General features: G+C 70.0%; 58 protein-coding genes (2 of these 58 cut by a window edge). 15 read left to right on the top strand and 43 right to left on the bottom strand.

Features of this window, described 5'->3' with window-relative positions; all coding sequences use genetic code 11:
* On the bottom strand, positions 1 to 1412 hold the 5' portion of the coding sequence (locus ACIRR9_RS02175) for a transglycosylase domain-containing protein (protein ID WP_403746626.1). It extends 1042 nt beyond the left edge of the window; only the first 1412 of its 2454 coding nucleotides appear in the window; the start codon lies at positions 1410 to 1412; its stop codon lies off the left edge, out of view.
* A gap of 273 nt (positions 1413 to 1685) precedes the next feature.
* On the opposite strand from ACIRR9_RS02175, the gene ACIRR9_RS02170 reads away from it, so the two are divergent.
* Together ACIRR9_RS02170 and ACIRR9_RS02165 are read left to right on the top strand one after the other, a co-directional pair.
* Entirely contained in the window at positions 1686 to 2606 is a 921-nt protein-coding gene (locus tag ACIRR9_RS02170; RefSeq protein WP_403746623.1) for an SPFH domain-containing protein, read from the top strand.
* Positions 2603 to 2863 (top strand): hypothetical protein, encoded by a 261-nt coding sequence (locus ACIRR9_RS02165; protein WP_365340044.1) that lies wholly within the window; start codon positions 2603 to 2605, stop codon positions 2861 to 2863. Before ACIRR9_RS02170 ends, ACIRR9_RS02165 begins: the two co-directional genes overlap by 4 nt.
* Positions 2864 to 2966: 103 nt before the next feature.
* On the opposite strand, the gene ACIRR9_RS02160 is transcribed toward ACIRR9_RS02165, so the two are convergent.
* Positions 2967 to 3884, bottom strand: a complete 918-nt coding sequence (locus ACIRR9_RS02160) for an RNA polymerase sigma-70 factor (protein WP_403746621.1) — start codon at positions 3882 to 3884, stop codon at positions 2967 to 2969.
* A complete protein-coding gene (locus ACIRR9_RS02155) occupies positions 3881 to 4822 on the bottom strand; it encodes an NAD-dependent epimerase/dehydratase family protein (protein WP_403746618.1) in 942 nt (313 codons plus the stop codon). The genes ACIRR9_RS02160 and ACIRR9_RS02155 overlap by 4 nt, the downstream gene beginning before the upstream one ends.
* 187 nt (positions 4823 to 5009) lie before the next feature.
* Between ACIRR9_RS02155 and ACIRR9_RS02150 the strand changes: the two genes are divergently transcribed.
* The 3 genes from ACIRR9_RS02150 to ACIRR9_RS02140 are packed head-to-tail and all read left to right on the top strand — an operon-like array spanning position 5010 to position 8568.
* Positions 5010 to 5534: a PadR family transcriptional regulator gene (locus tag ACIRR9_RS02150; protein WP_403746615.1), complete on the top strand. Its 525-nt coding sequence runs from the start codon at positions 5010 to 5012 to the stop codon at positions 5532 to 5534.
* A complete protein-coding gene (locus ACIRR9_RS02145; RefSeq protein WP_365340050.1) occupies positions 5531 to 6220 on the top strand; it encodes an ABC transporter ATP-binding protein in 690 nt (229 codons plus the stop codon). The genes ACIRR9_RS02150 and ACIRR9_RS02145 overlap by 4 nt, the downstream gene beginning before the upstream one ends.
* Positions 6217 to 8568, top strand: a complete 2352-nt coding sequence (locus tag ACIRR9_RS02140) for an ABC transporter permease (RefSeq protein ID WP_403746611.1) — start codon at positions 6217 to 6219, stop codon at positions 8566 to 8568. Before ACIRR9_RS02145 ends, ACIRR9_RS02140 begins: the two co-directional genes overlap by 4 nt.
* Positions 8569 to 8628: 60 nt before the next feature.
* On the opposite strand, the gene ACIRR9_RS02135 is transcribed toward ACIRR9_RS02140, so the two are convergent.
* The 7 genes from ACIRR9_RS02135 to ACIRR9_RS02105 all read right to left on the bottom strand — a co-directional run bounded on the left by ACIRR9_RS02135 (position 8629) and on the right by ACIRR9_RS02105 (position 15810).
* A complete protein-coding gene (locus ACIRR9_RS02135) occupies positions 8629 to 9057 on the bottom strand; it encodes a hypothetical protein (RefSeq protein ID WP_365340054.1) in 429 nt (142 codons plus the stop codon).
* Between the two features lie 4 nt (positions 9058 to 9061).
* Positions 9062 to 9448 carry a roadblock/LC7 domain-containing protein gene (locus ACIRR9_RS02130; protein WP_365340056.1) on the bottom strand — a complete coding sequence of 129 codons (387 nt, stop codon included), beginning with the start codon at positions 9446 to 9448 and terminating at the stop codon, positions 9062 to 9064.
* A gap of 59 nt (positions 9449 to 9507) precedes the next feature.
* A complete protein-coding gene (locus tag ACIRR9_RS02125; protein WP_403746607.1) occupies positions 9508 to 10437 on the bottom strand; it encodes a MarR family transcriptional regulator in 930 nt (309 codons plus the stop codon).
* A gap of 186 nt (positions 10438 to 10623) precedes the next feature.
* Complete coding sequence (locus ACIRR9_RS02120; protein ID WP_403746604.1) at positions 10624 to 12060, bottom strand: AI-2E family transporter; 1437 nt, start codon at positions 12058 to 12060, stop codon at positions 10624 to 10626.
* A gap of 136 nt (positions 12061 to 12196) precedes the next feature.
* A complete protein-coding gene (locus tag ACIRR9_RS02115; protein WP_365340061.1) occupies positions 12197 to 12883 on the bottom strand; it encodes a transglycosylase SLT domain-containing protein in 687 nt (228 codons plus the stop codon).
* 418 nt (positions 12884 to 13301) lie between these two features.
* Entirely contained in the window at positions 13302 to 14627 is a 1326-nt protein-coding gene (locus ACIRR9_RS02110; protein ID WP_403746601.1) for a PhoH family protein, read from the bottom strand.
* Between the two features lie 409 nt (positions 14628 to 15036).
* Positions 15037 to 15810 carry an isoprenyl transferase gene (locus tag ACIRR9_RS02105; protein WP_365340065.1) on the bottom strand — a complete coding sequence of 258 codons (774 nt, stop codon included), beginning with the start codon at positions 15808 to 15810 and terminating at the stop codon, positions 15037 to 15039.
* 990 nt (positions 15811 to 16800) lie between these two features.
* On the opposite strand from ACIRR9_RS02105, the gene ACIRR9_RS02100 reads away from it, so the two are divergent.
* Positions 16801 to 17313 carry a DinB family protein gene (locus tag ACIRR9_RS02100; RefSeq protein WP_403746598.1) on the top strand — a complete coding sequence of 171 codons (513 nt, stop codon included), beginning with the start codon at positions 16801 to 16803 and terminating at the stop codon, positions 17311 to 17313.
* On the opposite strand, the gene ACIRR9_RS02095 is transcribed toward ACIRR9_RS02100, so the two are convergent.
* From ACIRR9_RS02095 to ACIRR9_RS02070, 6 genes are all read right to left on the bottom strand, one after another.
* Complete coding sequence (locus tag ACIRR9_RS02095) at positions 17297 to 17818, bottom strand: GNAT family N-acetyltransferase (protein WP_403747027.1); 522 nt, start codon at positions 17816 to 17818, stop codon at positions 17297 to 17299. The two genes, ACIRR9_RS02100 and ACIRR9_RS02095, sit on opposite strands and share 17 nt — an antisense overlap.
* 75 nt (positions 17819 to 17893) lie before the next feature.
* The gene (locus ACIRR9_RS02090) at positions 17894 to 18772 is read right to left on the bottom strand and encodes an LLM class flavin-dependent oxidoreductase (RefSeq protein ID WP_403746596.1); all 879 of its coding nucleotides are present in this window, start codon (positions 18770 to 18772) and stop codon (positions 17894 to 17896) included.
* A 72-nt stretch (positions 18773 to 18844) separates the two neighbouring features.
* On the bottom strand, positions 18845 to 19501 hold the full coding sequence (locus tag ACIRR9_RS02085) for a hypothetical protein (protein ID WP_403746595.1): 657 nt from the start codon (positions 19499 to 19501) through the stop codon (positions 18845 to 18847).
* A gap of 1 nt (position 19502) precedes the next feature.
* Positions 19503 to 20129, bottom strand: coding sequence for a hypothetical protein (locus ACIRR9_RS02080; RefSeq protein ID WP_403746592.1), 627 nt, complete (start codon positions 20127 to 20129; stop codon positions 19503 to 19505).
* Positions 20126 to 21457, bottom strand: coding sequence for a hypothetical protein (locus tag ACIRR9_RS02075; RefSeq protein ID WP_403746589.1), 1332 nt, complete (start codon positions 21455 to 21457; stop codon positions 20126 to 20128). The genes ACIRR9_RS02080 and ACIRR9_RS02075 overlap by 4 nt, the downstream gene beginning before the upstream one ends.
* Positions 21454 to 21765 carry a hypothetical protein gene (locus ACIRR9_RS02070; protein WP_403746587.1) on the bottom strand — a complete coding sequence of 104 codons (312 nt, stop codon included), beginning with the start codon at positions 21763 to 21765 and terminating at the stop codon, positions 21454 to 21456. The genes ACIRR9_RS02075 and ACIRR9_RS02070 overlap by 4 nt, the downstream gene beginning before the upstream one ends.
* Before the next feature lie 302 nt (positions 21766 to 22067).
* Here ACIRR9_RS02070 and ACIRR9_RS02065 point away from each other — a divergent pair, with 302 nt between their 5' ends.
* Complete coding sequence (locus ACIRR9_RS02065) at positions 22068 to 22442, top strand: DUF192 domain-containing protein (protein ID WP_403746586.1); 375 nt, start codon at positions 22068 to 22070, stop codon at positions 22440 to 22442.
* A 21-nt stretch (positions 22443 to 22463) separates the two neighbouring features.
* On the opposite strand, the gene ACIRR9_RS02060 is transcribed toward ACIRR9_RS02065, so the two are convergent.
* Complete coding sequence (locus ACIRR9_RS02060; RefSeq protein WP_403746583.1) at positions 22464 to 22955, bottom strand: ATP-binding protein; 492 nt, start codon at positions 22953 to 22955, stop codon at positions 22464 to 22466.
* 254 nt (positions 22956 to 23209) lie between these two features.
* On the opposite strand from ACIRR9_RS02060, the gene ACIRR9_RS02055 reads away from it, so the two are divergent.
* From ACIRR9_RS02055 to ACIRR9_RS02045, 3 genes are all read left to right on the top strand, one after another.
* Entirely contained in the window at positions 23210 to 24061 is an 852-nt protein-coding gene (locus tag ACIRR9_RS02055; RefSeq protein WP_403746582.1) for a helix-turn-helix domain-containing protein, read from the top strand.
* A gap of 9 nt (positions 24062 to 24070) precedes the next feature.
* Entirely contained in the window at positions 24071 to 24262 is a 192-nt protein-coding gene (locus ACIRR9_RS02050) for a hypothetical protein (RefSeq protein WP_403746580.1), read from the top strand.
* A 112-nt stretch (positions 24263 to 24374) separates the two neighbouring features.
* The gene (locus ACIRR9_RS02045) at positions 24375 to 24989 is read left to right on the top strand and encodes a Uma2 family endonuclease (RefSeq protein WP_403746578.1); all 615 of its coding nucleotides are present in this window, start codon (positions 24375 to 24377) and stop codon (positions 24987 to 24989) included.
* A gap of 18 nt (positions 24990 to 25007) precedes the next feature.
* Here ACIRR9_RS02045 and ACIRR9_RS02040 read toward each other — a convergent pair whose 3' ends face one another.
* Both ACIRR9_RS02040 and ACIRR9_RS02035 read right to left on the bottom strand, forming a co-directional pair.
* The gene (locus tag ACIRR9_RS02040) at positions 25008 to 25400 is read right to left on the bottom strand and encodes a hypothetical protein (protein ID WP_403746576.1); all 393 of its coding nucleotides are present in this window, start codon (positions 25398 to 25400) and stop codon (positions 25008 to 25010) included.
* Positions 25397 to 25678, bottom strand: a complete 282-nt coding sequence (locus tag ACIRR9_RS02035; RefSeq protein WP_403746574.1) for an Arc family DNA-binding protein — start codon at positions 25676 to 25678, stop codon at positions 25397 to 25399. Before ACIRR9_RS02035 ends, ACIRR9_RS02040 begins: the two co-directional genes overlap by 4 nt.
* A 77-nt stretch (positions 25679 to 25755) precedes the next feature.
* Between ACIRR9_RS02035 and ACIRR9_RS02030 the strand changes: the two genes are divergently transcribed.
* On the top strand, positions 25756 to 26022 hold the full coding sequence (locus tag ACIRR9_RS02030) for a hypothetical protein (protein WP_403746572.1): 267 nt from the start codon (positions 25756 to 25758) through the stop codon (positions 26020 to 26022).
* Positions 26023 to 26045: 23 nt separating this feature from the next.
* Here the strand turns inward: ACIRR9_RS02030 and ACIRR9_RS02025 are convergent, their stop codons facing one another.
* From ACIRR9_RS02025 to ACIRR9_RS01960, 14 genes are all read right to left on the bottom strand, one after another.
* Positions 26046 to 26675 carry an OmpA family protein gene (locus ACIRR9_RS02025; protein ID WP_403746570.1) on the bottom strand — a complete coding sequence of 210 codons (630 nt, stop codon included), beginning with the start codon at positions 26673 to 26675 and terminating at the stop codon, positions 26046 to 26048.
* A gap of 7 nt (positions 26676 to 26682) precedes the next feature.
* Positions 26683 to 27267, bottom strand: a complete 585-nt coding sequence (locus tag ACIRR9_RS02020; RefSeq protein WP_365340077.1) for a hypothetical protein — start codon at positions 27265 to 27267, stop codon at positions 26683 to 26685.
* A 35-nt stretch (positions 27268 to 27302) separates the two neighbouring features.
* Positions 27303 to 27884 (bottom strand): pilus assembly protein TadG-related protein, encoded by a 582-nt coding sequence (locus ACIRR9_RS02015; protein ID WP_403746567.1) that lies wholly within the window; start codon positions 27882 to 27884, stop codon positions 27303 to 27305.
* A complete protein-coding gene (locus ACIRR9_RS02010) occupies positions 27884 to 28069 on the bottom strand; it encodes a hypothetical protein (protein ID WP_403746565.1) in 186 nt (61 codons plus the stop codon). Before ACIRR9_RS02010 ends, ACIRR9_RS02015 begins: the two co-directional genes overlap by 1 nt.
* Before the next feature lie 110 nt (positions 28070 to 28179).
* Positions 28180 to 28938, bottom strand: a complete 759-nt coding sequence (locus ACIRR9_RS02005) for a response regulator (protein WP_403746562.1) — start codon at positions 28936 to 28938, stop codon at positions 28180 to 28182.
* Positions 28939 to 28961: 23 nt separating this feature from the next.
* Positions 28962 to 30191: a sensor histidine kinase gene (locus ACIRR9_RS02000; protein ID WP_403746559.1), complete on the bottom strand. Its 1230-nt coding sequence runs from the start codon at positions 30189 to 30191 to the stop codon at positions 28962 to 28964.
* Between the two features lie 24 nt (positions 30192 to 30215).
* On the bottom strand, positions 30216 to 31103 hold the full coding sequence (locus ACIRR9_RS01995) for a DUF5936 domain-containing protein (RefSeq protein ID WP_384559696.1): 888 nt from the start codon (positions 31101 to 31103) through the stop codon (positions 30216 to 30218).
* Between the two features lie 11 nt (positions 31104 to 31114).
* Complete coding sequence (locus ACIRR9_RS01990; RefSeq protein ID WP_403746557.1) at positions 31115 to 32059, bottom strand: type II secretion system F family protein; 945 nt, start codon at positions 32057 to 32059, stop codon at positions 31115 to 31117.
* 3 nt (positions 32060 to 32062) lie between these two features.
* A complete protein-coding gene (locus ACIRR9_RS01985; RefSeq protein ID WP_365340089.1) occupies positions 32063 to 33400 on the bottom strand; it encodes a CpaF family protein in 1338 nt (445 codons plus the stop codon).
* Positions 33401 to 33431: 31 nt separating this feature from the next.
* Entirely contained in the window at positions 33432 to 33782 is a 351-nt protein-coding gene (locus tag ACIRR9_RS01980; RefSeq protein ID WP_316779349.1) for a TadE/TadG family type IV pilus assembly protein, read from the bottom strand.
* Position 33783: 1 nt separating this feature from the next.
* Complete coding sequence (locus tag ACIRR9_RS01975) at positions 33784 to 34113, bottom strand: pilus assembly protein (protein ID WP_365340093.1); 330 nt, start codon at positions 34111 to 34113, stop codon at positions 33784 to 33786.
* Positions 34114 to 34268: 155 nt separating this feature from the next.
* Positions 34269 to 35525, bottom strand: a complete 1257-nt coding sequence (locus tag ACIRR9_RS01970; protein ID WP_403746554.1) for a CpaE family protein — start codon at positions 35523 to 35525, stop codon at positions 34269 to 34271.
* 12 nt (positions 35526 to 35537) lie between these two features.
* On the bottom strand, positions 35538 to 36239 hold the full coding sequence (gene cpaB / locus ACIRR9_RS01965; protein ID WP_365340097.1) for a Flp pilus assembly protein CpaB: 702 nt from the start codon (positions 36237 to 36239) through the stop codon (positions 35538 to 35540).
* A 94-nt stretch (positions 36240 to 36333) separates the two neighbouring features.
* On the bottom strand, positions 36334 to 37263 hold the full coding sequence (locus ACIRR9_RS01960) for a hypothetical protein (RefSeq protein WP_403746551.1): 930 nt from the start codon (positions 37261 to 37263) through the stop codon (positions 36334 to 36336).
* A gap of 249 nt (positions 37264 to 37512) precedes the next feature.
* Here ACIRR9_RS01960 and ACIRR9_RS01955 point away from each other — a divergent pair, with 249 nt between their 5' ends.
* Complete coding sequence (locus ACIRR9_RS01955; protein WP_403746549.1) at positions 37513 to 39237, top strand: chitinase; 1725 nt, start codon at positions 37513 to 37515, stop codon at positions 39235 to 39237.
* Positions 39238 to 39300: 63 nt separating this feature from the next.
* On the opposite strand, the gene ACIRR9_RS01950 is transcribed toward ACIRR9_RS01955, so the two are convergent.
* The 3 genes from ACIRR9_RS01950 to ACIRR9_RS01940 form a co-directional block, all read right to left on the bottom strand.
* On the bottom strand, positions 39301 to 39783 hold the full coding sequence (locus ACIRR9_RS01950; protein WP_365340103.1) for an ATP-binding protein: 483 nt from the start codon (positions 39781 to 39783) through the stop codon (positions 39301 to 39303).
* A gap of 104 nt (positions 39784 to 39887) precedes the next feature.
* Entirely contained in the window at positions 39888 to 40805 is a 918-nt protein-coding gene (locus ACIRR9_RS01945) for an anti-sigma factor RsbA family regulatory protein (protein WP_403746546.1), read from the bottom strand.
* A gap of 15 nt (positions 40806 to 40820) precedes the next feature.
* Positions 40821 to 43163, bottom strand: coding sequence for an ATP-binding protein (locus tag ACIRR9_RS01940; protein WP_403746543.1), 2343 nt, complete (start codon positions 43161 to 43163; stop codon positions 40821 to 40823).
* 272 nt (positions 43164 to 43435) lie between these two features.
* Here ACIRR9_RS01940 and ACIRR9_RS01935 point away from each other — a divergent pair, with 272 nt between their 5' ends.
* Positions 43436 to 44797, top strand: coding sequence for a M14 family metallopeptidase (locus ACIRR9_RS01935; RefSeq protein WP_403250813.1), 1362 nt, complete (start codon positions 43436 to 43438; stop codon positions 44795 to 44797).
* Here the strand turns inward: ACIRR9_RS01935 and ACIRR9_RS01930 are convergent.
* The 6 genes from ACIRR9_RS01930 to ACIRR9_RS01905 all read right to left on the bottom strand — a co-directional run bounded on the left by ACIRR9_RS01930 (position 44794) and on the right by ACIRR9_RS01905 (position 50762).
* Positions 44794 to 45417: a hypothetical protein gene (locus tag ACIRR9_RS01930; RefSeq protein WP_403746539.1), complete on the bottom strand. Its 624-nt coding sequence runs from the start codon at positions 45415 to 45417 to the stop codon at positions 44794 to 44796. The two genes, ACIRR9_RS01935 and ACIRR9_RS01930, sit on opposite strands and share 4 nt — an antisense overlap.
* Positions 45418 to 45492: 75 nt before the next feature.
* Positions 45493 to 46593, bottom strand: a complete 1101-nt coding sequence (locus ACIRR9_RS01925) for an RNA-guided endonuclease InsQ/TnpB family protein (RefSeq protein WP_403746537.1) — start codon at positions 46591 to 46593, stop codon at positions 45493 to 45495.
* Positions 46594 to 46859: 266 nt separating this feature from the next.
* On the bottom strand, positions 46860 to 48338 hold the full coding sequence (locus ACIRR9_RS01920; RefSeq protein ID WP_403746535.1) for a GntP family permease: 1479 nt from the start codon (positions 48336 to 48338) through the stop codon (positions 46860 to 46862).
* A gap of 131 nt (positions 48339 to 48469) precedes the next feature.
* Positions 48470 to 48880: a RidA family protein gene (locus ACIRR9_RS01915; RefSeq protein ID WP_362312779.1), complete on the bottom strand. Its 411-nt coding sequence runs from the start codon at positions 48878 to 48880 to the stop codon at positions 48470 to 48472.
* Positions 48880 to 49644: an IclR family transcriptional regulator gene (locus tag ACIRR9_RS01910; protein ID WP_384559714.1), complete on the bottom strand. Its 765-nt coding sequence runs from the start codon at positions 49642 to 49644 to the stop codon at positions 48880 to 48882. Before ACIRR9_RS01910 ends, ACIRR9_RS01915 begins: the two co-directional genes overlap by 1 nt.
* Complete coding sequence (locus ACIRR9_RS01905) at positions 49641 to 50762, bottom strand: sugar kinase (RefSeq protein WP_403747025.1); 1122 nt, start codon at positions 50760 to 50762, stop codon at positions 49641 to 49643. Before ACIRR9_RS01905 ends, ACIRR9_RS01910 begins: the two co-directional genes overlap by 4 nt.
* Before the next feature lie 202 nt (positions 50763 to 50964).
* On the opposite strand from ACIRR9_RS01905, the gene ACIRR9_RS01900 reads away from it, so the two are divergent.
* The gene (locus ACIRR9_RS01900; RefSeq protein WP_403746531.1) at positions 50965 to 52245 is read left to right on the top strand and encodes an amino acid deaminase; all 1281 of its coding nucleotides are present in this window, start codon (positions 50965 to 50967) and stop codon (positions 52243 to 52245) included.
* Positions 52246 to 52264: 19 nt separating this feature from the next.
* Positions 52265 to 53875 (top strand): amidohydrolase family protein, encoded by a 1611-nt coding sequence (locus ACIRR9_RS01895; RefSeq protein WP_403746528.1) that lies wholly within the window; start codon positions 52265 to 52267, stop codon positions 53873 to 53875.
* A 93-nt stretch (positions 53876 to 53968) separates the two neighbouring features.
* Here the strand turns inward: ACIRR9_RS01895 and ACIRR9_RS01890 are convergent, their stop codons facing one another.
* On the bottom strand, positions 53969 to 54656 hold the 3' portion of the coding sequence (locus ACIRR9_RS01890; protein WP_365340123.1) for a serine protease. It continues 146 nt past the right edge of the window; the window shows 688 of its 834 coding nt (coding positions 147-834); its start codon lies off the right edge, out of view — the gene reads right to left on this strand; its stop codon occupies positions 53969 to 53971.

Here is a 54656-nt window from a genome sequence, read left to right as displayed (position 1 = left end):
GCGGCGAGGATGATCGGCTTGAAGGTGGACGCCGGCTGGTAGTCGGCGCGGGTGGCGTTGCTCGTGTAGTGGTCGTAGTAGCCCACACCGCCGTAGAGCGCGACGATCTTGCCGGTCTTGGGATCGACGGAGACGGCGCCGGCCTGCACGTTCTTGTCGACCTTGCGCTTCTTGCCGTCGAGCTTGCTGGTGAGCTGGCTCTTGACGGCCGCCTCCAGCTTGGCCTGCTTCTTCGGGTCGATGTTGAGGGTGATCGTCCAGCCCTTGTCGACGACCAGGGACTCCGCGTCGGACCTGGAGATGCCCTGCGCCTTCATCAGCTGGTTCTCCAGCTGGGTGTTGGCCAGTTCGACCAGATAGCCCTTCTGGCCCTCCAGGCCGGAGACGGCCTTCGGCTCCTTGGGGATCGGGAACGTCATGGCGTCACGTTTGGTCTTGTCCAGCCAGCCCTGGCCGACCATGTTGTTCAGGGTGTAGTTCCAGCGGTTCTGCACCAGCTTCTTGCCGACGGGACCCGCCACCGCCCAGTCGTACTGGCTCGGCGCCTGCAGCAGCGAGGCCAGATAGGCGCCCTGCTGGACCGTCAGCTTCTGGGCGTCGACGCGGTAGTAGGCCTGTGCGGCGGCCTGGATGCCGTAGGCGCCGCGGCCGTAGTAGCTGGTGTTGATGTAGCCGGCGAGGATGTCGTCCTTCGACACCTCGCGGTCCAGCTTCAGCGAGATGACCAGTTCCTTCAGCTTGCGCGTGACAGTCTGGTCCTGGCTGAGGTAGTAGTTCTTGACGTACTGCTGGGTGATCGTCGAACCGCCCTGGGTGCCGCGGCCCATCGCCGTGTTGTAGAGGCCGCGGGCCATGCCCCTCAGGTCGATGCCGTTGTCGGTGTAGAAGGACTTGTTCTCCGCCGCGACGAAGGTGTGCTGGACGTCCTTCGGGACCTTGGAGAGGCCCACGATCTCGCGGTTCACGGTGCCCTTGCGGGCGAGGACCGAGCCGTCGCTGTACTTGTAGACGTTGCTCTGCGTCTGCGCGAGCGGGTTGCCCTCGGGGACTCTCACCGTCATGTACAGCGCGATGAAGGCGCCGATGCCCAGCAGACAGACTCCGAGGAACGCGCCGAGCATCTTCTTCCAGGTGAACAGCCTGCGTATCCGGCCCTTGGCGGGCTTGCCGTTCTTACGCGACTGCCCCGGCTTGCCCGGCTGCCCCGGCTTCCCCTTGGCCGCGGCCTTGCGGCGCTCCGCACGGGTGGCCCCCTCGGCGGCCGGCGACTCGACCGCGGTCGCGGTCCCGCCCGCCGCGGTCGGCGCCTCCGGCGGTGTCTCCGGCGCGGCCTGCTGCGGCGAGCGGTGCCCGGGCGCGGCGCGGCGGCTACCGCCGCGCTGCCGCGCTCTTCTGTCGTCCGCTCGTCCCATGAGTCCGTCTGCTCCGCTTCGTCTCGGCTGTCAAACGTGTGTACGGCTGTCACACAAGTACGTGGCTCAGGTCAATCCAGAAAGCTAACACCGCTGCCTGAGACACAGGACGCACGATCTGTCCTTTTTCGGACGTGACAATCAGCACCCCGCCCAACGGAACCGACGAGCGGGGAAGGCGGAGGGTTGCTCTGCGCGATAAAGTGATATCACTTAGATAGAAGCAAGATAGGCAGTCAAGCCGTTCAAGACCGGCCACCCAAGGGGGATCCCATGTCCGTTCACGACTCCTCGGCGACCGCCGACATACCCGAGATGCCGGCCCCGCGCGTGCGGGAGTTCACGGCGCACAGCATCGGCGGCGGGCTCGCCCTGCTGCTCGGGCTCCTCGGTCTCGCGGCCGCGGTCGCGCTGTTCGTGGCGAGCTCCACCGTGAACCCCGGCTTCGCCGTCGGCGGCGTCCTGGTCTTCCTCGCCGCCGTCATCGCGATGCGCGGCCTGAACACGGTCGCTCCGGGCGAGGCCCGGGTCGTCCAGCTCTTCGGGCGGTACCGGGGCACGATCCGGCAGGACGGGCTGCGCTGGGTCAACCCCTTCACCTCACGCACGAGGATCTCCACGCGGGTCCGCAACCACGAGACCGCCGTCCTCAAGGTCAACGACGCGTACGGCAACCCGATCGAGCTCGCCGCGGTCGTCGTCTGGAAGGTCCAGGACACCGCCCAGGCCGTCTTCGAGGTCGACGACTACACGGAGTTCGTCGCGACGCAGACCGAGACCGCCGTACGGCACATCGCCATCGAGTACCCGTACGACGCCCATGACGAGGACGGGCTCTCGCTGCGCGGCAACGCCGAGGAAATCACCGAGAAGCTGGCCGTCGAGCTCCAGGCGCGGGTCGAGGCGGCCGGAGTGCGGATCATCGAGTCGCGCTTCACGCATCTCGCGTACGCTCCCGAGATCGCCTCGGCGATGCTGCAGCGACAGCAGGCCGGTGCGGTGGTGGCCGCGCGGCGGCAGATCGTCGATGGAGCGGTGGGGATGGTGGAGGCGGCTCTTGCCCGGATCGCCGAGCAGGACATCGTGGAACTGGACGAGGAGCGCAAGGCGGCGATGGTGTCCAACCTGATGGTGGTGCTGTGCGGGGACCGGGCGCCGCAGCCGGTGCTCAACACCGGGACGCTCTACCAGTGACGGATTCGCCCTCGCCCGAGGAGGCGCCCCGGCGCCGGCCGCAGCAGCGCAAGCAGGTGCTGCTGCGGCTCGACCCGTCGGTGTACGACGCGCTGGCGCGGTGGGCCGGGGACGAGCTGCGGTCGGCCAACGCGCAGATCGAGTTCCTGCTGCGGCGGGCGCTGGCGGAGGCCGGCCGGTTGCCCGGCGAGGCCGGTCCCCTGCCGCGCCGGGGGCGGCCCCCCGGGGGCTCCGCCCCCGGACCCCCGACCACCTGAAGGCCGGGTCCGGGCCGTCGCCGGGTGCGGGCCCGGTGGGGGCTGGTCGCGCAGTTCCCCGCGCCCCTGAAAGACGAGGGATCCGCGTCTTGAAACCGTTCCCCTAGTCGGCCACGCCGCCGGCCTCTCCCGACAGTGCCCACGCATCCGCCACCGGGCCCACGTGGCGCAGCTTGTCCGGGTTGAGGATCGAGCGGATCGTCTGGATACGGCCGTCGAGGATGTCGAGGGCCATGGTGCTCAGGACCCTGCCCGCACGGTCGTAGAGGACCGCGCCCGGCTGGCCGTTCACCTCGCGCGGCTCCAGTACGACACCGGCCCCGTGCAGCCTCGACGTCAGTACGCCGATGACCTCGGTCACCCGCGCGACGCCGACCAGGCCGCCGCCGCTCCACAGCGGCGCCTTGCCGCCCGCGTCGCCGGTCATCCGGACGTCGGCCGCCAGCAGCGCCCGCAGGCCGTCCACGTCCCCTTCCCGGAACGCGTCGAAGAAGCGTCCGGCGAGTTCCTCACGCTCCTTGCGGTCGGCCTCGAAGCGGGGGCGCCCCGCGTCCATGTGCCGGCGGGCCCGGACCGCGAGCTGCCGGCAGGCCGCCTCCGAGCGGTCCACCGCCGAGGCGACCTCCGAGAAGGCGAAGCCGAACACCTCCCGGAGGACGAAGACCGCCCGCTCCAGCGGGGACAGCCGCTCCAGCAGGAGCAGGGCGGCCATCGACACCGAGTCGGCCAGCTGGGCGGAGCGTTCCGGGTCCTCGTAGGGGTCGGTCAGCAGCGGCTCGGGGAACCAGGTGCCGACGTACTCCTCCCGTCGTACCCGGGCCGAGCGCAGGACGTCGATCGAGACCCGGGTGACCACCGCCGAGAGGTAGGCCCGTGTCGAGGCGGGCCGGGTCTGCGCGGTCGTCCAGCGCAGCCAGGTCTCCTGGACCGCGTCCTCGGCCTCGCCGACGCTGCCCAGGATGCGGTACGAGATCGAGAACAGCAGCGGGCGCAGCTCCTCGAACTCCTCGGCCGGGCTCACGCCAGCGCCGCCTTGAACCCCTGCCGCCAGGACGGGTACCGCAGCTCCCAGCCGAGCTCCCGCCGGGCCTTGGCGTTGGAGAAGCCGCGGCCCTGGGTCATGATCACCACCGCCTGTTCGCCGGCCAGCAGCCGGGCCAGCCAGACCGGCGCCCGGTAAGGCCGCTTCGCCCCGGCGCACTCGGCCAGATACGGCAGCCAGTCGGCGGCCGGCGCCGGTTCGTCGTCGACGATGTTGAACACGCCCCGCGCCTTCTGCTCGACGGCCAGCACGGTGGCGCTCGCCGCGTCGTCCAGGTGGATCCAGCTGCTGTAGCCGGTGGCCCGGCCGACCAGGGGGTACTGGCGCTTGCGGACCAGCTCCACCTGGTCGTCGATGGCACCCGGGCCGTAGAAGGCGCCGTAGCGCAGGGCCGCGCCGCCGGCGCCGAGCACCGCGTCCTCCAGGTGCCGGAGAGCCAGCATGCCGCCGTGTGCGGGGGTGCCCGCCATCAGGTCCAGCGGGTCCTCCTCCGTCTTCACCCAGCCGCCCTCGCGGGCGCCGTTCCAGCTGGCGTGACTCTGTGCGACGACATGGGGGACGCCGGTCGCCTCGGCGGCGGCCAGCAGATGGTCCGTGCCCTCGGTGCGCAGCCGGTTGGTGAGGGCGAACCACCGGTCCGGGTGCTTGATGTCGGGCTTGCCCGCGTGCGCCACGGAGATCGCGGTCAGCTGGTGCACGATCACGTCCGGGCGGGCCTCGGCCACCGCGGCCCCGACCGACAGCGCGTCCAGCCCGTCCATCACGACGCCCTCGGCGCCCATTCCCCTCAGCAGCTCCAGCCTGGCGGCGCCGGTCGTCGTGGCCGTCACCTGATGCCCCCGCGCCACCAGCAGCGGCACCAGCCGCCGTCCCAGAACCCCACTGCCACCCGCCACGAAGACCCGCACGGCGATCACCTTCCAGCTACGAGAACCGATTCCGCACCAGAGACGAGACGGGGCCGCCCGGATGTGACATGGCGCTGTCGCACAACCGTGACAATCGGCCCCCACCTGCGCGGAAACACAGCGAACGCACAGTGGGCCGCCATCTGCACACGGTGCGTATACATACCGCGTATACACCGTGTGTAGAGTCATCGCCATGTCCATCGGTCACACCCTTTTGGGGCTCCTGGAGTCCGGCCCGCGCCACGGCTACGACCTGAAGCGGGCCTTCGACGAGAAGTTCGGTCACGACCGGCCGCTGCACTACGGCCAGGTCTACTCGACGATGTCCCGGCTGCTGAAGAACGGGCTCGTGGAAGTCGACGGCATCGAGGCGGGCGGCGGACCCGAGCGCAAGCGGTACGCCATCACCGACGCCGGCGTCACCGACGTGGAGAGGTGGCTCGCGACCCCGGAGAAGCCGGAGGAGTACCTCCAGTCGACCCTGTACACCAAGGTCGTGCTCGCGCTGCTGACGCACCGGAACGCCGCCGACATCCTCGACAGCCAGCGCTCCGAGCATCTGCGCAGCATGCGGATCCTCACCGACCGCAAGCGCCGGGGCGATCTCGCGGACCAACTCGTCTGCGACCACGCCCTGTTCCATCTGGAGGCCGACCTGCGGTGGCTGGAACTGACCGCCGCCCGCCTCGACAAGCTCCGCACGGAGGTGTCCAAGTGAACGCTCCCGCCGGTTCGTTGCTCGCGGCCGAGGCGCTGCGCAAGACCTACGGTCCGACCGTCGCGCTCGACGGGGCCGAGTTCTCCATACACGCGGGCGAGGTCGTCGCCCTGATGGGGCCCTCCGGCTCCGGGAAGTCCACACTGCTGCACTGTCTCGCCGGGATCGTGACCCCCGACGCCGGGTCGATCGTCTACGCCGGGCGGGAGATGGCGACCATGAACGACGCCGAGCGCAGCGCGCTGCGGCGCAGCGAGTTCGGGTTCGTCTTCCAGTTCGGGCAGCTGGTGCCCGAGTTGACCTGCGTGGAGAACGTGGCGCTGCCGCTGCGGCTGAACGGCACCTCCCGCAAGGTGGCCGAGAGGACGGCGCTGGACTGGATGCAGCGCCTGGAGGTCGACGATCTGGGGCGCAAGCGGCCCGGTGAGGTCTCCGGCGGCCAGGGGCAGCGGGTCGCGGTGGCACGGTCGCTGGTGACCGGTCCGCGGGTGCTGTTCGCGGACGAACCGACCGGCGCTCTGGACTCGCTCAACGGCGAGCGGGTGATGGAGCTGCTGACCGAGGCGGCCCGCTCGACCAACGCGGCCGTCGTCCTTGTCACGCACGAGGCACGGGTGGCCGCCTACTCCGACCGCGAGATCGTCGTACGGGACGGGAAGTCCCGGGACATGGAGCGCGCGGTATGAACGCAAGGCAGTGGTCCAGAGATCTGGCCATGGGGGTTCGGTTCGCCTTCGGAGGCGGACGCGAGGGCTGGTTCCGGGCCACGCTGACGGCCATCGGCGTGGGTCTGGCGGTGGCGCTCCTGCTGCTCACCACGGCCATCCCGAACGCGCTGGCCGTACGCCACCAGCGCGATGTGGCACGGGCGGACTACACGTACACCTTCGGCCACCCCATGAAGGCCGGCGAGAAGACGTTCGTCGTCGCGGACATCGACACCCCCTACCGCGGCGCCGACATCCGCGGCCGGGTGATCCAGCGGGAGGGCGCGAAGGCGCCGGTGCCGCCCGGGCTCGCCGAGTACCCGGCGCCCGGCGAGATGGCCGTCTCGCCCGCGCTGAAGCGGCTGCTCTCCTCCGACGACGGAGCGCTGCTGCGCGCCCGGCTGCCGTACCGGATCACCGCCACCATCGCGGAGAGCGGGCTGACCGGCTCGCAGGAACTCGCCTACTACGCGGGCTCCGCCGACCTGGCCGACCACATCAACCCGCCGGACGTGGCCCGGATCGACCACTTCGGCAGCCCCAGGTCACCGGACTCGGAGTCCGACCCGGTCCTCACGCTGCTCGTCCTCGTGGTGTTCGTGGTGCTGCTGATGCCGGTCGGCGTGTTCGTCGCGGCCGCCGTCCGCTTCGGCGGCGAGCGCCGCGACCGGCGGCTGGCCGCGCTGCGGCTGGTCGGCTCCGACGGCTGGATGGTACGGCGGATCGCGGCCGGCGAGGCGATGGCAGGCGCACTGCTCGGCCTGGTCCTCGGCGCCGGCTTCTTCCTGGCCGGCCGTCAGCTCGCGGGCACCGTCGAGGTGTTCGGCACCAGTGTGTTCCCGAGCTATCTCAACCCCTCCCCCGTGCTGGCCGCGCTGGTGGCGGTCGCCGTCCCGGCGGCTGCCGTGCTGGTGACCCTGTTCGCGCTGCGCGGGGTGGTCATCGAGCCGCTCGGCGTGGTGCGTACGGCGAAGCCCGCCCGCCGCCGGCTGTGGTGGCGGCTGCTGCTCCCGGTGGCCGGTCTGGCCGCGCTCTACCCGATGGTCGGGCAGGGCCGCGGCGGCGGCGGCTTCAACGAGTACCTGGTGACCGGCGGCATCCTGCTCCTCCTGGTCGGTGTCACGGCACTGCTGCCGTGGGTCGTGGAGACGGTCGTCGGCCGGCTCGGCCAGGGCGCGGTGGCCTGGCAACTGGCTGTCAGGCGGCTCCAGTTGAGCAGCGGTACGGCGGCCCGCACGGTCAACGGCATCGCGGTGGCGGTCGCCGGTGCGATCGCTCTCCAGATGGTCTTCGCGGGCGTCGAGGCCGACTACACCAAGCGGACCACCAACGACCTCAGCCGCGCACAGATGTCGGTCCAGGTACCGGACGGCGTCCAGGTGCCCGAGGTCGCCAAGGCCATGGCCGGCACCAAGGGCGTGCTGAAGGTGGTCTCGATCGCCAACGGCGAGGCCGGCGACAAGGGCAGGGAGCCGAGCAGGACCGCCTCGGTGAGCGTCGGCAGTTGCGCCTCGCTGCGCGAGGTCGCGACCCTGCCGTCCTGTCACGACGGCGACGCCTTCGTGCTGAAGGGCTCCGACGCCGACTCCGAGACGGCGAAGCTGCTGACGATCGCGGAGAAGCACGGCCGGACGCTGTACCTCAACCCCGCCTACAGCGGCGACACGGACCACGGCGTCGTGAGCCGCTGGACGGTGCCGGCGGGGCTGCGCCAGGCCGAGTCCCGCGAGGACCCCACCGGCTACAAGCGCGACGGTTTCCTGCTCACCCCGGGCGCGCTGCCGCACGGTGCCAGCACGGCGGTGCAGGGCATGGTCTACCTGTCCATCGACTCCGGGATGCGCGAAGCCAGGGAGTACGTGATCAATACGGCGGTCCGGATCGACCCGCTGATGAAGGCGGAAACGCTGGTCTCGGTCGAGCGGGACAGCCAGTTCAACTCCATCCGCACCGGGCTGTTCGTCGGCGCCGCCGCCGTACTGGCGCTGATCGGCGCGAGCCTTCTGGTCAGCCAACTGGAGCAGCTGCGCGAGCGCAAGAAACTGCTGTCGGCCCTGGTCGCCTTCGGCACCCGGCGCCGCACGCTGAGCCTGTCGGTGCTGTGGCAGGCGGCGATCCCGGTCGGGCTCGGCCTGCTGCTGGCCGGTGCGGTGGGGCTGATCCTGGGCACGGTGCTGCTGAAGATGGTCGGCTCCACGGTGCGCGTGGACTGGCCGGGCGTGCTGGCGATGACCGGCTTCGGCGCGGCGGTCGTCCTGGCGGTGACCCTGCTCAGCCTGCCGCCGCTGCTGCGCCTGATGCGCCCGGACGGGCTGCGCACGGAGTAGCCGCGGCCTCCCCCTTCACATGGGCCCCTTCCCACCGGGAGGGGCCCATGTGCGGTGCGGTCACAGGCTGTGCTCCCGCACCACCCTCCGGGTCTGGGCGAACAGCATGCCGACGTTCACCGATTTACGGCAGACGACCACGGCCACCACGTCCTGCTGCTCGTTCATACGGATGAACAGGTGGGTGAGATTGTCGCTGTTGACCAGGATCTCCTGGAAGAAGTGGTTGTCGGAGGTGATGCCGCGGCGCTCCTTGAAGACGTCCTCGATCATCCCGACCGTCCGCCCCTGGAACAGGTCCAGGGTGGCGCCCGCCAGCAGGTCCAGGACCTCGGCCGGGTGGTTGTCGATCGTCTCGTACGCGAGCAGCATCCCGGTGGACATGTCGACCACTCCGGACGCGACGCACTCCGGCGCGTCGTTCCGCAGCGATTTGACCAGGCTCATCACCTGGTCCGAGAAACTTGCGGCCATGCGTTTCGTCGCCATCCCTTCACACTCCCTCTGGAGCCTTCTCGGTGAGGATCGAGCCGATGCGGTCGAGGGCCGGATGGGTCGCCCGGTGCAGGCGGTCCACGTCCATCCCCTCGTCGCCGAGCACGACCATCAGGGCGGTGTCGCCGACGGCGTAGAAGGCGACGCAGCCGTGACTGCCGTACGTCACCGTCTGCCGCAGCACACCGCGCGCGGTGGCCTCGGCCGTGCGGCGCGCGAGGCCCAGGCCGGCGGCCGCGAGGGCGGCGAGGCCCTCCGGATCGATGGAATCCGCCGTGTCGGCGGCTATCAGCATTCCGTCGGCCGCCGCCAGGGCCGTGTCGGTGATTCCGGTGACCCGTTCGCGCAGCCCGCGCATTTCCTGCGCCAGGGCTTCGTGATCCATATGTTCAACTCCCTCATTCCTGACTGAATTCGACCGCTACGGCAATCAACACGCCCTTTTCATTTGGCGGTTCCGTGCCGCAGCCGGAAGAACCCTTTCCAGCTCGCCCCGCTCTTGGACGGGCCGAGGGCTTCGGTGATGCCGCTGGCGCCTGGCTCACGGCGCGGCAGTTCGGCGGGGACGGGGACCGGCTCCGGGGCGGGCGGCGGCTCAGGCGGCGGCTCAGGCGGCGGGGGCGGTTCCCGGTGTCGTACGACGGGAGCCCGCACCGGCATCCGGACCGGGATCCGGGCGATCGGACCGCCGCACTCCAGCAGCCCGTCGCCGAGCATCCGGGCGACCTCCACCGTGACCGTGTAGACCCCGCGCCCGGTACGGAAGGCCAGGTCACGGGCGGTGCGGCGACCGTCGGCGTGCCCGATCAGCTCCCGTTGCAGCGGGGTGAGGGGGCGGTCGGCCGCGGCGGCGGGCAGCGGTCGTTCCCGGTCGGGGCGCACGGGGTGGGGCAGGGCGGCCAGGGCGGCCAGTTTGCGGTTCGCCTCCTGGAGCAGCCGGGCGGGCGGCTCGCCGACGGCGACGGGGGCGTACGGCTCGGTGCCGAGGACCGCCTCGCAGCCGTCCACCCGGCCGGCGACGATGGCGAAAGCCGCGTCCTGCAGCGCCATCACGCACACCACTCTGAGCTGGGCCGCCCCCGCGTAGCCGTGGGCGATCAGGCCGGCGACCGGCCAGCGGGCGCCGCCGGACTCCCGTACCAGCTCGGCCCACTGCTCGCCGTCGATGCGGTCGGAGCGCAGCAGCAGCGCCTCGGGGCCGGGGGCGCCGGGGCTGTCGGCCGCGACCACCAGCCCGGCGCGCAGATGGAAGGCGCCGCCGGGGCTGCCCGGCACCCGCAGTTCTCCGCTGAATCCCTCGCGTCCGCACGCGATCAGGGCGTGCGCGAGCCGGCCGTAACCGGCCCTGCCGAGGGGATCCCGAACCTCCGACATCGCCCCCCTTGGCATATCGGCATTTCGCACAGACGCCTGACGCGTCGCACCGAGGAGGTATGTGTATCAGTTCGAGAGCGCATTCCAGCGACGGATTTCCCACCTGTCGCCGGCTGATGGAAGTTGGACTGTTAGGCCACTCAAATCATGTTGTTCGACACTCATTTGATCGAACGGAGGGCGAAGTCAGATACCTCCGCAGAGGAGTTGGTCATCCTGCGCGGCCGCGTCCTCGATCCTCTCGATCCCTTCGACCGCCTCGGCCCTCTCGGTCTCCTCGGGATCCTCGACGGGGGCCGGTTCGGGTGGTGGGGCGGCGTCGTCGGGCTCCGCGTCCACGTACCGCTCCTCGGAGTACTGGCGCAGATAGCTGACCGCCGTGTTCGAGACCGCCACCAGCGGTACGGCCACCACCGCGCCGCCGATGCCCGCGACCATGCCGCCGGCCGCGACCGAGAGGACCACCGCGAGGGGGTGGACCCGGACGGCCCGGCCGAGGATGAACGGCTGGAGGATGTGACCCTCGATCTGCTGCACCGCGAGGACCACGGCCAGGGTCATGACCGCCGTGAACACGCCCTGGGTGACCAGCGCGACCACCACCGCCAGCGCCCCGGAGGCGACCGCGCCGACCAGCGGGATGAAGGAGAACAGGAAGATGAAGACGGCGAGCGGGACGGCCATCGGGACGTTCAGGAAGTAGATGCCCAGGCCGATGCAGATGGCGTCGATGAGGGCGACCAGGACCGTGCCCCGGACGTAGGCGGTGAGCGTGCGCCAGGCGCGCGGGCCGGCACCGCCGACGCCCTCGCGGGCGGCGGAGGGGACGAGCTTCAGGAACCACTGCCAGATGCGCGCGCCGTCGTACAGCAGGAAGAGCGTCGAGAAGAAGACCAGCAGGATGCCGGTCAGGGCCTCCACGACGACCTGGACGCCCTCCAGACCGAACGACGTTATCTCGTCGGTGTTGGCGCCGATCGCCTCCCGGAGGTTCTTGGCGATCTGGTTGATCTGTTTGTCGGTGACGTGGAAGGGGCCCTTCAGCAGCCAGTCGCGCAGGTCGTTGATACCACTCTGGATCTGGTCGGAGAGCGTGTCGATGTTCTCCATGACCTGCCAGGTCACGAACCAGCCCATCAGTCCGATCACCACGAACCCGGAGATCGCGGTGAGCGCGGTGGCCGGGCCGCGCGGCACCCCGCGGCGGCACAGCCAGGCGACCGTGGGCTGGAGCAGCGCGGTGACCAGCAGCGCGATGACGAAGGCGAAGACGACCAGTTGTACGGAGCTGATGACCCGCATCAGGACCCAGACCGTGCCGGCCAGCACCAGCAGTCGCCAGCCGGCCTCGGCGGCGACCCGCACGGCCCAGGGGACGGCCGTCACGGGGTCGGGGCGGGGGCGGAGGCTGGGCGGAGGCTTCCGGGCGGCGGGCACGGACGCGGAGGCGGAGGCGGAGGCGAGGGCGGGGGCCGGGACGGGTGCCGCCGCCGACGCGGGCGGCACGGGCGGTTCCGGCTCGGTGTGCTCCCGCTCCACCTCGGCCCTGCGCTCGTCCAACCGCTCGCCCATCTCGGTGAGTCCGGCACCGAGCCGGCCGAGCCACTCCGGCACTCGCGACATGATCCGCCCTCTTCCCCCGCGTCCTCGGGTGCTCCTCACCACTCCCCCCTGGAGTCGTTCGGTCCGACCGTACAGGGCGACAGCCCCTCCCCCTAGGACGGGGAGGGGCTGTCGGAGGTTGAGAAAGAGGTGTGTCTCAGTACCAGCCGTTGGCCAGGTGGAACTGCCAGGCGGCACACGGGCTGCCGTACCGGCTGTTCATGTAGTTGAGACCCCACTTGATCTGGGTGGCCGGGTTGGTCTGCCAGTCGGCGCCGGCGGAGGACATCTTCGAGCCGGGCAGAGCCTGCACGAGGCCGTAGGCGCCGGAGGAGGCGTTGACGGCCTGGTAGTTCCAGCTGGACTCGGTGTTCACGATGTCGCTGAAGCACTGGTACTGACCGGACGCGACCATCTGCTTGGCCATCGCCTGGACCTGCGCGATCGTGTAAGAGCTCTGGACCGGGAAGCTGGACGCGGAACGGCTGGCCTCCGTCTTGGCCTGGGCGCGCTCCTTGGCATCCTTCGCCGCCTGCTCGGCCGCGGCCTTCTTGGCGGTCGCGGTCTTGGCGGCTGCCACGCGGGCTGCCTGCTCGGCGTCCTTCTTGGCGCTCGCGTCGGCCTGGATGGCCACGGCGTCGGCCTGCTGCGTCAGGGAAGCGGTCTGCACCGTCGCCTGCTCACCTGCGGGCAGGTCAGCCAGGAGCGTGGTGTCGGCTGCTGTCGCCTCTGCGTCATTGTTCGGCTGCGCCACGCTGCCCGAGGCAACACCGACGACGCTTCCGACAGCGGTGACCGCGGTGGCCGATGCCACCGCGAATCCCCGGACCGAAATCCGGCTCACACGGTTTCCTTCCAGCAGCGCCCGCTTGGGTGACCCTGGCGGACGCAATCGTGCCCCTGGCGCTGGCCTCCTCACTGCTTGGGTCACGGGAGACACGGGCCCGGTGGGCAACTCCCTCGAAGGGAGCGCCGCGTGGTGCTCGGGCGGCATACGACGTCGCTATGGAATTGATGTGGCACTTCTGTTGTTCCGTACCGCTGGGGGTACAGGTGTGTCGTATGCGGGGCCTGACAGGAGTGAGACTCTGCCGTAACCGGACGCCGGGAGGCAATTCCGAGTTGCGTGTGAAAGCTCACATCCCGTTTCCCCCCGGGGATTTCAGGAAACCGCCACACACGAAGGCGCCGCCCGACTAGGCTCAGGGCCTTTGCCGGACGGCGCCAACCGGTGGGTGATCAACCCAAGTTGGACACGCCGATCAGATGTGTCCGTCCTCCAGCATTTCGGTCACAAGTGCGGCGATCTGGGACCTCTCGGACCTGTTCAGGGTGACATGCGCGAAGAGCGGATGCCCCTTCAGCTTCTCCACCACGGCGACCACACCGTCGTATCGTCCCACCCGCAGATTGTCCCTTTGCGCCACATCATGGGTCAGAACGACCCGCGAATTCGCGCCGATCCGGGACAGAACGGTCAGCAGGACGTTCCGTTCCAGCGACTGGGCCTCGTCCACGATCACGAAGGCGTCATGGAGGGAACGGCCGCGGATGTGGGTGAGCGGCAGCACCTCCAGCATCCCGCGGGCGGTGACCTCCTCGATGACCTCGCGGCTGGTGACCGCGGAGAGCGTGTCGAAGACCGCCTGCGCCCAGGGGCTCATCTTCTCCGCCTCGGAACCGGGCAGATAGCCCAGCTCCTGGCCGCCGACCGCGTAGAGCGGACGGAAGACCATCACCTTCTGGTGCTGGCGGCGCTCCAGGACCGCCTCCAGCCCCGCGCACAGCGCCAGCGCCGACTTGCCGGTGCCGGCCCGGCCGCCCATCGAGACGATGCCGACGTCCGGGTCGAGCAGCAGATCGAGCGCGATGCGCTGCTCGGCGCTGCGGCCCTTGATGCCGAACGCCTCCCGGTCGCCGCGCACCACACGGATGTTGCCCTCGGCCGTCACCCGGCCGAGCGCCTTGCCGCGCTCCGACTGGATGGTCAGACCGGTGTGCACGGGGAGGTCCGCGGCCTCCGGGGCGTACACATGGCCTTCCTCGAAGAGGATGTCCACCTGTTCGCCGGACAGGGTCAGTTCGGACATTCCGGTCCAGCCGGAGGAGTCCGTGATGGCGAGTTCGGCGCGGTACTCCTCGGCGAGGAGGCCGACCGACGACGCCTTGATCCTGAGCGGCAGATCCTTCGAGACGACGGTGACGTCGTACCCCTCGGCCTGCAGATTGCGGGCCACCGCGAGGATGCGGGAGTCGTTGTCCCCCAGGCGGTAGCCGCTCGGCAGCACACTGGGGTCCGAGTGGTTGAGCTCGACACGGATCGTGCCGCCGAATTCGCCGATCGGGATGGGGGCGTCGAGACGGCCGTGCCGGACCCGGTAGTCGTCCAGCAGGCGCAGTGCCTGCCGGGCGAAGTAACCGAGTTCGGGATGGTGCCTCTTGGCCTCCAGTTCCGTGACCACGACGATCGGTAGCACTACCTCGTGCTCCTCGAAGCGGGCCATGGCGTTCGGGTCGGCCAGCAGGACGCTGGTGTCGAGAACATAGGTGCGCCGGTCGGACTTGCGGCGCGTTGTGCTGGTCACCACGGAAGGACGTACCCCCTCGGATGAGGTCGGGGAGCGACGAAAGCGAGCTGGACCGGTCGACGGCCGCCCTGCACGGGCCGAAAACCGGCCCCCCGCTGCTTCTTCCGTGCCGTGACCGCACGGTCGGGCTGGTGCAAAGGGCCTCCCGGGCGGACGGCCCCGAGCCGCCCGCTGAGATCCGATGCCCGTGGTTCGGGCATCGACCTGCTTGGCTTATGCCCTCGAACATGCGCCGCCATGCAACGGTCTGCAACGACGCGCAGGTGAACTCCGGGTTACTCGCGCCCCGAAATGGGTGATTTACGCCTCATGGGCGACGTGAGGTCATCCACCGTGACGGGTGGGTCATCCAGCGTGACGGCCGTGCCGGGCATCGTATGCCGTGTTGACGACCGCCGTCACGATGGCGTCACCCGCCGTAGCGGCGGTGGCGGGCCGCGTAGTCACGCAGGGCGCGCAGGAAGTCGACCTTGCGGAACGCGGGCCAGAAGACCTCGCAGAAGTAGTACTCGGCGTGGGCGGTCTGCCAGAGCATGAATCCGGACAGCCGCTGCTCGCCGCTGGTACGGATCACCAGGTCCGGGTCGGGCTGGTCGCCGGTGTAGAGGTGGCGGCCGATCGCGTCGACGGTGACGGAGTCGGCGAGGTCGTCCATCGCGACGCCCTTGTCGTGGGCGTCGAGGATCATCGAGCGGACGGCGTCGGCGATCTCCTGGCGGCCGCCGTAGCCGATGGCGACGTTGACCAGTATTCCCTCGACGTGCGCGGTGGCCTCCTCGGCCTCCTTCAGCGCGGTCTGCATCTGCGAGGGCAGCAGGTCGGGGGTGCCGACGTGGTGGACACGCCAGCGGCCGTCGGCGGCGAGGGTGCGGACGACGTCCTCGATGATGCCGAGGAGGGGGACCAACTCCTCCTTGGCACGGTCGAAGTTGTCCGTGGACAGCAGCCAGAGGGTGACGACCTCGACATCGGTCTCGGAGCACCAGCCGAGGAATTCCTCGATCTTCTCGGCGCCGGCGCGGTGGCCGTGCACGGTGGTGGATCCCGCGGCCTTCGCCCAGCGGCGGTTGCCGTCCATGATGACGCCGATGTGCTTGGGCACCTGTGCGTGGTCCAGGTGGCCTTCCACCCGGCGCGCGTAGAGCCTGACGAGCAGGCCGCGCAGCTTGTCGCGCAGGTTCACTTGAAGTCCGCCCCTCGTGATTCGGCTGCGGGAATGCGGGAGTCCGCGGGCCGAAGCCTACCCCGCTGGGAGTTGGGCGGTGGGGCTCGGGTTGGCGCCCACAGGGGTGGGGGCTTGGGCCGTTCAGCGGCGGTCGGCTTCGTCGTGGCTGGTCGCGCAGTTACCCGCACCCCTTCGGGGGCGTGGCGCCGACGGCGCCTGAAAAGTGGGTGAAAACCGCGGACAAAAAACGGGCCGGTCCGTGGGGGGGAGACGGACCGGCCCGAGGGGGGGTTTCCACCATAACCCTTTGTAAGTGATGCTGCGTGCATCGGCGCGCCTCAACTACTCTCCGCAGTCGCCCGACGACGCCCCGATGGGCCTGGAACGCTGGATTCAAGGGTCTCGCGTGGCCGGTTCGCAGCGGAATCCCAGGAAGTGTTGCCGCATACGGGGAGATCAAGAGGGTTTGAGCCGTCTTGGGGATGCCTCGGCGGGTTGTTCGCCCATCCCCCCGACGGGCGACTCCGGCTGCGAACGGCGGCTTGACGGGAGCCACCGGGGCATTACGGCACCGCGCAGCCCCCTCCGCCGCACGGTGCCGCCCGCGCGGCTTTGCTCACGCGAATTACCTTGGCCTGAACTTACGTGAGCCGTTTGGCTGATGTGAACCCTCAGCGGTAACGATGCGGGAACGCTGTGCAAAGAGAAGATGAACGGGAAGGGCGAACGTTCACTTATGCGTAGCTCCATGAACTAAGGCAGGACTTGACCTCATTGACCCATGGCGTCACGACATGCCCAGCGGGGATCGTTTGTGATCACTCGGGCCGGAGCGGGTGTCCGACGGCTCGGACGGCGGTTCCTGGCCATTCTTCGCCGCCTGGCATTCCAAGGCCGATGGATCAAGCCCCGGCCCACGGCCTGCCCGGCCCGCCCGGCTCGGTGCGGTTCATGTCCCCCACGATCGCAGCGGGTTGTCGGTCGTCCCCGCTGCTAGTTTCGTCCGCCATGACCACAGACGGCGGCAAGTACACCACTGGTGAGAAGGAAACCCTGCGAGCGAGCCTGGCCCGGCACCAGTACGCGGTGCTGTGGAAGCTGGAGGGCCTCGACGACGAACAGCTGCGCCGACCGATGACCCCGTCCGGGACGAACCTGCTCGGGCTGGTGAAGCATCTGGCGTCCGTGCACTACGGCTGGTTCGTGGAGACCTTCGGCGAGGAGGTCGAGCCGCTGTGGTTCGACCCGGCCACCGAGGACATGGCGGCCGGCCCCGAGGAGACGACCCGGCAGATCATCGACTTCTACGGCCGTGCGCGCGCCGCGTCCGACCGGGTGATCGCGTCACGGCCGCTGGAGACCCTGGGCCGGCCCTCCTGGCACGACATGACGGTCTCGCTCCGCTGGGTCCTGGTCGACATGATCGAGGAGACGGCCCGGCACGCCGGGCACATGGACATCCTGCGGGAACTGATCGACGGCGCGACGGGCGCCCACCCACCGGTCACGGATTCGGCGTGACCGGGTCGTAGGCGGCGGCCGCCCCCGTCCCGGAGACCCCGCGCAGGACGAGCAGCACGAACCCCTCGTCCACGGGGTGCTCCGGGTCGTCGTCGGCCGGGACGAACCCGCTCTTCTCCAGCAGCCGTACGGAGGCGGTGTTCTCGGCGAAGAGGTCGGCGTACAGGGGGCGTACGGTCTCCTCCCGGAGGAAGAGGGCGAGGGCGCGGGTGCCGACGCCCCGCCTCCAGTACGCCCGCCCGAGCCAGTACCCGGTGAACCGCCGCTCGCCCTCCCACCAGGCGACGATGTTCCCCGCGACCTCCCCGTCCACGAGAACGGTCCGCACCAGGCCGCTCGGATCCCCGAGCACCCTCTCCCTCCAGTGCCGCAGAAAGGCCTCCCGCGGCCGGGGCGTGAACCTCGACCGCCGGACGGCTTCCGGGTCGTGCTCATAAGCGAGGAAGAACTCGAGGTCGTCGTCCAGCACGGGACGCAGGCGCACACGAACATCATCGGTCGTCATCATGCCCGCGAGCATGGCACCACCCACTGACACCGCCCCCTGCTCCTACTCCTACTCCTACTCCTACTCCTACTCCTATGGCACGAGCGGCCGGACCTCCTCCGCGGTGAACCGTACGAAGCCCTCGGGGTCGGGCTCGTCCCCCGTCGGCTGGAGGATCACGGTGTCGGCACCGGCCTCCACGAGCCGCTGCACGGCCTTGGCGACGGCTCCCGCGTCTCCGGCGACTCCGAGGTCGGGGACGGACTCCAGCCCCTCCTCGACAAGTTCGGCGCGGAGCCGGTCGGCGGCGTCGGGCCCGGTGGCGGTCAGAAGATAGACCACGACCTCATGCCGCTCGTCCTCTTCCCGCCCGGCGGCGACCCGCCCCTCCTCGATGAGCCGCCGCGCCCGGCGGACGCCATCGGGCGGGGTGGCTGCGGTGAGAACGGTCCCGTCGGCGGCCGCACCGCTGAGCCGCAGGGAGCGGGGGCCTGTGGCACCGGCGAAGACAGGAACGGGCCCGGCGGGCGGCCAGTCCAGGGCGACGTCATCGAGCCGGACGTACCGCCCGCTGACGGTGAGCCGCTCCCCTCGCAACAGCGCCCGCAGGGCGTCGAGATGCTCCCGCAGCAGGGTCAACGGCGACTCCGCGCGGGCCCCGACCTGCCCCATCCAGTCCTGCACACCGTGCCCGACCCCGAGGACGGCACGCCCCGGGAACATCCGGTGCAGCGTGGCGGCCTCCATGGCGGTGATGGCGACGTTCCGCAACGGCACGGGCAACAGCCCGACCCCGACCCGCACCCGCTCGCTCCAGGCGAGCGCGGCAGCGGCAGCCGAAATCCCCCCTTCCCGAAAGCAGTCCTCCCACAACCACAGCTCCTCAAGCCCCACGTCATCAGCAAGCCGAACGACAGCTTGCAGCCGCTCGGGCGGAAGTTGGGGACGGAACACAGCGCCGAGTGCAGTCATGGAGGATGTCCTACCCGGGGTAGCCGAACCGTCACAACTGAAATTGCGTCTCGGCCCTCCAGGCCACCATCGTCAGGTGCCGACCGAGCCGCTGTCCGGTACACGGACCCCGGCTCGACGAGCGAGTTCCAGTGCGTGAAGACCGGCTCCATGGGCTTCGGCAGGGAGACCTGGATTATAGCTCGGGCGCTGATGGATCACGTAGAGGCGGCGGGGACCCGGCACGGCGATCACCGCGGCGAAGCGGGGGTCCCCCGCGGACCAGATCTCCCGTACCTGTGCTTTCCGTTCGGCCTTGGCACGCTTACCGAGGCGTCCACCCCACCAGATGGAACGCACATGTGAGTGCATGACCATCGTCACCTGCTGATCCGGCATCTCAGGGTTGGGGAACTTCAGCCAGGCGTAACCGTTTCCGACACCGGGGATGTTGCCGAGCCCGCTCTCCAGTTCCATGTGCACCTGCCAGGGGTATTGCCGCAGGAGTCGACGCGCGCGAAACGCTCCCCTCCAATAGGCCCATTGAAGGAACGTTCGATAGAACGTGTAGGCCATCGGGACGAAGAAGAGCCACAGCGTCCACGTGATCGACGTGCTCACGTACCACGCCAGCAGTGCCACCCAGGCCGCAGGCCAAAGGATCTGACCAAGGGCGGCACAGATCAGCAGCAACGCCCAGGCACGGCGGGTCGCCGGGTCGTCCCAGGCCATGCGGCACGTCGGCGACATGTCACTCCTTGTCGGGTACGTCATCTGACACACATGGAAGCGGGTTTTCGAAACTGACCGAATCGGCGATGTCCGTAAGCAGGGCCCGGTAGTGCCTTGCTCGCGCGACGGATGCCGTGGCGAGTTGGAGAATTGCCATGCGCCGGCCGTCGGGGCATGGCGCGTAGGCCGTGATCTGGAGCAGTTCGCACGGTGCGCCCAGGCCCAGCTCCGGTGGTGCCGTCAGGCGTGTCTGCACGAGTGCGGCCGGACCGCACGGCAGGTCCAAGAATTCGATGTGCTCCGCGCTCTCCGTGCCGGCCGCGGCGCGGGCCGCAAGTACGCTGCGTGGGGCCCAGTCCGTGCCCCGCCATGCAAGCATGACGAGCGACAGCACCGGGCTGCCGTCTCCTTCGTCATCGGCATGCAGTCCCAGGCAGCAGTGCACCGTTCCGGCTTCGACGAGCAGTCGGGCCAGCCGGAGCACCGGGCCGAGCCCGATCAACGGCCCTTCCGTCTGGACCGGTTCCCGCTCGGCGGCTGTCAGCTCCAGCAGGGGGAGCGGGATGAATCCAGGAGGCAACACGAACCAGATGTCGGCGTCCTGGCTCCTGGCCGACTCATCGATCACGTAGGAAGCACCACTCATGTCGCTTCCCCCGCACCGCGCAGCAGGAAGTGCAGGGCACCCATCGTCGCCGGAACATCGATCCCCAGAGTTCTGGGTCCGTCAAGGAGGTTGCTGACCGTCTTGGCCGCGTCGTTGTCCAGGGTGTCGGCGCAACTGCTCGTCACACCGTAGACGGCGGTCCCGGCCCCCAGGATCGTCGCCGGTTTGTCAATCTTCTCGACGATCGGTGCCAGTCTGCCGCCGAACACCCGGGAATGGGCCAACAAGCTGGCCGCCCCGCCTGCAGCGGCGGCCTCCGACCTGATCGAGGTACCGACCGTCTTCAACGATGTTCCGGCATTGGTTCCGAGCCTCGCCAGCTTCTGCCCGGTCGTCAGTACCTCGACGCCCTCTGCCGCGAGCGACAGTAGTTCGCCGGACTCCCCCAGAGAACGGAGTCCGATGTAACTGCCCTTGGCCACCGCCCCCAGCCCCGGCAGCATCCCGAGGAAGTCGCCCGCGACTCCCAGCAGGTTGCACCAGAAGTCGATGTCCAGCTCGCCCTTCGTGAGGCCGTCCTCCAGTGATGCCAGCACTTCGGGATCGCTGACCCGCAGGCCGAAGGCCATACCGCTGAGCAGGCCCGCCGCGAGGAACAGCATCCACGGGGCGACCGCCGTGAGACCGAGCAGTGCGATCACCCCCAGGACGGCGGCGCACGCGCTGAGAATGTCCGGGAGGTTGTCTCCCACCCAGTCGGTGAACATGTCCCACGCGTTCGGCTCGTGAGGCGCCAGCTTGTGGGTGGCGTCGCTGATGTGCCGGGCCCGCCTGCGTGCGGTGTCCTCGTGCTCGCCCGCGAGGGAGCGGGCGCGCTTCAGTACGCCGTCGAGTTCCCCCTGTGCCGTCTCGACCCTGCTGTTCGCCTTGCCGAGAGCCGAGCCGCCGTCATCGTGCACGTGGCCCGTGCCCGGCCTTCCCGAGGTCTCCTTCACCTTGTCCGCGTGCCCCTGCGCACGCTGCAACGCGTCGCGCGCGGCCTTGGCCTCTCCGTCGAGCTTCTTCGCGCGCCGCTGGAACTCCTCCAGTTCCGCGCCCCACAGATCCAGCTGCTTCGCGGCCTTGTCGACGGAATGAGCACCGTTCTTCAGGTTGAGCGGCAGCGGCCCGCCCCTCAGTTGCTCGCGGAAGGCGACCGCCGCATCCCCCTCCCAGTAGCTGCCGTTCATGAGCCTGGTGACCTTGGAGTGCGCCTTCTCCATCTCTACGGCGCAGTCGGACAGCTTGCGGTGAATGTCCCGCACCAGGTCCATGTCGCCCGGAGCCGGGTCGAAGCCGAGGTGGGGATAGGGGTCGGCGCCCGTCACGTGCTCCCGCCCTTTCGCCTCGCCTTGTCCAACGCCTTCTCCAGGGCCATGTCCACCTCGCGAAAGTCGTCCTTGGCCTTCTTGGTGATGTCCATGAGTTCCGCGATCTGCTCGGCGATCTCCCCGGCTCCGTGGTGCCAGTCCTCCTGAAACCGGTCGCACGCCTTGTCCAGATCGTCCGCGCCCAGGCCGTTGACGCCTGGGTCGTGCAACACCTTCTGCAGAGCAACGAACGAGTTCTTGGCCTTCGTCAGGTCTTTGAAGAACTTGTCGAGCTCCGTACCGTCGACCTTCAGCCGCTCAGCCATGCTTCCCTCGCCACGTCGTGGGTCCCGTGCGCCGGCGGCTGACGGACTGGATCTCCTGGACCGGGACGCGACGGTGGTTTCGAACACGTACGGCGCATCGCCCGAGGGCGGCGGGCGGCGCGGAACCAGGTAGGGCGGCTCACTTGGGGACTCCAGGTGGGGCTAGGGACCTCTTGATCCACTCAACGACGTCCCGGGCCCGAGTGACACGTGTCCGGCCCCCGGAGGCATCACCTGTCGCCCGCATTTGCGGATACGGTCGGTACGAGCAGCTGCGGCGGAGCCATGGAGAGAGGCTGGACATGGGGCGCTGGCGGGACGGGCGGGGGACGTTGGTGGTGCAGCGGAGTGGGGGTGCGGTGATGAGCGTGCCGCTGGAGATCGCCACCTCTTACCGCGCCCGCACCAAAGGGCTGTTGGGGCGGGATGGCCTTGAGGGGGCGATCCTGCTGTCCCCCGCCAACGGGATCCACACGTTCCGGATGCGCATCCCGATCGACGTCGCCTATCTCGACCGCCGGCTCACGGTGATAGCGGTGCGCACCATGCGCCCCGGCCGGCTCGGTCTGCCCCGCCTGCGCTCGCGGCATGTGCTGGAGGCCGAGGCCGGAGCCATGGCGTCCTGGGGCGTGGAGGCGGGCACGCGGGTCACGGTGGATGCGGAGCAGCCGTTGTAGCCGGAGCAGCCCACTCGCTCCTCAACCGGGCAGGCGGTAGGCACCCGCTCGTGGCAGTACCGCCCACATGCGGGTGCCGCCGCCTGGTTGCCTCACCTCGCCGAATCCCCAGTCACCCTGGCTGGCGCGGACGACCTCAGCCAGGGTGGCTAGCGCGTCCCGGCGGCGGCTGTCGCATGCGGTGGACAGACGTGTGTTCACGTGGCGGGGGTGGCCATCGTAGAGGATCACGCGTAGCGCGTCGTCGCGGTAGCGCAACGCCAGGTACACCTCGTCGGTTGGCGTGAAACGGCAGGCACAGGCGGCCAGTTCGGCGGCCACCAGTTCGGCCGCCGGTGCCACGTCCTCCAGCCCGTGGGCCCGCAGGATCAAGCAGGCCACCCCACGGGCGATGGCCGGGCTCTGCGGAGCTGCGGGGAGAGTGAGGCTGTACGTGAGGGATTCTGGAGCCGGCGGCTCGGGGCGCGCTTCGTCGCGGGTCGGGATCCAGCAGGACGTGAGGAATGTGGACATCACAACTCCCGGTGGCGGTGAATGGGTTGGCCTCCGGCGGGTGACTCGTCTCCCTGGCACGGCCAAACCCCTCCCAGGGAAGGAGATTGCGGGCGGGCTCGTGCGATGCGCTTCCGGTTCGGCGGAGGGGTCATGTGTAGTCGATTCGTCACCGACCGTAGGTGCATGAGAGTCACAGTGTCCATCCAGTTGGAGATAATTACCCCCACTAGGGCTACGGCAGACTGTTCAACACGACCGCGGGAAGGGACGGCATGGCCACGAGAACCACGCCGACGGAACGGCAGAAACGCCTGGGTGCCGAGTTGCGGAAGATGCGACTCGCCGCCGGTGTCAGCACGGAGTACGCCGCTGGACTGCTGGGCATCGACCGCACCCGGCTTTCCAACATGGAGTCCGGGATCCGACCCTTCTCGACCGAACGCATCCGCACTCTCGCCTGCAACTACGCGTGTACCGAGACGCGTTACGTCGAGGCGCTGGCCGCGATGGCCGAGGGCAAGGAGCGGGGCTGGTGGGAGCAACACCGGGGCACCCTGCCCGCCGGACTGCTGGATATCGCCGAGCTGGAGTGGCACGCGGCACGGGTGCGGACCGTGCAGTTCATGCACGTTCCCGGACTTCTCCAGACCGAGGAGTACGCCCGCGGCATCTTCGCCGCCGTACTACCGCAACTGACGCGACTGGAAGTCGAACTACGAGTGGCTCACCGTATGCAGCGCCAGCAGGTCTTCGAGCGAGCGCAGCCTCTGCCGTATGCCGCCTACGTCCACGAAGCGGCGCTGCGCATGCGATTCGGCGGTGCCAAGGCGACTCGGCAACAACTTGAGCACCTGGCCGCCCAGTCGGAACGGGAGGACATCTGCGTGCGCGTCGTTCCGACGGATGTGAGTGGATTCCCCGGGGCAGGCCATGCTTTGTTGTACGCCGATGGTGCGGTGCCCCGACTCGACACCGTTCAGCTCGACTCCGCGCACGGGCCGGAATTCACCGGCGCGGAGGCTCAACTGACCAAGTATCGTGCCCACCTGGAGTGGATGGAAGACGCGGCACTGCCCCCGTCAGCCTCCCGCGACCTCATCCACAACGTCGCCCGCGAGCTCTGAGGGAGCACCATGGCCGGCATCGACTGGGAAGATCCGTTCTGCGGGGAAGGCAACAACTGCTTCCGCATAGGCACCGACGCCGACGGCAACGCCTACCTCGCCGTCGCCGGACAGGAGGAGCGCCACCTCACCGACAGCCGCGAAGCACTGCGTGCCCTCATCCTGGGGATCAAGGCCGGAGAGGCCGATCACCTTCTGTAGTGGGCCCAGGTTCAACCCTCGCGTCAGAACGGTCACCCATTGTGATGACGCGCGTCGATTTCGCCGGTTACGGTGGATGAGCAGGCCGAGAATCCCGCCTATGGGAGGAATCATGACCGCCGAGCCCCTCGCCGAGCCGAACGCCGCGCCCGGCCGCCGCTGGCCGGTGCCGCCCCAGGACGGATACACCGTGGACGACCTGTTCACGTTGGCCGACCTCCCGCCGCACACCGAGCTGATCGACGGGAGCCTGGTTTTCGTGAGTCCGCAGCGGCGCTTTCACGCCAAGATGATCGAATTGCTGCTGAACGGCCTACGCCGCACCGTGCCGCAGACCCTACGGGTGGAACGCGAGATGACCGTCCTGCTCGACCGCCGCAACGGCCCCGAACCTGACCTCTCCGTGGTCCGGGCCGAAGCAGTCACCGGACTGGAGCAGACCCGGTTCGAGGCCACCGACGTCGTCCTCGCTGTCGAGGTCGTCTCGCCTGACTCGGAGGCCCGCGACCGCGACACCAAGCCGCACAAGTACGCCGCCGCGGGCATCCCGCACTTCTGGTTGGTCGAGATGACGGGCGCGGGCAAGCACCCGGTCGTACGGGTCTATGAACTCGACCCCGTGACCAAGGCCTATGCCCTGGCCGGCACCTACCGAGAGCAGCTCAAGATCGGCGCCCCGTTCGACGTCGACGTCGACATCTCCCTGGACGCGCTCCAGGAACTGTGACCGTCGCCCTGCCCTCCGTCAGCGGTTCAGGTCCATGACCCCGACTCCGAGCCCTGCGTAGGCCTCCGGCGCGACCGTCGCCACCAGCGCCCCGTCGGGGAGCGCGACGCTCGGCCGCGCCGCATGCACGGCAGCCGCGACACCGAAGCCGACATCGGCTCGGCACAACTCGGCAACGGTCACGGCTGTCGCGTAGTCATCGTCGACGAAACGCAGAACGTCTACCAGGACGCCGGCATGAGCGACGATCCCGGAGCGCTCACGCTCGGCCTCCAAAAGACAGAGAACCGGCACCCAAAGGCGCACGTCATCACTTGCCGCCGCCGCATGGATGAGTCCGGAGACCTGCTTGTTGCCCCCCATTGCCAGCAGCGTGGCACTGTCGAGGACATAGTGCTCGACGATGTTCAACGGGGTGGCTCCGGCTCCGCCAGCCTGGCCCGATGAGCAGCCGCGGCCTCCCGCATCTTGCGCCGCATCTCTGCGGACTCCTCGTCGGTCACGTAGTGCCCGAACCGCTCGGCAAGCAGAGTACGGGTGCGCTCGGCCCGTTCCTGGATCTGCTCTGGAGTCAGGGTCTGAGCCGCTATCTCTTGCATGAGCGCACGGAGACTGGTCCCGCGCGCCTCCGCCACGGCGGCGAGCTGGTCACGGACTTCGGCAGGCACGCGGATCATGACATCGGACACGGTGCAAGTATACGTCGCGTATACGCCCCCGGTGAGCGGTCGGCCAGCAATCCGTTCCAGTTCACTACCATCCCCACATGGACTCTGCGGAGCAGTGCAGCAAGGACGGGAGCCCGACCCAGAAGGTCAGCGTGTCCATGTCGGCGTACATGAGCGCGGCCGTCGAGCGCCAGATACAGCGCGACCTGCTGGAGGAACTGCTCCAGGCGAAGGAGGCGGAGATCGGGCCCCCCTCACCGGACGTCCAGGAGTGGGCCGCGGAGATCTTCGGTGAGGCTGAGTCCATGGCGGCGAACAAGCCCGCAGGGGACACAAGTACGCGACTGTTTCCCTGGACGAGATGAACTCCGTCGGTGTGTGACCGCGGTCAGCTCCCCGGCCGCGGGAACGTGACCTCCACCCTGCGGTTCTTCTTCCTGCCCTCCTCCGTGGAGTTGTCGGCGATCGGGTACTGCTCGCCGTAGCCGCGGACGTCGAAGGTGATGTTCGGATCATTCAGGTCCTGGTCGAGTACGCCCTGTACGGCGTTGGCCCGCTGGCGGGAGAGGATGTCGCCGTGGGCCGAGGAGCCCAGGTTGTCGGTGAAGCCGAAGACGCGGACCTGGGTCGCGTTCTGCTTCCTGATCTCGTCCGCGATCGCGCCGATCCGCGCCTTCGCCGCCTCGCTCAGCTTCGCGCTGTCCTTGCTGAACAGCACCTCGGCCTGGAGGGCGAACGTCACGTCCGCGTTGGTGTCCTCCCTGCGCTCGTCACCGCTCTGGTCCTCCACGACCGACTTGATGTCCAGCACCTTCGGCTCCGCGAGGGTCGCGCCCTCGGGGAGTTTCAGGTCGGGGTCGGTGGGGTCGATCTTCACGGGGGCGGAAGCGGAGGGTTCGGTGCCCGGGGGGACACTCGGATCGGTGCCGTCGGCCCTCGCGGCGGTCGCGCCGTAGAGATTCGTCACCAGGAGGAGCGTGGCGGCGCCCAGGGTCAGGGGCAGGCGTGGTGTGGTCACTTCGGCCTCACCCGGAGATCTTGATCGTGCCGCTGGAGAAGGTGGGGAGTTGGAGGGTCACTTCGGTGGTGTCGGCCGGCGGGGCGGGGAACTGCATGAAGACGGGGATGGTCTGGCCGGAGTCCACGTTCGTGATGCCGGTGCTGGTGAGCGGTCGGCCGTCCGTGTCGCGGAGGACGTAGTAGCGCTTCTTGCCCTTGGAATCCACCAAGGTGGCCCCGCCGAGGGAGAAGCCGTGCTTGGTGATCTCGGTTTCGTCGCCGCTCACCTGAGCCGGGATGACGACGGAGTTGGCTCCGTCGTTCTTGATGTCACCGTTCACGGTGACGAAGCCGCCCGAGTCCCGCTGAGCTGAGGTGACCTGGAGCAGCAGCCCGCCTTCTCCCTTGAGTTCGGCCAACGGAGTATCCGACTGCCCTTCCTGGGCGCTCGCGTTCGATCCACCACTCTTGGACGCGGAGGCGGATGCCTGCGGAGTCTTGCCGTCGTCACCGCCACCGCCACCGCAACCGGCGACGCCTACGGCGAGACCGGCCGCAACCGACAACGCGACCATCCCCCTGCGAGCCTTCGCAGTGAACCGAATGCTCATCGCTCCGCCTCCTCCTTCACTCGTCGATTCGCTTGTCAGTCGGCCAGATGGACGTCGAAGAGGTCCTCGGGGCCCGGAAGATGCGTCGGGTCGGTCGGGTCCAGGATCCAGTTCCGGTCCCTGCAGGAGAGTTCGGGCAGGACGCCGCCGCCACCGGTAGGAGTGAACGTGCAGAGTTTCTCGATCACAGCCGTGGCGTGTGCCGTCGACTTCATGCTCTCGGTGCCGGGTACGACGGAGCTGCCCACGGTCTTGTTCGTCTCGGCGTCGACCTTGTAGCTCAGCGGCCCGTCGGAGACGCACTGCGCCGTCGCGTCGTTCTGGGCCGCCAGCTCGTTGGCACGCCAACACGAGTCGGCCACCGACACATTGCCGTCGAAGATGTCCTGCCACTTGGTCGGGTCGAGTACGTCCTTCACCCACTGGTCCGCAAGCTCGTCACGCGTGTTCATGGCCGCGGCGAGCGCCGCCGCGTCGGCAGCCGTCTGTGCACCGTTGCGGTTCACCGCGGCCTGGCCGACCGCGAGGTACGCGAACGCGAGAAAGAGCAGGCCTCCCACTACCGTGATGTAGATAGGGAAGGCCTGCCCCGAGTCGCCGTAACGGCGGAGACGCATCACGTGATCTTGGTGATTTCCGCTGTGATCTTGGTGAGGATCGTCTGACCGATGCTGGTACCCGTGACCGCCAGCACGATCGCCACCACCACCGCGATGATCCCCAGATACTCGACCGCGGTCTGCCCCCGGTCGTCGGCGCGCCGCTGCATCGCAACAAGCATCCTCAGCATCAGGTCGCTCATGGTGGTGCTCCCCTCCGGGTTCGGTTCCGATCGTCGCAACGTACGACGGAACATACCCATCGGCGGAGGGTCCCAGGGCCCAAATGCGGACCCAGTTCATCCTGTTCATCTCAGGCCACCCCCAGCCACTTGGCCGTCGCCTGGGCGCGGGTCGTGGTGTGGAGCTTGGCGAAGATGCGGTTGATGTGGTTCTTGACCGTCTTCTCGCTGATGAAGCAGACGGCGGCGATCTGCTGGTTGTTCATGCCGGACGCGATGAGGTCCATGATCTCCGCCTCTCTGCCGCTCAGTTGAAAACGGGACTGTGTTGACTGTCCCACATATGATTGCATTCGCGAAAGCTTTTGTGGAGATGTTTGTGGGGGCAGGGGCTGGAGTTTGGATTTTATGTGTGCAGTTGCGTGGTCTCTGATGTGGGCGAGCAATGCGCTCGTCGCCGTCGGCGTGAAGTGCGGGCGGCCGCCGCCCACGTCCCTTACCGCCTGGGTGAGCTGTTGGGTCGTGAACTCGCCGTGGACCAGGTAGCCCCCGGCACCCAGGCGTACGGCCTCCTGGACGATCTCCGTCCCGTCGCTGTACGTCAGCATCATGACCGGGGCCAGACGCACCAGGTGCGGCAGCGCCGCCATGCCGTCGACGCCGGGCATGCGGACGTCGAGGAGGATGACGTCGGGGTGGTGGCGCAGCGCCGCCTCGTACGCCGCGCGGCCGTCGTCGGCCTCCGCGACCACCGTGAGGTCGTCCGCCGCGGAAAGGACCGCCGTCAGGCCCGCGCGGATGACCGGGTTGTCGTCGGCCACCAGGACGCGCAGGGGCGGGGACGGGTGGTCTTCCCGTTCCTGCCGTTCCCCGAAGGGGTTTTGCGGCATCGGGGGGCCTCCCCTCGTCTCCGTCATGTCAGTGGCACCTCCACTCGGACCTCCGTGCCTTTGTCGCCCTTGTCGGTGGTGAGCCGGATGCCGGCGCCCACGGACGCCGCTCGCTCCGTCATGCCCAGGAGGCCGAAGTGGCCGGTGCGGGCCAGGTCTTCCGGTGTCGTGTCCGGGGGAAGGCCCCGGCCGTCGTCGTGGATCGTCACCACCAGGTGGGTGGCGGTGGTCCGCGCCCGTACGTCCACTCTCGTCGCCTGCGCGTGGCGGTAGGCGTTCTCCAGGGCCTCCCCCGCGATGCTCAGGAGCTGGCGGGTCGTGGCGGAGGGCAGGGGGACCGGGCCGGCGGGGCCGTCGTACGTCGCCGGCAGGGCCGTACGGGTCGCGAAGTCCCTTGTGAGGGCCTGTAGTTCGGAGAGCAGGTCCGGGGCCATGTCTGCCCTTTCGCTCCGCAGGTCCGTCAGGAGCTCCCGGGATTCCGCCGCCGCCTTGCGGGCCGCGCTCGCCACCAGTTGCGCCTGCTGTCTGATCAGCGCCGGGTCCAGGCGGTCCGGGGACGCGGCCGCCGATTCCGCGAGGCCGTCGGCGACGAGCGCCACGCCGTACAGGGTCTTGGTCACCGAGTCGTGCATCTCGCGGGCCAGCCGGGCGCGTTCCGCGCTCACCGCCTCGGTCGCGGCGAGGCGCGCCCGGGTCGCGGTCAGGGCCTCGGTCGCGGTGCCGAAGCGGAGCATGAGCGTGCGCAGGGTCGAGCCCATCGCGCCCGTGATGACACACAGGCCGGGCAGGAGGAGGGACTCGGCCGCACTCGTGGAGTGCTTCAGCGTCGTCTCCACCAGGAGCAGGATCACGGACTGCAGGGACGCGAAGACGGCCGCTCCGCGCCAGCTGTAGAGGAGACCGGCGAGGAGCGGGGTGCAGACGCTGACGTAGGCCAGGGTCGTGTCGGGGCCCGCCGAGACCAGGAGGAAGGAGCCGAAGAGGGTGTCGGCGGCCAGGAGGGTGGGGTGGCGCAGCAGGAGGGGGGCGAAGCGCTGCCAGTCCCGGAAGAGGACGTACGAGATCATGAAGGTGACGACCACCGCGGAGCCGACCAGGCGGGCGCCCAGGCCGGGGGTGGCGTTGAGGAGAGCCGCGGGGGTCGCCACCGCGATCATCGCCAGGCGGAAGCCGAAGACCTGGCGGCACATGGCCTGGAGCGCCCGTATCTCGACCTTCTCGACGTCCTCCCGCGTCGTCGCCGCCGTCGTCATCGCCGTCACCCGCCCTCGCCCCGTCTACTTCCCCGTGACCGAGCCGAGGTTGATCCCGGAGCCCAGCAGCAGGCCCGCGGCCAGCAGGAGCATCGTCGCCGGGACCATGAACGTGGTGATCATCAGTGTCGCCTTCGGCACCGCCCTGGCCGCCTTGCGGCGCGCGTTCTGGGCGTCCGTACGGCGCATGTCCTTGGCCAGCGCGACCAACGTGTCGACGATCGGCGCGCCCAACTCCTCGCCCTGCTGCAGCGCGGTCACGAACATCGCGACCTGTTCGGAGTCGTTGCGGCGCCGGAGTTCCGCGAAGGCCTGGCGCCGGCTCATGCCCAGGTCCATCTGGCGCAGGGTGATGCGGAGTTCGTCCGCCCAGGGGCCCTCGTAGTGGGTGGCGACGCGGTCCAGGGCCTGGCGGAAGCCGAGGCCCGCGCCCACCACGACGGCCAGGACGTCGAGGAAGTCCGGCAGGGTGCGTTCGATGACGTCCTTGCGGATGCGGATCGCCGACCAGATGCCGACCTCCGTCCAGAACGCACCGAAGAGCAGGAGGATCAGGGCTATCAGGTACTGGCCGCGGAGGAGGAAGACGACGCAGCCCACGGCGCCCAGTGCGCCGTAGACCGCTCTGCGGGCCGCGTAGCGGTCGATGGTGAGGCCACCGGGGTTGCCCGCCAGGTCGATCTTGCGGCGGTACTTGGCGACCAGGCGCGGGCCCATCAGGCGGAGCACGGCGGGGGCGTAGCGCATGCCCATGCGGTCGATGAGGGAGTTGGCGGCGCCGGTGCGGGTGGCGCCGACCTCCAGGGCGATCGCCAGGTCGGCGGGGAGCTTCGCGTCCGCGCGGTACATGCGGACGCCGGCGAAGGCGCCCCAGACGCCGAGGGCCATGAGGAGGGCCAGGATCAGTGCCATGACGAAGACCCCTATACGTCGATTCGGCTCAGACGGCGGATGAGGACGAAGCCGAGGACGTACAGGCCGAAGGCGATGAGCACCGCCGCCTGGCCGAGTGCGGAGCCGGTCATACGGTCCAGCGTGCCGTCCTTGACCCCGTTCATCAGGAACAGGGCGCCGACGCCCAGCGCCGGGACGGCGTACGACGTCATCGTCACCTGGGAGAGCTGGGTGCGGATCTCGCGGCGGGTCTCCTTGCGTTCCTCCAGGGTCTCGGTGAGGTTGCGCAGGGCAGACACCACCTGGCCGCCCGCCCGGTTGGAGAGGACGAGTGTGGTGACCAGGACGACCAGTTCGCGGGAGGGGAGGCGTTCGGCCAGCTCTCCCAGTGCGTCGTCCATGGAGTGGCCGATCGCCAACTGAGCGGCGACCTTGGCGAGTTCCTGGCCGGCCGGCGCCTCCAGCTCCTCCGCAGCCATGCCGATCGCGGTGCGCAGGGCGAGGCCGGCGTGGGTGGCGTTGGCCAGGATGCGGGCGAGTTCGGGGAGTTGGCCGATGAACCGCTCGATGCGTTTCTGGCGCTGCCAGTTGAGGAACTGGACGGCGGCGAAGACGCCGAGGAGGCCGGCGATCGGGCCGAAGAAGGGGGCCAGGGCGGCCTGGCCGATGAGCCAGAGGGCGGCCACCGTGGCGAGCATGTAGACGAAGAACTCGCCCGGGGTGACGTCCAGGCCCGTTGCCTCCAGGCGGAGTTCGAGGCGGCGGCCGAGCGAGGTGCGGCGCAGCCGGCGGTCCAGGTCGCGGAAGCGGCGGCGCCTGCCGGACAAGTGGACCTGGCCCGTGTAGGAGAGGCGGTCCACCAGGGCGGCGCGCTGGGCCCGGCCGGAGGCGTAGGTGTGCAGGCCCACCACGGCCAGCAGGCAGGCCAGCAGGGTGACTCCGGTGGTGAGGCCGACAAGGTCGTGGAGGGACATGGCCTACCTCGCTTCTCGGGTGGTGAGCTGGTGCAGATGCTCGGCGACGCCGAACGCCTGCGGGATCGGCTGGCTCGCCATGTAGAGGCGGTCGGCGGTGCGGCGCGGGAGCGGGAAGTACCGGAAGTCGCCGTAGACGCGGCCGTCGTGGGTCATGGGCTGGGCGTCGAAGCGGGCCACGGTGGCCAGCCGGTACGGTTCGCTGCCGTGGCTGTCCAGCATCGCGATCTCGGTGATCCGGCGGGCTCCGTCGGCGAACCGGGTGAGCTGGACGATCACCTCGACCGCGCTGTTGATCTGGTCGTGCAGGGCGACGAAGGGGACCTCGACGTCGGACATGGAGGCCAGCGTCTGGAGCCGGGTCAGCGCGTCCTCGGCGCTGTTGGCGTGGACGGTGGCCAGGGAGCCGTCGTGGCCCGTGGACATCGCCTGCAGCATGTCGAGGGACTCGCCCCCGCGGACCTCACCGACCACGATCCGGTCGGGCCGCATCCGCAGCGAGTTGCGGACCAGGTCGCGGATGGTGACCTGGCCCTTGCCCTCGACGTTCGACGGGCGGGACTCCAGGCGGACCACGTGCGACTGCTGGAGCTGGAGTTCGGCGGAGTCCTCGATGGTGATGATGCGCTCGTGGGCGGGGATGAGGCCGGAGAGGGCGTTCAGCAGGGTCGTCTTTCCGGTGCCGGTGGCGCCCGAGACGATGATGTTGAACTTCGCCTGCACCAGGCCCGCCAGCAGGAACACCATGTGCTCGTCGAGCGAGCCGAAGCCGATGAGCTCCTGGAGGGTGAAGGAGCGCGGGAAGCGGCGGATGGTGAGGATCGGGCCGGTGAGCGACAGCGGCGGGATGATGACGTTGACGCGTTCGCCGGAGGGGAGGCGGGCGTCGACCATCGGGTTCGACTCGTCCACGCGGCGGTTGACCGTCGAGACGATCCGTTCGATGGTCTGCATCAGCTGGTCGGAGGAGACGAAGCGCAGCGGCAACTGCTCCACCCGGCCGCCGCGTTCGACGAAGATCGCGTCGGGGCCGTTCACCATGATCTCGGTGATCGACGCGTCTTCGAGGAGCGGCTCCAGGATGCCGAGGCCCAGCGCCTCGTCGACGACCCGGCGGATCAGCTGGGAGCGTTCGGCGGTCGACAGGACCGGGCCCTCGCGGCTGATGATGTGGCCGAGGACGCGTTCGAGCCGCGCCCGGCGCTCGGCGGCGGCCAGCGCGCTCATCTCCGCGAGGTCGATCTCCTCCAGGAGCTTGGCGCGGTAGGAGGAGACCAGGTGGCCGTCCTCGCCCCGGCTGCCGTTCTCCTCGGGGGAGTTGATACGTGCCCGCAGGCTCATGTTGCCGTGCTCCTCGTTCAGTGCTCGACGTTCAGTGGTCGACGGGCATCGTGGCGGACTTGGTGGCGTTGCCCAGGTCCCAGACGATCTTCGGGATGTGGACCGTGGCGGTCACGGTGACCGAGTCGCCGCCGCCGGAGGAGGCACAGCTGACGTCGATCCCGCTGCTGACCGCGCTGGCGCAGGCCGCGCCGACGTCCTCCTGCAGCGAGGCGGCCCGGGCCCCCGCCCGTGCCGCGGTCCCGGCCTGCTCCGCGGCGTAGGCGACGGCGCCGAGCTGAATGCCCGCCAGGGCGACGATGAGGAGGATCGGGATGAAGCCGAGGTACTCGACGGCGACCTGGCCGCGGTCGCGGGTGTGCCGGCGGCAGCGGGGGGACATCTCAGTGCTTCACCTCCTCCACCGTGCCGGCGTGGCCGTGCACGGTGACGGGGAAGTCGATGGTGCCGGGGAAGAGGACCGGGACGCGCAGGGAGACGTCGGCGGTCACGGTGCCGGTGCCGCCGCAGTCGTCCACGGACGCGCCCTGCCGCCAGGCGCTGGAGAGATCCTCCAGGGCGGCCTTCTGGCAGGCGGCGAAGCGCTCGCCGCGGGGGACTGCCGTGCCCGCCCGTACGCCTTCGTCGGCGGCGTTTCCGGCGAGGGTGAAGGCGTAGCCGACGAGGACTGCCTGCCAGACCAGGACGAGGGTCAGGATGATGACCGGGGTCATGCCCAGGAGTTCTATGGAGACCTGTCCGCGGTCGCGGGGGAGGGGGGCGGCGGGTCGTCGGTCGGGTGCGGGCCGGTGGGGGCCGAGCGCGCAGTTCCCCGCGCCCGCGCCCGACCGGCGGCTCGACAGCCGCCCCGCGCCCGTCCGACCGCGCCTCACGGGAGTTCCTTCCGCCGTCTGAACCCCACCGCGGCCCGCTCCCCACTCCGCGCCCGTCGCGTCGGTGCCGGACGGCCCTCCCCCGTCCGCACCAGCCCCAGCTCCCCGGCCAGCCCCCACAGCGCCTGCTTCACCGTGCTTCTGGAGTCCAGCTCGTGCATCCGGCCGGCGTCCACCGAGGCCTGGAGTTCCTTGAAGTTGGCCGGGATCGCCGTGCCCGCCAGTGCCGTGCCGGTGATCCGCTGGATCAGCGCCGGCTGGATCTCGGTGGCACGCGTGTACCGGTTGACCACCACCGTCGTCTCCTCGGCCTTGCGGATCTGCAGCCGGTCCCACATCCGGACCGTGCGCTTCGCCGCGCGCACGGCGACGACGTCCGGCGTGGTCACCAGGAGCGCCAGGTCCGCGGTCTCCACGGCCGCCGCGCCCGCCCCGCTGAGCTGGGCGCCGCAGTCGACGATCACCATCTCGTGGCGGGAGCGCAGAGCGCTGAGGATCTGGCGGGCGGCGCGGTCGGTGACCTCCTCGCCGCGTTCGCCCTCGGCCGGGGCGAGGAGCAGCGCCAGCCCGGAGTCGTGGCGGAAGACGGCCTCGGCCATCACCCGCGGGGAGATGTCGTTGACCGCGGCGAGGTCGGCGACCGAACGGCGGAACTGGACGTCCAGGTAGGAGGCGACGTCGCCGGTCTGGAGGTCGAGGTCGACGAGGGCGGTGGAGTGGCCGGAGGCCTGCGCGGCGAGGGCGAGCTGGACGGCGACCAGGGTCGCGCCGGTGCCGCCCTTCGCGCCGCTGACCGTGACGACCGTGCCGCCGACTCCGGCGAACACGTCGGCGCCGTGGCCGAGATGGCGTCGCACGCCCGTGGACCACTGGGCGACCGCCTGCACGCGGCCCGCCAGCTCCTCGTAGCTCAGCGGGAGCCCGACCAGGCCGCGGGCGCCGGAGTCCATCGCGGCGGCGAACAGGCCGGGGCTGGTGTCGGTGGTGACGAGGACGACGCCCACGGCGGGGAAGCGGAGCGCGACCTCGCGGATCAGTTCCAGCGCCGGGACGGGGCCGATGCGTTCGTGGACGACGACGACCTCGGGGAGTTCGTCGACGGAATCGGCGGCGAACCGGGCGAGCATGTCCACGAGTTGGGTGGAGTCGACGACGGGCTGCAGCGGCTCGGCGTCGGGGAGCTGGCTGAGCAGGGAGACGAGGGAGCGGACGGCGTCCGCGTCACCGACGGCGGGGAGGATCCTGATGGGCATGCGAGGCGCCTCTCACTTGTCCGTCGCGAGTTCGTACGTACGGTCCTTGTCCGGCACGGTGGTCGTCGTGCCGGGCGCGACCAGGGCGAGCCGGACCCGCTGGGCGAAGGACTCCGCGTAGGTGAGGCGCTGGGCGTCGAGCGTGGACAGCGCGAAGGTGATGGGGACGGCGTCGGTCGGCTGCTGGTTCTTGTTGTCCGGTTCCAGCGAGGTGAGTTCGCCGACGTCCAGGACCCGGGCGTTGGTCACGATGATCTTCGACTGGTCGGGGTCGCTGGACTGCTTGCCCTGGAAGGTGGCGTAGACGTTGACCAGCGAGCCCGGGGTGATCTTGCCGGCGACCCCGGTGGCCGCGTCGATCATGATCGCGACCTCCTGCTGGCCCGGCTTGAGCGCGGGCTGGTCGACGACCATGTCGGACTGGAGCAGCGAGCCCTTCTTCAGCGTGGTGACCGCGATCTTGCCCTGGATCCCGGCGAGGTCGGTGACCGCGTTGGGGGACAGCCACCGCTGGGGCATCGAGATCTTCTTGAACTGGCCCGCGTTCAGGGTCGTGTAGGGCGCCACGTCGGAGCGGAGTTCGTAGGCGGTGACCTCGGGGCCGACCTTGGACTTCACGTCGTCGATGACGGAGAGCACGCCGGCGAACGCGCCGAGCGCGCAGATCACCGACAGGATCAGGAGTATCACGCCGCGGCGCTGACGGGAGTTCATGGGACCGTGCGACCTCATCGGGGAAGCGGGGCAGGTGGGGGATACCGTGCGGTGGTCGGAGCGACCGGCCCGAGGGCGGCCGTCGCCCCGGACGTCAGGCCGGCGTGCGCTGTTCCAGTGCGCGGGGCGGCGGCGGGTCGTACACGGGCGGGGTGGCGGAGCAGAAGACGCAGCGGTCGCCGATGACGTCGATGCCGCACCAGTGACAGCTGGTCTGCCGTACGGAGGTGACCAGTTGGTAGAGGACCGAGAGGTCGGCGAGGTAGCTGGTGAACTCGATCAGCCGGCCGGTCCCCCACCACTCGGACGACTCGGCCGGCAGCGGGGTCTCGCGCAGCCCGTGCGCTCCCCAGGACTTGGCGAGGCCGCCGATCCAGTCCGACTGCAACTGCCCCTTGGCGAGCAGCATCCAGGTGCCGAACTCGGGGCCGTTCAGCACGGCCTCCGGGCCGATCCGGACCAGCTGCGGCTCGGGATGGGCGACGACGCCGAACTGGGTGTTGGGCATCCAGGACTTGGCGTGCGCCTTGAGGGTGACCGGGACGCGGTCCAGCTTGGCGACGGAGCCGAGGACCGCGCCGGAGTGGATGTAGTGGGTGAGCAGCCGGCCGGCCGACGCGAGCACACCGGGACTGAGGTCGCAGGAGGCCAGCTGGCGCAGCTGCCGGGTCAGGACGGCGATACCGAGGGGCGGCAGGCCGGGACGGAACAGCGCGATCCGGTCGCTCTCCAGCAGTGAACGGAGCGTGTACAGGCGCCGGATCACGGGCTCCGGTACGGCGCCCGAGCACACGACGATCACATGTCCGTGCTGTTCGATGAGGGCCACGAACTCGGCGAGGGTCTGTTCGAGGGGCCGCTGGTCCAGGTCCCGGAGCACGACCGCGGGCATGGTCCGCTCGTCCTGCGCCGGCAGCGCCATGTCGGCGCTGGTCACGGCAATGGCAGTTGGCACGCGCAGCTCCCCGCTCTTCACACCCCGGCGGCCCACCGGTGTTACCCCAATGAGCCGGGACGACTTCATTGCGTGACTACCTCAGCACTGTAACCACGCCTCTGTGACCGGAGAACAGCGTTTGTGTAGCTGTCTGGGATCCGTGACCACACAAGTGCCACCAAATCGGGACGGGTTGAGCATATGACCGAGGCCAGTTCCGGCCGTCCCCTTCCCGCTTCCGGTCCCCCTCACTCCACCCCGCACCCCCCTCCCCCGTTCGTCGAATTTGGTCTGGACCTATTGACAGCTGAATTGGTCTGGACCACCTTGATTGTCATGCCCAGACTCATCCCCCGACTGGCGTCCCCCCACACCGGACGGCGACGCATCCGCACCTGGTCGGCCGTGGCCACCCTCGCCACGGCCCTCGCGATGGCGGGCCTCGCCGCCTCCCCCGCCTCCGCCGCCGACATCAACAACGCCAAGAACCCCGGCTTCGAGTCGGGTCTGAGCAACTGGACCTGCTCCGCGGGCAGCGGTACGACGGTCTCCTCCCCCGTCCATTCCGGCGCCGCCGCGCTGAAGGCGACCCCGGCCGGGCAGGACTACGCCCAGTGCAGCCAGACGGTGGCGGTGAAGGCCAACTCGACGTACACGCTGAGCGCATGGGTGCAGGGCTCCTACACCTACCTCGGTGTCACCGGCACCGGCACCACGGACGTGTCGACCTGGACCCCGAACACGTCCTGGACCCAGCTGTCGACGACGTTCACCACCGGTTCCTCGACCACCTCGGTGACGGTCTGGACCCACGGCTGGTACGGCCAGGCCGCCTACTACGCCGACGACTTCTCGGTCTACGGCCCCGACGGCGGTGGCGGCTCCGACCCGGCCCCGACCGTCCCGGCCACCCCCACCGGCCTCGCGGTCTCCGGTACGACGTCGTCCTCCGCCTCCCTGTCGTGGGGCGCGGTGTCCGGCGCGACCGGTTACAACGTCTACCAGAACGGCACCAAGGTCTCGGCGGTCACCGGCGCCTCGGCGACGATCACCGGGCTCGCGGCCTCGACGTCGTATTCCTTCCAGGTCACCGCGACCAACTCGGCGGGTGAGTCGGCGAAGTCGACGGCGGTGACGGCGACGACCACCGCGACCGGCACCGGTGGCGGCGGCTCCCTGCCCAAGCACGCGGTGACGGGCTACTGGCAGAACTTCAACAACGGCGCCACCGTCCAGAAGATCTCGGACGTGCCGTCCTCGTACGACATCATCGCCGTCGCCTTCGCGGACGCGACCGGCACACCCGGCGCGGTGAGCTTCACCCTCGACTCGTCCGGCCTCGGCGGGTACACGGTCGACCAGTTCAAGGCCGACATCAAGGCCGAGCGGGCGGCCGGCAAGAAGGTCATCATCTCGATCGGCGGCCAGAACGGCACGATCTCGGTGAGCGACTCGACGTCCGCGACGAACTTCGCCGACTCCGTCTATTCGCTGATGCAGACGTACGGCTTCGACGGCGTCGACATCGACCTGGAGAACGGCATCAACGCCACCTACATGAGCCAGGCGCTGCGCTCGCTGTCGGCCAAGGCGGGCTCGTCGCTGATCATCACGATGGCCCCGCAGACGATCGACATGCAGTCGACGTCCAACGGGTACTTCCAGACGGCCCTGAACATCAAGGACATCCTCACCATCGTCAACATGCAGTACTACAACAGCGGTTCGATGCTGGGCTGCGACGGCAAGGTGTACAGCCAGGGCTCGGTGGACTTCCTCACCGCGCTCGCCTGCATCCAGCTGCAGGGCGGTCTGGCCCCGTCCCAGGTGGGCCTCGGCCTGCCGGCGTCGACCAGCGCGGCGGGCAGCGGGTACGTGTCCCCGACCGTGGTGAACAACGCCCTGGACTGCCTGGCCAAGGGCACCAACTGCGGCTCGTTCAAGCCGTCGACGACCTACCCCGGCCTGCGGGGCGCGATGACCTGGTCGACGAACTGGGACGCGGCCGCCGGGAACGCCTGGTCGTCCTCGGTGGGCGCCCACGTCCACGCCCTGCCGTAACCCCTGGACGGGTCCCGGCGGCCGGGCAGGCCGCCGGGACCCGGGCGGGCTGTGGGGCGGGCGCTACGGCTGCCGCCGACCGCAGCCGTCGCATCCGCAGGTGCCGAGCTCGAACCACACGGTCTTGCCCGGCCCCTCCTGGTGGCAGCCCCAGCGCCGGGCAAGCGCATCCACCAGGTACATCCCCCTGCCGCCCTCCGAGAGGCCCGCGTCCAGCAGCCTCGGGGGGCGGCGGTCCTCGTCGGCGACCTCGCAGCGCAGCACACCGTGCGAGGCCCACAGGGTGAGCCGGAACCGGCTCGCCGCATGGCACAGCGCATTGGCGGCCAGCTCGCCGACCAGGAGTTCGGCCACCTCCGCCACATCGTCCTGCTCCGCCAGTCCCCACTCCTCCAGCTGCCGCCGCACCGCCACCCGGGCCTCCCCGGCCGCCGTGGGACGGGGGTCGTAGTCGACGCTCAGATGACCTGCGCGGGTCGGGGGCTGCGGGTACGCGGCGTACTGAGGGTCGGGATCCGGGAGACGGCCCCCGGAGGATTGCAGCATGTCCCCCAGCCTGCCCGTACCCGGCTCCCCGGGCAGGGGGAGGATTACCCCATTCCCTACCTGCGTATGGGCAGCCGCGGGGGTACGCGCGTACGGCGTCTCGCTCACGCGTACTGGACGCGGATCCTCGCCCCGTCCCCCGGCACCCCGTCCCGGACATCTACGTACGCGCACACCTGGCGGGTGAACCACAGCCCCTGCCCCGGCGCCGGCTCCCCGCCCGGCGGCGGCACGAACCCGGCCAGCGGATCGTCGACCGCCCGGCACAGCCGCAGCTCGACCAGACAGGCCGGGGCCTCGCCCCAGGCCAGGATCTCGATCACCGGCCCGTGCGCGGCCGCCGCCTCCACCACCGCGCTGGTGAACAACTCCGATTCCGCGGCAGGGAGTCCGAGCCCGGCCGACCAGGTGCCCACCGCCTCCGGACCCGGCAGCCGGGCGGCCGACAGCGGGGGCGGCGGCAGCGGTACGACATCCAACTCGCGGACCAGCACCGACGGTTGCTCGTACACCCCGGTACCCGGGTGGGCGCGGCGGGCCGCGTCCACGACGGCCGGGCCCGCCGTCCGGGTGTCGTACGCGCACAGCGCCGTGGTGCCGAAGGGCGCGAAGAGGAGGTTGGCGAGGGACTCGTAGCGGATCCACTCGGTGCTCTCCCGCGCCGAACGGCCCGCGCGCCCCGCCCAGTCGGGCTCCATGAGGAGGTGGATACGACCGCCGGGCCCGGCGTGGGCGGCGAGGTAGCCGGCGCCCTGGGCCACGGCGTTGGCGGCGGTGCCGGTGTACCAGTCGGTGTGGTCGATGAAGCCGATCTCCTTCGCGTCGGCGCCGAGCGTGTCCCGCAGGGCGGCCAGCCGGGCGGGGGCGGCGATGGCGACGGGCGGCGGCTCGTCGGCGGCGAGGCCCTCGGCGAGGAAGGGCAGGGCGGCGGCGACGAACGCGTCGTCCGAGCCGAACACGGCCATCCGGTGGTCGAAGGGCGCCTCGGCCACTGCGGGCCGCGCGTTCGTACTGCTGCTCATCGGGTCTCCTGTGCGTCAGCGCCGGGCGGTCACCCAGGCGGCGATCTGGCTGCGGTTGCTGAAGCCGAGCTTGCCGAGGATGCGTTCCACATGGCCCTCGGCGGTGCGGCGGGCGATGACCAGGCGGTCGGCGATCTGCTGGTTGCCCAGCCCCTCGGCGACGAGTTCGGCGACCTCGGTCTCGCGGCGGGTGAGCCGGACCGGTGACATTCTCAACTCCGGCTGTTTTTCCGACTCTTGGAGTTCCTCGTCGAGGGCGTACGCCACGATCTCCGCCAGGCCGAACGCCCCGCCCCGGCCGTACGCCCGCTCGTACCCCCCCGGCCCCAGGGCCGCCCGGGCACTGGTCTCGCACGCGCGCCGGGCGGAGTTGAGGGCGGTGGACCCCCAGCGGTCGCGGTCGATGTCGGACCAGACGCGGTCGGCGCCGCCCAGCAGGACGGCGGTGCGCTCGGCGGCGCCGAGGCCGTCCGCGATCCTCGCGAGCAGGTCCAGGGTGAGCCCGATGCCGATGACGTCGTGCACGTCGAGTTTGCGGCGCAGCGCCTGGCGGGCGCACGGCTCGGCGCGCGGCCAGTCGGCGCGGACGGCGTGGGCGAGAGCGAGGATGCGCAGGACGTAGGAGCGGACCCAGTCCTCGCCGTGCGCCTCGCACAGCCGCAGGGCCTGCTCGCAGACGGCGGTGGCCCGGTCGGGCCGGCCCAGGAAGGCGTGCGCGCAAGCCAGTTCGACCATGTCGAGGCCGTGCAGACTGAGGTGCTGGCCGGGTACGGGGCCGCGGGCGACGGTGGTCTCGTAGTGGGCGTGGGCGGCGGTCAGGTCGTCGGCGAAGAGCTGGACGACACCGATGACGTAGTCGGCGTGGGCGGCCTCCGCGGGGTCGCCCAGCCGCTCGGCCAGGGCGCGGGCCTCACGGGCGCGGCGCAGGCCCCGGGTGAGGTCCTCGGGGCTGCCGGCGAGGAGGGCGGAGACCCAGAGGGCGCGGGCGCGTTCGGGGGTCGGCTCGGGGTTGGCGTCGAGGGCGCGGTCCAGCCAGTAGCGGCCCTCGCGCGGGGCGCCGCAGGCATGCCAGTGGAACCAGAGGGTGCCCGCGAGCCGCAGCCCGGCGAGGGCCTCGCCCGGGGTGGTCAGGCTGAAGTCGAGGGCGGCGCGCAGATTGTCCCGGTCGGCGCGGAGCCGGGCGACGATCTCCCGCTGCCCGGGCCCGAACCAGGCGGCCTCGCAGGCGGCGGCGTACCGCTGGGTCCGGTCACGATGCCGGCGCCGTACGGCGACCTCCGCACCGGGGCGCTCACGCAGCCGGTCGAGGCCGTAGTGGCGAAGGGTGTCGAGCAGCCGATACCGAGCACCGCCACCGTCCGGATCGTCCTCACGGACAAGCACGGACTTGTCGACAAGCCCGGCCACGGCTTCGAGAACGTCGAGCGAACCGAGGCCATGACACCCGCCTTCAGCCGGGCCCAGGCATACCGCCTCGGCTGTCTCCAGGTCGAAGCTTCCGGGGAGTACCGACAGGTGGGCCCATGCCGACTGCTCCTGCTCGGTGCAGAGTTCGTGGCTCCAGTCGACGGCCGCGCGCAGCGTCTGGTGGCGGGGCAGGGCGGCGGGGCTGCCGGCCGTGAGGAGGCGGTAGCGGTCGTCGAGGCGGGCGAGGAGCTGGTCGAGGCCGAGGACGCGCATCCGGACGGCGGCCAGTTCGATGGCGAGGGGGAGTCCGTCGAGGCGTCGGCACAGGCGGGCCACGGCGGCCCGGTTGGCGGGGGTGAGCCGGAAGCCGGGGAGTACGGCGGCGGCGCGGTCGGCGAAGAGGGCGAGGGCCGGGTGGGACCCGGCGGCGGAGAGGTCGCCGTCCGGGTCGGGGACCGGCAGCGGTCGTACCTCCATGAGGTGTTCCTCGGTGAGGCCGAGGCGGTGCCGACTGGTGGCGAGGACGCGGACGCCGGTGGTGCCGCGCAGCAGGGCCGCGGCGAGGTCGGCGCAGGCGGCGAGGAGATGCTCGCAGTTGTCGACGACGAGGAGTAGACGGCGGTCGCGGAGCCGTTCCACCAGCGCGTCCAGCGGGGGCCGGTCGGAGTGGTCGTGCAGGCCGAGGGCGTCGGCGGCGGCCAGCGGGACCAGTTCGGGGTCGCGGAGGCCGGCGAGGGCGACGTAGCGGACCCCGTCCGGGAAGGCGCGTTCGACGCGGGACGCGATGTGGGCGGCGAGGCGGGTCTTGCCTACGCCGCCGGGACCGGTGAGCGTGACGAGGCGCGCCTTGGCCAACAGCTCGCGGCCCGCGGCCTGTTCCTCTCTCCGGTCGACGAAGCTGGTCGTCTCGACCGGCAGCCGGCAGCCCCCGCGCGGCGCTGATCCGCCCATGATCAGCCAGCCCTCCTGTTGGCCGTCCGTCCACGGTCCCCCGGCTGACCGGGGAAACGCACACAGGGGTCACGCGGGCGGGTGTACTTCGGCGGGGGTGGCTTGCGAGGACGGGTACGCGCGTACACTGCGCGGCCGATTCACCCGACCGGCACGGCTGATTTTACTATCTTGACCTGTTCATGTCATTCGCAGACGATGAGCGGCACCCGCACAGCCATTTCACAGGCACGTCGCACTGGACCACCCCCACCTCCCCTCTAGGAGACTTCATGCGACTTCGCATACGCGCCTCCGGCGCCCGCGGCGGCAGACGGACCGCCGCGCTCGGTGCCCTGCTGGCCCTCGCCCTCGCGGCCCCCGTCTCGGCGACGGCGACGGCCACCCACGCGACCGCCGACAGCGCCCGCCCGCCGGCCCCCTCGGCCGACGACGTCCGGCAGTACGAGATCCACCAGAGCACCACCCCCGTGACCCGCACGGCCATCCAGCAGACCGGCGTCACCGTGGACGAGGCCGACGAGGAGACGGTGGTCGTCTCCGGCCGGGCCGCCCAGATCGCCGCGCTGAAACGGCTCGGCTACGACGTCACTCCCCTCGGCGCGGCCCCGGACCGGTCGACCCCCGCCGATCAACTGCGGCTGTTCGACTTCCCGACGGCCGACTCGAAGTACCACAACTACGCAGAGATGAACGCCGAGATCGACCAGCGGCTCGCCGCCTACCCGAACATCATGAGCAAGCAGGTGATCGGCAAGTCGTACCAGGGCCGGGACATCGTCGCCATCAAGGTCAGCGACAACGTGGCGACGGACGAGAACGAACCCGAGGTCCTCCTCACCTTCCACCAGCACGCCCGCGAGCACCTCACGGTGGAGATGGCGCTGTACCTGCTGCGGGAGCTGGGTGCCGGGTACGGCACCGACTCCCGGGTCACGAACATCGTCAACAGCCGGGAGATCTGGATCGTGCCGGACCTCAACCCGGACGGCGGCGAGTACGACATCGCCACCGGGTCGTACCGGTCATGGCGGAAGAACCGGCAGCCCAACTCCGGTTCCTCGAACGTCGGTACGGACCTGAACCGGAACTGGAACTACAAGTGGGGCTGCTGCGGCGGGTCGTCGGGCTCGACGTCGTCCGAGACCTACCGGGGCGCGGCCGCCGAGTCGGCCCCCGAGGTGAAGGTGGTCGCCGACTTCGTACGCAGCCGGGTCGTCGGCGGGAAGCAGCAGATCAAGGCCGGGATCGACTTCCACACGTACAGCGAGCTGGTGCTGTGGCCGTACGGGTACACGACGGCGGACACGGCGACCGGGATGACCGCGGACGACGCGGCCGCGTTCAAGGCGCTCGGGCAGAAGATGGCGGCGAGCAACGGCTATACGCCGGAGCAGTCCAGTGACCTGTACATCACGGACGGGTCGATCGACGACTATCTGTGGGGCACACAGAAGATCTTCGACTACACGTTCGAGATGTATCCGACGTCCAGTTCCGGGGGTGGGTTCTACCCGCCCGACGAGGTGATCGAGCGGGAGACCTCCCGGAACCGGGACGCGGTGTTCCAGTTGCTGGAGAACGCGGACTGTGTGTATCGGTCGATCGGCAAGGAAGCGCAGTACTGCAGCTAGGCGCGCGCTTCCTCGCGGCCCTCGCCGGCGTCGGTGTCTGCGTCGGTGCCGGCATCGGTGTCGGTGTCGTCGGACGCGTCGGCACCGTCGTCGAAGTACGCGTCCAGGACCGCGTCCAGCTCCTCTTCCCACTCCTTGAAGCGGGACCGGGCCGTCGCCTCGATCTCGATCGGGTACCAGCGGCGGTCCGGGGTGTGGACGGTGATCGTGAAGCGCTTGCCGAAACGCGGCGCCTCGGTCTCGACCGCGCCGATCTCGTCCCAGCGGAACTCGCACTTCTCCTCGTCGAGGGCGAGGCGCACACCGGTGGCGTCCGCCACTATCCGCGCCCGACGGTCGGCGGCCTCGAAGACGGGTCCTTCCGAGGCCTCCTCCTCACCGTCGTCCGCCGTGTCCTCGACCTCCGCCTCGACGACCTCGGCCTCCGGTCCGGCAGCCTTCTCGATGGCCTCGGGCCCCGCCTCCTCGACCTCATCGGCCTCCGTGGCCTTCGCCTCGGCGTCCTCCGGCGCCGCGTCCTCCGGCTCGGCGGGCGCGGGTGAGGTGAGCCCGGGGATGAAGGCCGGGTCGAATCCGGCGCCCTCCAGGGGCTTGCTGTTGGCTCCTATGCGCTGCTCCACAGCGGGCAGTATGGCTGACAACTCTGTGCCGGACATAGCCAGCCCCAACTTCGTTTTGACTTCCTCCCCACACCGTCAAGGTGAGGGGATTCCAACCAGCGATGACACCGGTTGGCGCGGTACCCCTCGCGGGGCCGCTGGTTCCTGCTTCACGGACCGCCCAGCGGCGAGGTCTCCACAGGCTGGCACCGCATGCCCTGCGGCGCTGAGGACGTTCTTGGCGGCATTCACGTCAGCATGGTCCCGGTGACCGCAGGCCGTGCACACGAAGACCGCTTGGCTCTTGCGTGACTTCGCGTCCACATGTTTGCACCGGTTGCACGTCTGCGACGTGTATGCAGGGTTGACCAGTAGCACCTCCGTGCCAGTGGACCGGGCCGCTTTACGGATGGCGACTTCCAAACGATGCCATCCCTTGTCGAGGATGGCTCGGTTCAGTCCGGCCTTCTGCCGCACCTTCTTGCCCGGCTGTTCCACGTCACCCTTGGCGGAGCCGGTCATGTCAGTGATATGCAGGTCCTCCAGGACCACCACCGAGTGCCGCTTGGTGAGGCGGTTCGCCGTCCAGGCGGTGAAGTCGGCGCGTCGGTCCACTACACGGGCCATGATGCGTGCCATGGCGGCGAGGGTCTTGCGTCTGCTGGCCGAGCCCTTCTTCGAACGGGCGAGCTTCTGCTGCAGCCTTCGGTATCGCCTCCCTTCGCCTGGAGTGGCGAACTCACGGTCGTGGAAGTCACCCGTGCTCGTGGTCACGGCGACGACAATGCCCCGGTCGACACCGACCGGCGTACCAGGATGGTGGTCAGGGGTCTGGACCAGGTCCTCGACGAGGAACGAGAGATACCAGTGCCCAGCCCGGCAGGAGACGGTGGCCGAGCGGATCTCTCCACCCGGCGGCCGGGTCCACCGGAATACGACCCATCCGAGCTTGGGCAGCTTTGCCCGTCCCCACCTGCGGTTCAGCCGTTCCACCATGATCCGGTTTCCCGCCGGGAACCGGAAGCCAGGTGCCCACCGGTTCTTGGAGCGCCAACGGACCTTGAACGTGCCTTGGGTACGGCAAGCTCTGTCGAGATCCATCAGTGTCTGCTGGAGAACGTGCGGGGGTGCACAACGCAGCCAGGCATGATCCCGCTTGGCATCGGCGAGCTCAGCGGCTTGCGGAACGTAGTTCATCCACGCCCCGCGCCGCCGATACTCTCGACGCTGTTCGAGACCCGTGTTCCAACAACACGGCAGATGTTCCCGAACTCCTCGCATGCCGCGACCTGTCCGGGCGTCAGCCTCAACCGGTACTTCCTGCCCACCAGCACACGCCACCGCCCCCACCGCTTGGTTACGTTGCCGAGAACAACGGAGCCCATACGGAAAGGGCACGGGTTCGAGCGTCGATCACTCGATCGGGTGCCGTTGCTCCCCCCTGACGCCCAGCGAACCTGGATCTAGACGAAGACGCTGAGCACAGCAGCCACCGCGAACCCCACCACCGACAGCACCGTCTCCAGCACGGTCCAGGTCTTCAGGGTGTCGCGTTCGCTGATACCGAAGTACTTGGCGACCATCCAGAAGCCGCCGTCGTTGACGTGCGAGGCGAAGATCGAGCCCGCCGAGATGGCCATGATGACGAGGGCCACGAAGGCCTGGGAGTGATGGCCCTCGGTGAGGAGCGGGGCCACGATGCCGGCCGTCGTCACGATCGCCACCGTCGCCGAGCCCTGCGCGACCCGCAGGACGACGGAGATGAGGTAGGCGAGGACGACCACCGGCAGGCCTACGCCGTTGAACGTGTCGGAGAGGGCCTGGGCGACCCCGCTCGCCTTCAGTACCGCGCCAAAGATCCCGCCCGCACCGACCACCAGCAGGATGTTGCCGACCGGCTTGAGGGACGCGGTCGAGACGGTCTCCAGGGACTTGCGGGACCAGCCGCGCCGGAGGCCGAGCAGGTAGTAGGCGAGGACCAGGGCGAGGGTGAGGGCGACCATCGGCGTACCGAAGAACTCCAGTACCGAGCGGCCGGTGGAGGGGTCCAGGGCGATCGAGGAGAAGGTCGAGGCGAGGATGAGGACGAGCGGGGTACCGATGATGGCGAGGACCGTGCCGAGCGGCACCGGCTTCTCCTGCGGCTCGACCCCGGCCGCCCGCTGCTCCGCCGCCACCGCCCGCTTGGCCTCCTCGGCCGCCTCGACCATGTCCTGCGGTACCGCGACGAAGATCCGCTTGCCGATCCACGCGGAGTACGCCCACGCGGCCAGCACGGCCGGGATGCCGCACACGATGCCCATGAGGATCACCCAGCCGAGCTGGACGTGCAGCAGTGCGGCGGCGGCCACCGGCCCGGGGTGCGGCGGCAGGAAGGCGTGGGTCATGGAGAGACCGGCGAGGAGGGGAAGGCAGTAGAGGAGGATCGACTTGCCGCCGCGCTTGGCCGCCGCGTAGACGAGGGGCGCCAGCACGAAGATGCCGACGTCGAAGAAGACCGGGATACCGAAGATGAGCCCTGTGAGGCCCATGGCCAGCGGGGCGCGCCGCTCGCCGAAGAGGTTCAGGAGCCGGGTGGCCAACACCTCCGCGCCGCCGCTGACTTCGAGGATCGCGCCGAGCATCGTGCCGAGGCCGATGATGATCGCGACATGGCCGAGGATGCCGCCCATGCCGGACTCGACCGTGGAGACGGCGTCCGAACGCTGCACGGTGCCGAAGAGTTCGGTGACCGAGAGACCGGCCAGCAGGCCGACGGCTATGGAGACGGCGAGCAGCGCGACGAAGGGCTGCAGCCGCGCCTTGATGATCAGGAAGAGCAGCAGGGCGATACCGATGGCGGCGACGGTGAGGAGGCCGGCGGTGCCGTCGAGGAGCAGGAGCAGTCCACCGGTGTGGGGTGGGGTCGCGGGAGTGGTGGGGGCGGCGAGCGGTAGGGACATGTGGGGGTCCTCTTCGGCGTAGGAACATTGTGCTTTCGGGCAGGGGGGATCGCGGCACGGCACCCGGGGCGGGCGCCGCGCCGTGACAGACGTACGGTGTGCGGGAGTCGGGTCGACGGGTCGACGGGCCGTCAGCCGAGCACGGCGAGGGCGTCGATCTCGATGAGGAGGCCGGCGGGCAGACCGACGTAGACCGTCGTCCGGGCGGCGGGCGGGGCGGTGAGGCCCTGCTCCTCGAAGTAGGTGTTGTAGATGCCGTTCATCTCGGCGAAGTGGTCCACGTCCGTCAGATAGACGCGGATCATCATCACGTCGTCCCAGGAGGCGCCGCCCTCTTCGAGGATCGCCTTGACGTTGGCGAGGGTCTGGAGGGTCTGCTCGCGCAGCGTCGGCCCGGCCGGGGTGGGCGGCTTGCCCTCCTCGGCGGGCAGGAAGCCGACCTGGCCGGCGACCTGGAGGATGTTGCCCTTCCGGACGCCGTGCGAGAACTTCGCGGGCGGCGTGGTGTGGGTCTTCGGGGTGAGCGCGATCTTCTCGGTCATCAGTCGCTGGCTTCCTTGATCGGAGTTCTGCCGGAGTACTCACCGCTGATCGCGTCCGCCGTACGGCGCACCTGCGGGAGCAGGGTGAGGAGTTGGTCGGCGGTGACGACGACGTTCGGCGCGGATACCGACATCGCGGCGACGACGCGGCCGTCGGCGCCGCGGATCGGGGCGGCCACGCAGTTGATGGACTCCTCGTGGCCGCCGAGGTCGGTGGCCCAGCCCTGTTCGCGCACCTTGGCCAGTTCCTTGCGAAAGGCCTCCGCGTTCGGCGTCGAACGGGCCGTGTACATGGGGTAGTCGAGCTTGTCGGCGAGGGCCCGCCGCTCGGGCTCGGGCAGGTCCGCGAGGAGCAGCTTGGCGACGGCGGCGACGGTGATGGCGACGGGCTTGCCGATCCGCGAGTACATGCGCACCGGGTAACGGCTCTCGACCTTGTCGATGTAGAGGACCTCGCCCTCCTCGAACACGGCGAGGTGCACGGTGTGCCCGCAGGCCTCGTTGAGCCGGGCCAGGTGGGGGTGGGCGATCTCGCGGATGTCGAGGTTCTCCATCGCCTCCTGGGCGAGCGCGAAGAGGCGGGCGCCGAGCCGGTAGCGCTGGTCGGACTGGCGGTAGACGAGCCCGTGTTCGTGGAGGGTGCGCAGCAGCCGCAGTGCGGTCGACTTGTGCACGCCGAGGCGGTCGGCGACCTGGCCGAGGTCGGCGGGGCCCTCCGCGAGCAACGGCAGGATGCTGAGTGCTCGGTCGACGGTCTGGCTCATGGGTTGCGTACCTCCTCTTCGGCCGCGTCGGCTTGCGTCCAGCCGGGGCCGAGTCGAAGTCTCTCCCACGCGGTGTCCTCGAGAGCGGTCAGGCGGTCGGTGGTGTCGCGGGCGGGGGGTGCGGCGAGGTCGGCGGGGGTGGTGAGGACGGCGGCGGCGAAGAGATGGCCGAGCCGGAGTGCCTGCCGTACGGGCAGGCCGCGCAGTGCGCCGGAGAGGAATCCGGCGGCGAAGGCGTCCCCTGCTCCGACGGTCGCCACGACGTCGACGGTGGGGGCGGGTTCGAAAGTGCCGTGGGGGTAGGCCGGGGGCGGGGTTTCACTCACCCGCGCTTGCCGGGTGGCTCGATGGGACACGGCTGGGCAGCGCCCCGCAAGGGGCGCGGGGAACTGCGCGACCAGCCCCCACCGGGCCGCGGCCGAAGAACCGCCCGCACCATCCCGCCGAAACGCCGTCGCCCCCTTCACCCCCTCCTTCACCACCAACACCGCAGGCTCCGGCAGCAGTTCCCGAATCGCCTCCGGTCCGCCCTCCACCCCCCACGCCAGCTCCGCCTCGTCCTCCCCCACAAAGACGATGTCGGCCCGACGCGCCAGCTCCAACAGCACGTCCGCGCCGTCGGAGCCGGCCCACAGGCTCGGCCGGTAGTTGACGTCGAACGACACCAGTGGCCGGCGCTCGGCGGGCGCCGTCAGCTCGCGCAGCAGTTCCAGGCACCCCTCCGACAACGCGGCCGTGATCCCCGACAGATGCAGGACCCGTCCCGCCCGCACCGCGCCCAGATCCACGTCGGTCACCGACATCGCGGACGCCGCAGAGCCCGCCCGGTAATAAGCCACCTCGTGCGCGTCCGTCGCCCGGTCCCCCGCCGTACGGAAGTACACGCCCGTCGGGCGCACGGCGTCGCGGCCCACGTACGAGACGTCCACGCCGTACGACGCGACCGCCGCCACCAGGTGATCGCCGAACCCGTCCGCCCCGACCCGGCTGACCCACCGCACGGCGTGGCCGGCGGCAGCCAGCCCGCAGGCCACGTTGGACTCGGCGCCGCCGATCGCACGGTCGAAGGACGGTACGTCCGCGAGCCGCCCCGGCCGGGTGGGCAGGAACGTGACCATGGACTCGCCGAGCGCGACGACGTCCGGGGCGTCAACGGCGTCAACGGCGTCCGTGGCCTTCACGATGGTCGTGGCTCCTCGTCGATGGGGAGGGTCGCTGTGGGCTCCATTGACCCGGCATTGGCGTGGATGTTAGACAGCGGTAAGCGATATACGCAATGAGCGTTGCACATAATGCAATCAGCTCGATCAGGGAGGTTCCGTGACCCTCGACCCCGGCACCGAAGCGCTTGCCCGTCTCGCGGAAGAACGCGTCGACCACCGCTTCAAGGGCCTCCCGCCGGACGCCGAGGGCCGCACCGTCGGCGAGCTGGCCGCCGAGCGCCGCAACCTCTTCTCCGACGGCTTCGCGACCCCGGTGCTGGCCCTCTCCGCCGAGCGCCTGGAGCACAATCTCGCGCTGATGGAGACGTACACCGAACGGCACGGCCTCGCCTTCGCCCCGCACGGCAAGACCTCCATGGCCCCGCAGCTCTTCCGGCGCCAGATCGAGCACGGGGCATGGGGCATCACCCTCGCCGTGCCGCATCAGGTGCGGGTGGCACGGGCGTTCGGCACCCGGCGGGTCTTCCTCGCCAACGAGCTCGTGGACGCCCCGGCCCTCCGCTGGATCGCGGGCGAGCTGGAGCGGGACGAGGACTTCCGCTTCCTCTGCTACGTCGACTCGGTGCGCGGGGTCGAGCTGATGGACACGGCGCTGCGCGGGGTCACCACCCGCCCCGTGGACGTCGTCGTCGAGCTCGCCGCGGGGGAGGGCGCCCGTACCGGCGTCCGTACGGAGGCGGAGTGCGCGGCGGTCGCGGACGCGGTGGCCGGGACCGAGACCCTGCGGCTGGTGGGCGTGGCAGGGTACGAGGGCGAGGTGCCGGAGGCGACCCCCGACCGCGTCCACGCCTATCTGCACCGCCTCGTCGCCCTCGCCGTCGACTTCGACAAGGCGGGGCGGTTCGCGGACCTGACGGAGATCGTCGTCAGCGCGGGCGGCAGCGCCTGGTTCGACGCGGTGGCGGACGTCTTCGCCGGGATCCCCGAACTCTCCCACCCCGTACTGAAGTTGCTGCGTTCGGGGGCGTACGTCTCGCACGACGACGGCCGCTACCGCGAGATCACCCCCTTCAACCGCGTCCCCGAGGAGGGCGCCCTGGAGCCGGCCTTCCGCCTCTGGACGCAGATCGTCTCCCGCCCCTCCCCCGAGCAGGCCTTCGCCAACGCGGGCAAGCGGGACGCGGCCTACGACCTCCACCTCCCGTTCGCCCAGGTGATCCGCCGGGACGGCACGGAGCGGCCGGCGACCGGCGTCGAGGTGACCGGCCTGTCCGACCAGCACACCTGGCTGCGCACCGCGCCCGAGGCGGACCTGGAGGTCGGGGACTGGGTGGGCCTCGGCCTGTCCCACCCGTGCACGTCGTTCGACAAGTGGCAGCTGATCCCGGTCGCCGAGGCGGACGGAACGGTCGTCGACTACATCCGCACGTTCTTCTGAGAGGATTCCAGGAGGGATCATGGAGGATCTGGTCATCCGGGACGCGGACGTCGTCGACGGCAGCGGCGCCCCCTCGTACCGCGCGGACGTGGTCTTCGACGGCGGCAGGATCGTGTCGATCGTCAAGGAGGCAGCGGCGGCCGGCTGCCAACGCCCCCGCGCCATGCGCGAGTTGGACGCGGAAGGCCTGGTCCTCTCCCCCGGCTTCATCGACATGCACGCACACAGCGACCTGGCCCTGCTCCGCGACCCCGACCACAGCGCCAAGGCCGCGCAGGGGGTGACCCTGGAGGTCCTGGGCCAGGACGGGCTGTCGTACGCCCCGGTCGACGACCGCACCCTGGAGGAGGTCCGCCGGGCGATCACCGGCTGGAACGGCCACGGCGACGACATCGACTTCGACTGGCGGTCGGTCGGCGAGTACCTGGACCGCCTCGACCGGGGTGTCGCCGTGAACGCGGCCTACCTGATCCCCCAGGGCACGGTCCGCGCCCTGGTCGTCGGCTGGGAGGACCGCGCGGCGACCCCCGCCGAACTCGACCGGATGCGGCGGCTGGTGGCGGAGGGCCTGGAACAGGGCGCGGTGGGCCTGTCCTCCGGTCTGACCTACACCCCCGGCATGTACGCCGAGGACGCCGAACTGACCGAGCTGTGCCGGGTGGTGGCGCGCTACGGCGGCTACTACTGCCCGCACCACCGCTCGTACGGCGCGGGCGCCCTGGAGGCGTATGCGGAGATGGTCGCCCTCGCCCGGGAGGCGGACTGCCCGCTCCATCTGGCCCACGCCACCATGAACTTCGGTGTGAACAAGGGCCGGGCACCCGAGCTGCTGGCGCTGCTCGACGAGGCCCTCTCCGCCGGCGCCGACATCACCCTCGACACCTACCCCTACACCCCCGGCAGCACGACCCTCGCGGCGATGCTGCCGAGCTGGGCGAACGAGGGCGGCCCTGAGGCGGCTCTGGCCCGGCTGGCGGACGAGGAGACGTCCGAACGCATCCGCCACCACCTGGAGACCGTCGGCTCCGACGGCTGCCACGGCGTCCCCATCGAGTGGGACACGATCGAGATCTCGGGCGTGGCCGATCCGGCTCTGGCCGACTTTGTCGGCCGTACGGTCGAGGAGTCGGCACGGCGACGCGGCGAACCCCCGTGGACGACGGCCCGCCACCTTCTCCTGACGGACCGCCTGGCCCCCTCCATCCTCCAGCACGTCGGCCACGAGGAGAACGTCCGCACGATCATGCGCCACCCGGTCCACACCGGTGGTTCGGACGGCATCCTCCAGGGCGCGAAGCCGCACCCCCGCGCCTACGGCACCTTCCCGCACTACCTCGGCCACTACGTACGGGAGTTGGGGGTCCTGTCCCTGGAGGAGTGCGTGGCCCACCTCACCGCCCGCCCCGCGGCCCGGCTGCGCCTGCCGGACCGCGGCCGCATCCGCGAGGGCTACCGGGCCGACGTGGTCCTCTTCGACCCGGAGACGGTGGCGGCGGGCTCCACGTTCGAGGAGCCGCGCCGCCTACCGACAGGCATCCCCCACGTCCTGATCAACGGCCGTTTCGTCATCGAGAACGGCCACAGAACGGACGTACTGGCCGGACGAGCGGTACGCAGGGCGCCCCTTTAGGGGCGCGGGGCTGTGTCGATCTGCGGCTACCGCCGCGTGGGCGCGACCAGCCCCCACACACCCGCACCCGACAACGGCGCACCCGGCGGGGCATTACGGCTTGGGCAGCGTGCAAGCGCTCGCACTCAGGTTCAGCACATTCCCCGTCGTGAAGCACGCCGGGATGTTGTACGTCTCCTCGGCGTAGTTGATCCCCTGCCGGACCGTGATGTTGCCGCTCGCGTCCACCTCGCACGGGTTGTCGACGGTGCACTGCTCCCCGTCCTCGTTGCCCGTGTTGTTGATGGCGACGACCTGGCCCGTGCTGGTGTCGATCACCGGCGACCCCGACGTCCCGCCGATCGTGTTGCACGCGGAGGTGTAGCGGACCGAGTCCTTCCAGGTCCAGTCGCCCTCCTTCAGCCGGTACACGAACCCGTCGATGTTGCAGCTGTAGATCGTCTTCCAGTACCCGGAGACGACCTTGATGGCGGCGCCGGCGGTCGGGTGGGTGTCGCTGAGGGTGAGCGGGCTGATGCCGTAGGAGCTCTTGATCGCCGAGTACGTCGTGGTGGTGCGGTAGATCGTGACGTCCGTGTCGGTCATCGTCGAGTAGACGACCTGGTTCGCGCGGAGCGTGGCGACGCGGGTACCGGAGGAGTTCAGCAGTCCGAAGGTACGGCTGGAGGACTGCCCGGTGATGACCTCGCCGGGGTCCGGGAAGCCGGTCTCCAGGCAGTGGCCGTTGGTCATCACCAGCGCCGGGTCGGTGTCCGCGGAGTTCGGGAAGCGGATGACGGAG

This window comes from Streptomyces sp. NPDC101234, assembly GCF_044767525.1.
In the GTDB taxonomy this organism is placed as follows: Bacteria; Actinomycetota; Actinomycetes; order Streptomycetales; family Streptomycetaceae; genus Streptomyces; species Streptomyces sasae.
This window is presented reverse-complemented; position numbering and strand designations above follow the sequence as displayed.

Excerpts from the sequence above, each read along its gene's own strand:
- ACIRR9_RS02085 (WP_403746595.1), bottom strand. The coding sequence starts at position 19,501 with ATGTCGCCGACGTGCCGCATGGCCTGGGACGACCCGGCGACCCGCCGT.
- ACIRR9_RS02080 (WP_403746592.1), bottom strand. The coding sequence starts at position 20,129 with ATGAGTGGTGCTTCCTACGTGATCGATGAGTCGGCCAGGAGCCAGGAC.
- ACIRR9_RS02055 (WP_403746582.1), top strand. The coding sequence starts at position 23,210 with ATGGCCACGAGAACCACGCCGACGGAACGGCAGAAACGCCTGGGTGCC.
- ACIRR9_RS01925 (WP_403746537.1), bottom strand. The coding sequence starts at position 46,593 with ATGAACTACGTTCCGCAAGCCGCTGAGCTCGCCGATGCCAAGCGGGAT.
- ACIRR9_RS01910 (WP_384559714.1), bottom strand. The coding sequence starts at position 49,644 with ATGAGCCAGACCGTCGACCGAGCACTCAGCATCCTGCCGTTGCTCGCG.
- ACIRR9_RS01980 (WP_316779349.1), bottom strand. The coding sequence starts at position 33,782 with ATGTCCCCCCGCTGCCGCCGGCACACCCGCGACCGCGGCCAGGTCGCC.
- ACIRR9_RS01935 (WP_403250813.1), top strand. The coding sequence starts at position 43,436 with ATGCGACTTCGCATACGCGCCTCCGGCGCCCGCGGCGGCAGACGGACC.
- ACIRR9_RS01960 (WP_403746551.1), bottom strand. The coding sequence starts at position 37,263 with ATGAAGTCGTCCCGGCTCATTGGGGTAACACCGGTGGGCCGCCGGGGT.
- ACIRR9_RS02020 (WP_365340077.1), bottom strand. The coding sequence starts at position 27,267 with ATGAGCATTCGGTTCACTGCGAAGGCTCGCAGGGGGATGGTCGCGTTG.
- ACIRR9_RS02045 (WP_403746578.1), top strand. The coding sequence starts at position 24,375 with ATGACCGCCGAGCCCCTCGCCGAGCCGAACGCCGCGCCCGGCCGCCGC.
- ACIRR9_RS02170 (WP_403746623.1), top strand. The coding sequence starts at position 1,686 with ATGTCCGTTCACGACTCCTCGGCGACCGCCGACATACCCGAGATGCCG.
- ACIRR9_RS02030 (WP_403746572.1), top strand. The coding sequence starts at position 25,756 with ATGGACTCTGCGGAGCAGTGCAGCAAGGACGGGAGCCCGACCCAGAAG.
- ACIRR9_RS02060 (WP_403746583.1), bottom strand. The coding sequence starts at position 22,955 with ATGTCCACATTCCTCACGTCCTGCTGGATCCCGACCCGCGACGAAGCG.
- ACIRR9_RS01920 (WP_403746535.1), bottom strand. The coding sequence starts at position 48,338 with ATGTCCCTACCGCTCGCCGCCCCCACCACTCCCGCGACCCCACCCCAC.
- ACIRR9_RS02130 (WP_365340056.1), bottom strand. The coding sequence starts at position 9,448 with ATGGATCACGAAGCCCTGGCGCAGGAAATGCGCGGGCTGCGCGAACGG.
- ACIRR9_RS02015 (WP_403746567.1), bottom strand. The coding sequence starts at position 27,884 with ATGCGTCTCCGCCGTTACGGCGACTCGGGGCAGGCCTTCCCTATCTAC.
- ACIRR9_RS01990 (WP_403746557.1), bottom strand. The coding sequence starts at position 32,059 with ATGTCCCTCCACGACCTTGTCGGCCTCACCACCGGAGTCACCCTGCTG.
- ACIRR9_RS02100 (WP_403746598.1), top strand. The coding sequence starts at position 16,801 with ATGACCACAGACGGCGGCAAGTACACCACTGGTGAGAAGGAAACCCTG.
- ACIRR9_RS01950 (WP_365340103.1), bottom strand. The coding sequence starts at position 39,783 with ATGCTGCAATCCTCCGGGGGCCGTCTCCCGGATCCCGACCCTCAGTAC.
- ACIRR9_RS01975 (WP_365340093.1), bottom strand. The coding sequence starts at position 34,113 with ATGACCCCGGTCATCATCCTGACCCTCGTCCTGGTCTGGCAGGCAGTC.
- ACIRR9_RS02000 (WP_403746559.1), bottom strand. The coding sequence starts at position 30,191 with ATGACGACGGCGGCGACGACGCGGGAGGACGTCGAGAAGGTCGAGATA.
- ACIRR9_RS01945 (WP_403746546.1), bottom strand. The coding sequence starts at position 40,805 with ATGAGCAGCAGTACGAACGCGCGGCCCGCAGTGGCCGAGGCGCCCTTC.
- ACIRR9_RS02050 (WP_403746580.1), top strand. The coding sequence starts at position 24,071 with ATGGCCGGCATCGACTGGGAAGATCCGTTCTGCGGGGAAGGCAACAAC.
- ACIRR9_RS01915 (WP_362312779.1), bottom strand. The coding sequence starts at position 48,880 with ATGACCGAGAAGATCGCGCTCACCCCGAAGACCCACACCACGCCGCCC.
- ACIRR9_RS01985 (WP_365340089.1), bottom strand. The coding sequence starts at position 33,400 with ATGAGCCTGCGGGCACGTATCAACTCCCCCGAGGAGAACGGCAGCCGG.
- ACIRR9_RS02070 (WP_403746587.1), bottom strand. The coding sequence starts at position 21,765 with ATGGCTGAGCGGCTGAAGGTCGACGGTACGGAGCTCGACAAGTTCTTC.
- ACIRR9_RS01895 (WP_403746528.1), top strand. The coding sequence starts at position 52,265 with ATGGAGGATCTGGTCATCCGGGACGCGGACGTCGTCGACGGCAGCGGC.
- cpaB (WP_365340097.1), bottom strand. The coding sequence starts at position 36,239 with ATGAACTCCCGTCAGCGCCGCGGCGTGATACTCCTGATCCTGTCGGTG.
- ACIRR9_RS02125 (WP_403746607.1), bottom strand. The coding sequence starts at position 10,437 with ATGTCGGAGGTTCGGGATCCCCTCGGCAGGGCCGGTTACGGCCGGCTC.
- ACIRR9_RS02010 (WP_403746565.1), bottom strand. The coding sequence starts at position 28,069 with ATGAGCGACCTGATGCTGAGGATGCTTGTTGCGATGCAGCGGCGCGCC.
- ACIRR9_RS02005 (WP_403746562.1), bottom strand. The coding sequence starts at position 28,938 with ATGCCGCAAAACCCCTTCGGGGAACGGCAGGAACGGGAAGACCACCCG.
- ACIRR9_RS01970 (WP_403746554.1), bottom strand. The coding sequence starts at position 35,525 with ATGCCCATCAGGATCCTCCCCGCCGTCGGTGACGCGGACGCCGTCCGC.
- ACIRR9_RS02135 (WP_365340054.1), bottom strand. The coding sequence starts at position 9,057 with ATGGCGACGAAACGCATGGCCGCAAGTTTCTCGGACCAGGTGATGAGC.
- ACIRR9_RS02095 (WP_403747027.1), bottom strand. The coding sequence starts at position 17,818 with ATGACGACCGATGATGTTCGTGTGCGCCTGCGTCCCGTGCTGGACGAC.
- ACIRR9_RS02090 (WP_403746596.1), bottom strand. The coding sequence starts at position 18,772 with ATGACTGCACTCGGCGCTGTGTTCCGTCCCCAACTTCCGCCCGAGCGG.
- ACIRR9_RS01905 (WP_403747025.1), bottom strand. The coding sequence starts at position 50,762 with ATGGTCACGTTCCTGCCCACCCGGCCGGGGCGGCTCGCGGACGTACCG.
- ACIRR9_RS01955 (WP_403746549.1), top strand. The coding sequence starts at position 37,513 with ATGCCCAGACTCATCCCCCGACTGGCGTCCCCCCACACCGGACGGCGA.
- ACIRR9_RS02065 (WP_403746586.1), top strand. The coding sequence starts at position 22,068 with ATGGGGCGCTGGCGGGACGGGCGGGGGACGTTGGTGGTGCAGCGGAGT.
- ACIRR9_RS01995 (WP_384559696.1), bottom strand. The coding sequence starts at position 31,103 with ATGGCACTGATCCTGGCCCTCCTCATGGCCCTCGGCGTCTGGGGCGCC.
- ACIRR9_RS02150 (WP_403746615.1), top strand. The coding sequence starts at position 5,010 with ATGTCCATCGGTCACACCCTTTTGGGGCTCCTGGAGTCCGGCCCGCGC.
- ACIRR9_RS02120 (WP_403746604.1), bottom strand. The coding sequence starts at position 12,060 with ATGTCGCGAGTGCCGGAGTGGCTCGGCCGGCTCGGTGCCGGACTCACC.
- ACIRR9_RS02140 (WP_403746611.1), top strand. The coding sequence starts at position 6,217 with ATGAACGCAAGGCAGTGGTCCAGAGATCTGGCCATGGGGGTTCGGTTC.
- ACIRR9_RS01940 (WP_403746543.1), bottom strand. The coding sequence starts at position 43,163 with ATGGGCGGATCAGCGCCGCGCGGGGGCTGCCGGCTGCCGGTCGAGACG.